We start from the raw sequence: 54,480 nt of genomic DNA on the forward strand, positions 1-54,480 counted from the left end.
CAGGGCGCGAGCACCTGCCGGACCCCCAGGGAGCGCAGCCCCCACGCGTTGGCGCGGTAGTTGATGCCGTGCGGGGGGTGGTCGTGGTGGCGGCCGTGCCGCGGGAGGAAGGCGACGGACCGACCGGCGACCTCGCCCACCGCGACCGGCGCGGACGGGTCGCCGTACGGCGTGGTCACGGCGTGCTCGGTCGCAGCGGGCAGGAAGGAGTAGAAGCCGGAGCCGCCGATCACGGCGACCTCGGCTCGGGGGGAGGCGCTCACCTCGCCGAAACTAGCCGACCCGGCAGGAGGTTCCTGCCGGGTCGGTCGGTTGTTCCTCGGTCCGTAAGGACTCAGTCCTCGGAGGCAGCCGAGCCTTCCTTGCCCTTGATCAGGTCCATGACCGTCGAGTCGGCGAGGGTGGTCACGTCGCCGACCTCGCGGTGCTCGGCGACGTCCTTGAGCAGGCGGCGCATGATCTTGCCGGAGCGGGTCTTGGGCAGCTCGGGCACGACCATGATCTGGCGCGGCTTGGCGATCGCGCCGATCTCCTTGGCGACGTGCTTGCGCAGCTCCTCGACGATGTCCTCGCCGCCGTCGCCCGCAGAGTCGCGCAGGATGACGAAGGCGCACACAGCCTGGCCGGTGGTCTCGTCGGCAGCACCCACCACGGCGGCCTCGGCGACCTTCGGGTGCGAGACCAGCGCCGACTCGATCTCGGTGGTGGAGAGGCGGTGGCCCGACACGTTCATCACGTCGTCGACCCGGCCGAGGAGCCAGATGTCGCCGTCGTCGTCGAGCTTGGCGCCGTCGCCGGCGAAGTAGAGGCCCTTCCAGCGCGACCAGTAGGTCTCCTTGAAGCGCTCGTCGTCGCCCCACAGCGTGCGCAGCATCGCCGGCCACGGCTCCTTGAGCACGAGGTAGCCGCCGTTGCCGTTGCCGACCGACTGGGCCTCGTCGTCGACCACGTCGGCCGCGATGCCCGGCAGCGCCTTCATCGCCGAGCCTGGCTTGCCCGCGGTGACGCCGGGCAGCGGGCTGATCATGATCTGGCCGGTCTCGGTCTGCCACCAGGTGTCGACGATCGGGCAGCGGTCGCCGCCGATGACCTCGCGGTACCAGACGTAGGCCTCCGGGTTGATCGGCTCACCGACCGATCCGAGCAGCCGCAGCGACGACATGTCGTAGCCGTCGGGGATCTCGCGACCCTGCTTCATGAAGGTGCGGATCGCGGTGGGAGCGGTGTAGAGGATGGTGACCTTGTAGTCCTGCACGATCTGCCACCAGCGGCCCTTCTCGGGCGTGCCCTCGTACATCACCTGGGTCGCGCCGTTGGCGAGCGGGCCGTAGACCATGTAGCTGTGGCCGGTCACCCACCCCACGTCGGCGGTGCACCAGTAGACGTCCGTCTCGAGCTTGAGGTCGAAGACCTCCCAGTGCGTGAACGACGTCCCGGTGAGGTAGCCACCGGTCGTGTGCAGGATGCCCTTCGGCTTGCCGGTCGTGCCTGAGGTGTACATGACGTAGAGCGGGTGCTCGGAGTCGTGCATCTCCGGCTCGTGGTCGGCCGAGGCGCCGTCGACGGCGTCGTGCCACCACACGTCACGCGAGTCGTCCCAGCCGACGTCCTGGCCCGTACGACGTACGACGAGGACGTGGCGCACCAGGTCGCCGGTCTTCTCGACGGCCTCGTCGACGGCCGGCTTGAGCGCGCTGGCCGACCCGCGGCGGTAGCCGCCGTCGGAGGTGATGACGACGTGGGCCTCGCAGTCGGTGATGCGCGAGGCGAGCGCGTCGGCGGAGAAGCCGCCGAACACCACGGTGTGCGGGGCGCCGAGGCGGGCGCAGGCCAGCATCGCGACGACGACCTCGGGGATCATCGGCATGTAGATCGCGACGCGGTCGCCCTTCTTCACGCCGAGCTCGGTGAGCGCGTTGGCCGCCTTGGACACCTCGTCCTTGAGCTCGGCGTAGGTGATGTCGCGGGTGTCGCCGTCAGGCTCGCCGACCCAGTGGATCGCGACCTTGTCCCCGTTGCCCGCCGCCACGTGGCGGTCGACGCAGTTCACCGAGGCGTTGATCGTGCCGCCCACGAACCACTTCGCGAACGGCGGGTTGGACCAGTCGAGGACCTGGTCCCACTTGCGGCCCCACTCGAGGCGGTCGGCCGCCTCGGCCCAGTAGCGCTCGCGGTCGGCGTCGGCGCGGTCGTAGGCCTCCTCCTTGACGTTGGCGTTCGCGGCCAGGTCGGCCGGGGGCTCGAAACGCCGGTCCTCCTGCATCAGGTTCGACAGTGTCTGCTCGGACTGGGTCTTCTCGGACAAGGGGGCTCTCTCCTCGTGCGGGGGGACGTGCGTGGGAAGGGGGGCGACCCCTTCGCCGAACCTACTCCGGCTCGGCGAAGGGGTCACGGGGGTGTGGGTCAGTGCTGGACGGCCTGCTCGGCGCCCGCTCCGGTGAGGGCGCGTACCTCGAGCTCGGTGTAACGCTCCTCGGCTGCCGGCTCCCTCGAGGAGATGGTGCCGAGGTAGCCGAGGAGGAAGCCGAGCGGGATCGACACGATGCCGGGGTTCTCCAGCGGGAACCACGAGATGTCGATGTCGGCCGGCAGCAGCGACAGGTTCTTGCCGCTGACCGGGTCCAGGCCCTTGCCGGAGACCACCGGGCTGAAGATCACCAGCCCGACCGACGAGACGAGACCGCCGTAGATGCTCCAGAGGGCGCCGCGGGTGTTGAAGCGCCGCCAGAACATGTTGTAGATGATCGCGGGGAGGTTCGCGCTCGCCGCCACGGCGAAGGCCAGCGCGACCAGGAAGGCGATGTTGAGCTTCTGGGCCGGGATGGCCAGCACGATCGCGATCAGTCCGATGACGCCCGCGGCGATCCGGGAGACCCGGATCTCCTCGGTCTCCGATGCCTTGCCGTCCTTGAGCACCGAGTTGTAGATGTCGTGGGCCACCGACACCGAGGAGGTGAGGGTGAGGCCCGCGACCACCGCCAGGATCGTGGCGAAGGCGACGGCAGCGATCAGGGCCAGCAGGACCGCGCCTCCGGTCGAGCCCGGACCACCACCCGCGGCCTCGGCCAGCAGCGGCGAGGCCAGGTTGCCGCCCGAGGCAGCCACCTCGGCGTACGCGTCCTTGTCGAGCAGGGCAGCGGCACCGAAGCCGAGGACCAGCGTGAACAGGTAGAACGCACCGATGAGGCCGATGGCCCACAGCACCGACTTGCGGGCGTCGCGGGAGGTGGGCGTGGTGTAGAAGCGGATCAGGATGTGGGGCAGGCCCGCGGTGCCGAGCACCAGGGCGATGGCGAGGGAGATGAAGTCGATCTTCTTGTGGAGCTCCGGTCCGTACTTGAGGCCGGGCTCGAGGAAGGCGCCACCCTTGCCGCTGTTGGAGGCGGCGGTGCCGAGGAGCTCGGAGAGGTTGAAGCCGAACTTCGCCAGCACGATCACCACGATCAGCGCGGATCCCGCCATCAGCAGGACCGCCTTGACGATCTGCACCCAGGTCGTGCCCTTCATGCCGCCGACCGTGACGTAGAAGATCATCAGCGCGCCGACGAAGAAGATCGTCAGGTTCTTCAGCGCCTCGCTCTCCACGCCGAGCAGGAGGGCGACGAGCGCACCCGCGCCGACCATCTGGGCGAGCAGGTAGAAGATCGACACGACGACGGTCGAGGTCGCCGCTGCCATGCGCACCGGCTTCTGCTTCATCCGGTAGGCCAGCTGGTCGGCCATCGTGTAGCGACCCGAGTTGCGCAGCACCTCGGCGACGAGGAGCAGTGCGACCAGCCACGCGACGAGGAACCCGATCGAGTAGAGGAAGCCGTCGTAGCCGGAGAGGGCGATGGCACCGGAGATGCCGAGGAACGAGGCCGCCGACATGTAGTCGCCGCCGATGGCCAGGCCGTTCTGGAGGCCCGAGAAGTTGCGTCCACCGGCGTAGTGGTCGGCGGCGCCGGAGGAGTTCCGGCTGGCCCAGATGGTGATGCCGACGGTCAGGGCGACGACGCCGAGGAACAGCGCCGTGGTGAGGATCTGGTGGCCTTCCATGTCAGCGACCTCCGTTGTCGGCGCGACCGTCGAGGGTGCGGTGGTAGTCGTCGGTCAGCTGGCGGGCGAGCGGGTCGAGGTTGGCGTTGGAGTAGCGGCTGTAGAGCCAGGCCAGGGCGAACGTGGTGACGAACTGCAGGAGGCCGAAGACCAGGGCGACGTTGATGTTGCCGACGACCTTGGTGCTCATGAAGTCGTGGGCGAACATCGACATCAGGACGTAGAGGGCGTACCACGCCAGGAAGGCGGCGGTCGCCGGGATGACGAAGCGGCGATAGCGCGAACGCAGCTCCGCGAACTCGGGCCGGGCCGACAACTCGTCGTAGACGGGGTCGTGGCGCGCGGCCTGATCGTGGGCGTCTTGAGTCACGACAGGTCCTTTCCGGGCGAACGGTCACCGGGATGTGACCGCCGTCACCGTGACACCGTGCACGGGTCGCGGGGGAGGGGGCGACCGCCTCGGGGCGATCGATGGGTGCGGCGGCGCGCCCAGCGGTCGGTGTGGCACGACGAGCGGTCGGCCCGGCACCCACCTGCGTGAGGCCGTGAGGAGAACGTGACGGCTGCGCCACCGTCGCGGCACGGTGACGGACACACGCGCTGACGACGATCGTCGGCATGAGCACGCAGACAGCCGACCCCCGCAGCCGCCGCACCCGCCGCTGGATCGACGACTGGCGCCCCGAGGACCCGGAATTCTGGGAGACCACCGGCCGGGCGGTGGCCCGTCGCAACCTGGTGTGGTCGATCTTCGCCGAGCACGTCGGGTTCTCCGTCTGGCTGATCTGGAGCGTGTCCTCGGCCTTCCTGCTGGCACAGGGCTTCACCTTCACCCCGCAGCAGCTCTTCCTCCTCGTCGCCCTGCCCAACCTCGTCGGCTCGCTGCTCCGGCTGCCCTACACGTTCGCGGTGCCGAAGTTCGGCGGGCGCAACTGGACCATCGTCAGCGGCGCGATGCTGCTGGTGCCGACGCTGCTCTTCGCCCACGCGGTCCAGGACCCGTCGACGCCCTACTGGGTCTTCTGCCTGATCGCGGCCACGGCGGGCGTCGGTGGCGGCAACTTCGCCTCGTCGATGGCCAACATCAACTTCTTCTACCCCTCCGACCGCAAGGGCGCCGCGCTCGGCCTCAACGCCGCCGGCGGCAACCTCGGCGTCTCGCTGATCCAGCTGCTGCTCCCGGTCATGGTCGGCGGCGCCGGGGTCTTCGGCCTGGTGAAGGCCTCGGGCAGTGGCATCCACCTCGAGCGGGCGGCGTACGTCTATGCGGGGCTCGCGCTCCTCGCCACCGCGGCCGCGTGGCTGCGGATGGACAACCTCAGCACGGTGACGTCCTCCCCGCGCGAGCAGCTGCAGGTCGTGCGGCAGCGGCAGACGTGGCTGCTGTCGCTGCTCTACATCGGCACCTTCGGGTCCTTCATCGGCTACTCCGCGGCCATGCCGCTGCTGATCAAGCTCAACTTCTGGGTGCCCGAGCCGGCACCGCTCGGGACCGGCGTCTACTTCGCCTTCTACGCCTTCCTCGGCGCCGGGGTCGGTTCGCTGACCCGCCCGTTCGGCGGCTGGCTCGCCGACCGGCTCGGGGGCGCCCGGGTGACGCTCGGGGCGTTTGCGGCGATGGTCCTCTTCACCCTCGGCGTGCTGTGGACCGTCAGCCGGCTCACCCCGAACCCGGCGGCCGACCCTGCGGTCGCGACGGACAACGCCGCCTGGTTCCCGCTGTTCCTGGGCTTCTTCCTCTGCATCTTCGCCGCCACCGGGATCGGCAACGGGTCCGTCTACAAGATGATCCCGGCGATCTGGAAGGCAGAGGCCGAGCGTGCGACGGTCCCCGGTACGACGTCGCGCGCGGCCGCGCTCACGACCGCCACCCGGCAGTCGTCCGCCGCGCTCGGCGTGATCGGCGCCGTCGGGGCCGTGGGCGGCTTCCTCGTGCCGCTGGCCTTCGCCGCTCCGTGGGTGGCAGACCCCCTGTCCGCGACCCGGGCCGCCTTCGCCGTGTTCACCGCCTACTACCTGGGGTGCGCGGTGCTGACCTGGGCGCTCTACCTCCGCCGCCCGGTGCGCGCGCACGGCCTGGCGGCCGCGGAGATCTGATGACCGAGACCCAGACGCATTGCCCCTACTGCTCCCTCCAGTGCGGCATGCGCCTGGGCGTCGCCCCCGGCGGGCGGCGTGCGCCCGAGGTGTCGGCATGGGAGGAGTTCCCGGTCAACCAGGGCGCACTGTGCCGCAAGGGCTGGTCGGCAGCCGGGCTCCACGGCAGCCGCGACCGGCTGACCTCGCCGCTGGTGCGGGACCGGACGACAGGGGAGTGGTCCGCGGTCTCGTGGGACGACGCCCTCGACCGGGTCGCCGACGGCATCCGCACCGCCCAGGCCCGCGGCGGGCCGGACGCGGTCGCGGTGTTCGGCGGCGGTGGCCTCACCAACGAGAAGGCGTACTCGCTCGGCAAGCTGGCGCGGGCAGCCCTCGGCACCTCGCAGATCGACTACAACGGCCGCTGGTGCATGTCGTCCGCCGCCTCCGCGGGGATCCGCGCCTTCGGTGTCGACCGCGGCCTGCCGTTCCCGCTCGCCGACGTCGAGGAGGCCGACGTGCTGGTGCTCGTCGGGTCGAACCTCGCCGAGACCATGCCTCCGGCGGCGCGCCACCTCGACCGGCTGCGCGAGCGGGGCGGCCGGGTCGTGGTGGTCGACCCGCGTCGTACGCCGACCGCGGACCGCGCGGACCTGCACCTGCAGCCCGTGCCGGGGACGGACCTCGCCCTCGCGCTCGGGGTGCTGCACCTCCTCGTCGCCGCCGGCGCGGTCGACGAGGACTACCTCGCCACCCGGACCACCGGCTGGGCGGAGGTGCGCGAGTCGGTCGCGGCGTGGTGGCCCGAGCGGGTCGAACGCGTGACCGGGATCGAGGCGACCGAGGTGCGGGCGTTGGCGGCGCTGCTGACCGGCTCACCGCGCGTCATGGTGCTCACCGCGCGCGGCGCCGAGCAGCACTCGACCGGCTCGGACACCGTGCTGGCCTGGATCAACCTCGCCCTCGCGCTGGGCATGGTGGGGCGGCGAGGCGCCGGCTACGGCTGCCTGACGGGGCAGGGCAACGGGCAGGGCGGCCGCGAGCACGGGCAGAAGGCCGACCAGCTGCCCGGCTACCGCCGGATCGACGACCCCGCGGCTCGTGCGCACGTGGCGGCGGTGTGGGGTGTCGACCCCGACTCGCTGCCCGGCCCCGGGCGGTCGGCGTACGAGCTGCTCGACGCCCTCGGCACCGAGGGCGGTCCGTCGGCGATGCTGGTCCTCGGCTCGAACATCGTGGTCAGCGCACCGCGTGCCTCGCACGTCACCGCACGCCTCGAGGCGCTGGACCTGCTGGTCGTCGGCGACGTGGTGATGTCGGAGACCGCGGCGCTGGCCGACGTGGTGCTGCCGGTGACGCAGTGGTCCGAGGAGACCGGCACCATGACGAACCTCGAGGGCCGGGTCGTGCTGCGCCAGCGGGCGATCACCCCGCCGCGCGGCGTCCGGTCGGACCTGGACGTCATCGCCGGGCTGGCCTCGCGGCTGTCCGACGTGCCGTTCTCGACCGACCCCGAGGAGGTCTTCGCCGAGCTCGGCCGCGCCTCGGCCGGTGGTGCGGCCGACTACTCGGCGATCACCTACGACCGCATCCGTGACGAGGGCGGGGTCTTCTGGGGCGGTGAGCGCCTCTTCGCCGAGTCCTTCGCCCACCCCGACGGACGCGCCCGGATGCTCGTCGTGGAGCACCGTGGCGCCGCCGAGCAGCCGTGCGCCGACTACCCGGTCCACCTGACGACCGGGCGCGTGCTGGCGCACTACCAGTCCGGCGCCCAGACCCGCCGGGTCCGCGCCCTGCCGGACGACGGCCCGTTCGTCGAGCTGCACCCGCTCCTGGCCGGGCGGATCGGCGTCGCCCACGGCGACGACCTCCGCGTGTCGACCCGGCGGGGCACGATGACCGCGCCGGCCCGCGTCGTCACCACGATCCGGCCGGACACCGTGTTCGTGCCGTTCCACTGGGTCGGCGCCAACCGCCTGACCAACGACGCGCTCGACCCGGTCTCGCGGATGCCGGAGCTCAAGGTCTGCGCAGCGCAGGTGGCCCATGCCTGAGCGCGTGGTCGTGGTGGGCGGTGGGATGGCCGCCGTCCGGCTGGCCGAGCAGCTGGTCGGGGCCGACGTCGAGCTGACCATCCTGGCCGACGAGACGCACCCGCCGTACAACCGCATCCTGCTGTCCGCGGTCCTCGAGGGCACGCACCCGGCATCGGCGCTGACCCTGCGGTCGCCGCAGTGGTACGCCGACCGCGGGATCGACCTGCGCCTGGGGACGCGCGTCCTCGAGATCGACCGGGACGCGTCCGAGGCTGTGCTCGTCGATGGGGAACGGGTCGCCTTCGACCGCCTCGTCCTGGCGTGCGGGTCGATCCCCACCCTGCCGCCGATCCGGGGCCTGGTCCGGCGTGACGGCACGCTCGACCCGCGCGTCCACCCGTTCCGCAGCCTCGACGACTGCCGCCGGCTGGATGGTTCCCTGTCCGGGGCGCGGCGCGCCGTCGTGGTGGGCGGCGGGCTGCTGGGCCTCCAGGTCGCCAGGGCGCTGGCGGTGCGCGGCGTGCTGACCGAGGTCGTCGAGGGGGCCGACCACCTGATGCACGCACACCTCGGCGCGGAGGCCGGCCGGGTCCTGGCCCGCGACCTGCGCCGGCTCGGGACCGAGGTCTACACCGGGGCGCGCGCCGTGCGGCTGACCGACGAGGGGCTGGTGCTCGACAACGGTGCCCTGCTCGCCACCGACCTCGTCGTGCTCACCGCCGGCGGCCGGCCGTCGACCGCGCTCGCGCGACGGGCCGGGCTGATGGTCGGTCGCGGTGTCGTCGTCGACGGCACGCTCGCCAGCGTCACCGACGACCGGATCCACGCCATCGGCGACTGCGCGGAGCACCGGCGGCGGACGACCGGCAACGTGGCGCCGGCGTGGGAGCAGGCCGAGGTGCTCGCCCGCGTGGTGCGCGGGCAGGCGGCGGCGTACGACGGCACCCGCAGCGTCGCCCGCCTCCGTGCCACCGGGCTCGACGTCGCCGTGCTCGGGTACCCCAGGACCGCGGAGGGCGAGGTGGTCGAGGTGACGAACCCGATCGCCGGGACCCACCGCCGTCTCGTCGTCCACGGCGGCCGCGTCGTGGCCGCCGAGCTGGTCGGTGACCTCTCGCGCGTCGGGCTGGTCACCCAGCTCTACGACCGCGGCACGATCCTCGGCCCCGAGGAGCCCGGTCAGCTGCTGCTTCCCGAGGCCGCCGGTGCTCAGCTCCCGCTCCCGGACGAGGCCGAGGTGTGCGCCTGCGCGGGGGTCACGGCAGGGGCGATCCGGGGCTGCGCCTCGGTGGCGGAGTGCGCCGACCGGACCCGCGCCACCACAGGGTGCGGCGGCTGCGCCGACGTCGTACGCCGACTCGTGGAGGGGGCCGCTGTGGAGCCCCGGCGCCGCGTAGTTGTCGGTTGACCAGTGCAGGAGCGCGCGGCGGCCTACTGTTAAGACATTCTCAAGACTGTGGCAACCGAGCCCGGTCGCCACCGCAGAGGTAACGATGCAGCTCCACGCCGTGATCGTCCCGCCACCGGGCGTGGTCCGGGCCGCTCTGGAGGCGGCACGCGACCTCGCCCCGCCGCCGCCGGCGCCCCCCGAGCTGCCGAAGCCGGGACTGGTGGACCGGCTGCTGGGCCGGAGCCGGCCCGACCCGGTCGTGCCGCCCGCCGCCAGGCTGGTGCCGGTGGACCCCGAGACCGTCTTCCTGCGGGTGGCCAAGTTCGGCAACCTCACCACCCCCGACGCCGCAGCCCTCGCCGAGTCCCTCGCGACCGCGGCCGCCAGCTGGCCGTCTCCCGTGGTGCGCGTCGGCAGGCTGGTCGTGGGCACGGACGATCCGTTCGACGTCACCGCCCAGCTCGAGGGCGACCTCGACGGCCTGCGCGCGATCCACCGCAACGTCAACGAGGTCGCCGAGAGGCACCGCCTCTACCTCGACCGCCGCAGCTTCCGCAGCGAGCTGGCCCTCGGCTCGATCGAGATGGAGGACGGCTCGGCGGTCCCCGCAGAGATCGCGGGGTCGGAGGTCGAGCACCGCGGCCCGAACTGGTTGCCGTACCACCTGACGCTCCTCCGCTCCTCCTTCGCGGGCGGTGGCACGGTCTTGACCGAGTACGCGCGCATCGACCTGGCGGAGGACGCCGAGGAGCTGGGCGCGCTCGGCTGACCCCCACCGTGGCGAGGCTCTACCGTGGGGCATGGCCCGCCTGCCGCTCCCCCCGCCGCGCCCGATCGTGCACCCGTTGCGCACGGCGGACCCCGCCCGCAGCACCATCCGCCGGCTGCCGCACCGCCGGATGCGGGTCACGATCGACCACGAGCCCCTCGCCGGGGTCACCCCGGGCATGCTGCTCTGGTGGTTCCAGCACATCGGCGACCCGATCTCCTACGCCGGTGAGGAGATGTCCGGCTACCTGGCGTGGCACCCGCTCGACCACATCCGCTGGGAGCTGGCCCGCCCGGCGCCGGGTGGCGGCGCCGCGGAGGGTGCCCGCTACCGCATCGTCGAGGCGTTCGGCCGTAGGGACGACTGCTACGTCGACTCGGTCGAGCGCGTCGAGAAGCTCGACGCCACCGGCATCCGCCTGGTGCGCCGCGTGGCGGGGATCCAGGTGTTCCAGCTCGAGCACACCTGGTCGGCCGGTCGCGACGGCACCCACTACGTCAGCGTCATGGACCTGGGGTCCGGCTCGCGGCTGATGACGCCGGCGAACCACTACCTGACGTCCCGCGTCTTCCCCGAGGCGATGGCGCGGGCCTGGGTGGTGCACAACGAGGTCGGCGTCCTCGAGCACCTCCTGCCCGGGCTCGCGCCGCGAGAGGTCGGCTAGACCGCGATCACCACCAGTGCGACGGCCGGCAGCACGGTTGACGCCACGGTCCCGCGGATGCTGCCCCCGCGTGGCAGCCAGTAGCCGAGCAGGTCCGCGAGCCCCATGGCGAGCGACGCCAGCAACATGTAGACGCAGGCGACCACGACCACCGTGGTGCCCGTGTCGGCGTCGACGCGGTTGACCATCCACAGTCCCACGAGCGTGCCTGCGCCGGCGCGACCGCGAGCAGGACCACGGCGGAGAGCCCTGCGGCGAGCTGGGCGAGCAGGTCCATCGCTCACCTCCTCGCCTCGGCCTCGACCAAGGAGATGGTCGAGATCGTCGGTACGACGCGGGTCGTCCGGAAGCCGGCGCGGTGGAGCAGCGTGGCGAGCTCGGCCTCGGTCCGCTCCCGGCCGCCGACGAAGACCAGCATGTCGAGGTCGAGGGACTTGGCGAAGTGCGGGTCGTTGCCCGGCGGGACGACGCTCTCCATCAGCAGCAGCGTGGCGCCGTCGGGCATGTGCCGCCTGAGAGTGGTCAGGATCGCGGTCGCCCGGTCGTCGTCGAAGTCGTGCAGGACCCGGCGCAGGACGTAGAGGTCGCCGTCGTCGGGCGCGGTCTCGAAGATCGACCCCGCCTCGAGGCGGCACCGCGCGAGGACCCCGGCCTCGCGCAGGTGCGCCTCGGCCCCGGCGATCACGGACTCGCGCTCGAGGAGGACTCCCGTGGCAGCAGGAGCGGCGCCGAGCATCCGGGCGAGCAGCTGGCCGTGACCGCCGCCGATGTCGACGATCGTCGAGAACGGCGTGAAGTCGTAGGCCGCCTCGACCGTCGGCCAGTCGAGGGCGGACAGGCGCGTCATCGCGTCGTTGAACGCCGCGGCGAACTGCGGGTCCCGGTCGAGGTACTCCCACATGGGCACGCCCAGCGCCGCCTCGGCGCTCGGCGCGCCTGTCGTCACGGACTCCCACAGCCGGCCCCAGACCACCTGGTAGGCCGGGTCGCCGATCATCAGCACGACGGGTCGCATCGAGTCGTCCCGGTCCGCACGGAGCGTCGCCCCCAGCGGCGTCAGCGCGAACCGTCCGCCCGCGTCCTCGCGGAGCAGGCGCAGCGCCGCGGCGGCTCGCAGGAGGCGGTACGTCGCGTCGGCGTCGGTGCCGAGCCCGGCCGCCACCTCGGCCGCCGGCCGGGGACCGTCGGCGAGCGCGTCCGCGACGCCGAGGCGGGCGACGGCGTACACGGTGTGGGTCGCCATGAACCCGGACACCAGCTCGAGCAGGTCGACCTCGGGAGGCACCATCCGGCGCGTCAGCGACTGCAGTGCGGTCCGGACGGAGGTCGCGGCGCGGACCACGCGGACGGGCGGGAGCTTGGCCATGAGTGCCCCTATAATGGTCAGGGATACTGACCATATTGGTCAGTGAGGCTGACCACGTCAAGGGGTGCGATGGATCTCGCGACACTCATGTACGTCTCCTACCGGGCGATGGACGAACGCGTCCTCACCGCGATGCGCGCTGCGGGCTACGACATCACGGCCGCGCAGTCGCGGATCGCCCAGCGGATCGATGACGAGGGCTCCCGGCTGACCGACCTCGCCGAGCGCGCACAGGTCACCAAGCAGACCGCGAGCCAGCTGGTGGTCGCACTGGAGCGGCAGGGCCTGGTCGAACGCGTGCCGGACCCGGCGGACGGGCGGGCGCGCCTGATCCGGTTCACCGAGCGCGGCAGGGCCGCCGCGCAGGAGGCCATGCAGGTCGTCATCGGCGTCGAGCAGGAGTGGGCCGAGCACCTCGGTCCGCGGATGACCGCCCAGCTGCGCGCCGCGCTGGCCAGGCTGCGCGAGGTGACCGACCCCTACGCCTGAGCTGGGGGAGGAGTCCTGACCATCCACATCGTCGGGTCCGGGAGCGGCGTGAAGCCGAAGCCGGAGTAGACCCCGTGCGCGTCGCGGGTGGCGAGCAGGGTGCGCTTCACGCCGAGCGCGTCGAGGTGCTCGGCGACCGCCGCCACCAGACGCGTGCCGAGCCGCTGTCCGCGGTGCTGACGGTCGACGTACAGGTCGCACAGCCAGGCGAAGTTGGCCCGGTCGGTGACCACGCGGGCGTAGGCCACCTGCCGTCCATCGCGGGTGAAGGCGCCGTAGTTGAGCGAGTTCTCGGCGGCGGTCCCGACGGCCTCGCGGGAGCGTCCCATCGACCAGTAGGCATCGGTGCTGAGCCACCGGTGGACGAGGTCGAGGTCGACGTCGGTGGCGGCGAGGCCGGTGCGGATCTCGTGGTCGTCGGTGGTCATGCAGGACATCCTCCCAACGATCCGCTGCTGGACCGGGTGTCCCTGCGAGGTCGATGATGGCCCGATGGGCGAAGCCGAGCTTGACCTCCAGCGCACGATCAAGGCGCCGATCGCCGACGTCTTCGACAGGCTCGCCGACGTGGAGGGTCACAACACGTGGCTCCCCCGCAAGGGCAGCATCCGGCGCTCCTCTCGCACGACGTCGCCAGGGCCGACCGGTGTCGGCACGACCTACGAGGACTCGACCCTCTTCGGCAAGGCGCCCGGCGAGGTGGTCACCTTCGACCGGCCCGAGCGGCTGGTCTACCACTGGTGGCAGAAGGCCCCGTGGGGAGCGACCCTGGCCGAGGGCTGGCCGGGCTACACGCTGACGTCGGTGGGCGAGCGCGAGACGCTCGTGCGTCACCAAGCCCAGCTGAAGACCTACGGGATCTACGGCACCGCGACCCCGGTGATGAAGCGCATCGCGCTGCGGGAGCGCAACGCTGTGCTCGACGCGCTGGAGGCGTCGTTCCGCGAGTCCTGACTAGTCCGTCGTGCGTCGGGTGGGGTGCGGCTTGCGGAGCGTGTCGGGCAGCAGCTGGGCGCCCGGGCCCTGCTGGGCGGCCCAGTCGCCGGCGTTCGAGAAGGCGCACGAGCGCAGGCTCAGGCACCCGCAGCCGATGCAGCTGTCGAGGCCGCCCTTCAGCCGTTCCAGCGCAGCGATCTGGTCGTCCAGCCGGCTGCGCCAGTGCTGCGAGATGCGGTGCCAGTCGGCCTTGGTGGGCGTGCGGTTGCCCGGCAGCCGGGCGAGCTCGTCGCGGATCTCCTCGATGGTGAGTCCCACGTTGGAGGCGGCCCTGATGAAGGCCAGGCGGCGGAGCACGTTGCGCTCGAACCGACGCTGCCCACCGCCCGAGCGGTGCGCCTCGATGAGGCCCTCCGCCTCGTAGTAGCGGATGGCTGACGCGGCGAACCCGCTGCGCCGTGAGATCTCGCCCATCGGCAGCAGGTCACGCGGATCCATCAGCACCCCTTGAACTCAAGTTCACTTGAACTTGAACCATCGTGCCATGACAACGAACATGACGCGGGTGGCTCTCGTCACCGGAGGATCCACGGGCCTGGGGCGCGCACTGGCGAACGCACTGGTCGCAGCCGGCTGGGACGTGCTGACCGACGGCCGGAGCGAGACGAAGTTCAAGGAGGCGGACCTCCCGGACGGTGTGACGGTGGTGGTCGGCGACCTCACCGACGCCGACCACCGGGACCGGCTCGTGGCCGAGGTGCGGGCGCGGGGGCGGCTCGACCTGCTGGTCCACAACGCGAGCACGCTCGGGCCGCTGCCGATGCGTCCGCTCGCGGAGGTCGAGATCGCCGACCTCCAGCAGGTCTGGCGCACGAACATCGGCGGCCCCCTCGTGCTGACCTCGGCGCTGTTGCCGTGGCTGCGCGAGGCCGGGGGCGTGCTCCTGTCGATCAGCTCGGACGCCGCGGTCCAGCACTACGAGACCTGGGGGCTCTACGGCGCGAGCAAGGCTGCGCTCGACCACGTCACGCTGACCTACGCCGCCGAGGCCGGCCTCACCGGCTACGCCGTCGACCCCGGCGACATGCGCACGGCGATGCACCAGGACGCCTTCCCGGGCGAGGACATCTCCGACCGGCCGCTGCCGGAGTCGGTGGTGCCGCGGCTGCTCACCCTCGTCCAGGGCCCCGCGGAGGACCGCCCGGCCTCCGGTCGCTACCGCGCGGAGGACCTCGGATGACCCGCCTGCGAACGACACAGCTCCGCGAGACCCCGCACACCCGGTTCTCCGCCTCGGACTTCGCGCCCCAGCCGGCCGAGGAGCGTGGCCTCGCGCGCGACAAGGTGCGGCTGCTCGTCGGCACGCCCGACGGGATCGACCACGTGAGGTTCCGCGACCTTCCCGAGCACCTCCACCCCGGCGACGTGCTCGTGGTGAACACCTCGGCCACGGTGAACGCCGAGGTCGACGCGACGCTCGACGGTGAGGCGGTCGTGCTCCACGTCGCGCACCGGCTCGAGGACGGCGACCGCGTCGTGGAGCTGCGCACCGCACCCGACGCCGCGCGCGCGGTCCTCGACGCCCGAGAGGGTGGCGTCGTGGTGGTGGGCGACGTACGCCTCGTGCTGCGCGAGCCGTGGCCGGGTGGCGCGCCGTCGTCGCCGAGCGGTCGCGGGAACCGGCTCTGGCGGGCAACGGTCCGCGGCGACCTCGACCGCCAGCTCGACTGGAACGGGCGCCCGATCGCCTACGGCTACCTCGACCGGCGCTACCCGCTCGACGCCTACCAGACCGTCTTCGGGACGCGGCCGGGAAGCGCGGAGATGGCCTCGGCCGGACGGCCGTTCACCCACTCCCTCGTCACCCGCCTGGTGACCGCCGGCATCCAGGTCGCCCCGGTGACGCTGCACACCGGGGTCTCGTCGCAGGAGGCGGGCGAGGCACCCGGCCCGGAGTGGTTCGAGGTGCCACCCGCGAGCGCGCGGCTGATCAACCGGTCACGCGCGGACGGCGGACGGGTGATCGCCGTCGGCACCACCGCCACCCGCGCAGTGGAGTCGACGGTGTCCGGGCGGCACGTGGTGGCCGGCCGCGGCTGGACCGACCGCGTCGTCACGCCCGCGGACCCGCCGCGCGTGGTCGACGGCCTCGTCACCGGCTGGCACGACCCGCTGGCCTCGCACCTCCTGCTCGTCGAGGCGGTCGCCGGTCGCGGGCTCACCCAGGCGGCGTACGACGCCGCGGTGGCAGAGGGCTACCTGTGGCACGAGTTCGGCGACTCGGCGCTCCTGCTCCGGCGCTGAAACTGGCCTTGGGGGGTGGACGACCCGGGGGGAGGCTGAGGCAGGCTCTGCTCGTGACGCACTCGACGAGCCACCGTGCGGTGGCACGCACCCTCGCGGCCGCATGGGCCGTCCTCGTCCTGGCCGTGCTGGCGGTCGGCTGGCTCATCACCGGGCCGCTCGAGGGCAGCGTGGACCCGTGGGACGACAGCGTGGAGCGCAGCATCGCCGCCGAGCGCACCTCCGACCTCGACGTGGCCGCCGCCATCGGCAGCGGCATCGCGGACACGATCGTCGGCGTCGGGATCGCCGTGGTGGTGGCCGGCCTGGCCGCCTGGCGGCTGCGATCGTGGCGGCCCGTCGTCTACTTCACGGTCCTGGTCGGTGGCTACCTGGCGCTCTACGTCATCGTCACCCACCTCGTCACCCGCGACCGGCCGCCGGTGAAGATCCTCGACCCCGGCCTGATCCCCGACCACAGCTTCCCGTCGGGGCACGTGGCCACCTCGATCGTCGTCTACGGCGGCATCGCGCTCTGGGTCGCGGCGGTCGCGCCGGGCTGGCGCAGGTGGACGTGGCCGCTCTTCCTCGCGCCGCTCGTCGTCGCGCCCTCCCGGCTCTACCAGGGCGCGCACCACCCGACCGACGTGCTCACCAGCCTCGTCTTCGCGACCGTGTGGCTCCTCGTGGTGTCGCGCTTCCTGCTGCCGGAGCGCGTGACCGAGGCGGCTCAGAACTCCGAGGTGCCCCGCAGCGCCCGCGGCCTGCCGTCCGGGTCGTAGGCGAGCCGGTAGGCGGGCCCGGCCCACAGCGCCGTACGACGTGACAGCCGGGGCGGCTCGTGCCGGCTGATCCGGCTGCCGGGTGCGCCGAGGCGTGAGGTCCACAGCCCGATCGGGTCGTCGACGTCGGCGAGGCGCTCGTCGTCGGGCATCCCGAGGTGCTCGGCCCACAGCGAGGTGCGCAGGCCGCGCGGCAGCTCGCCATCGGGGTCGACGATCGCGCAGGTCAGCTCGGAGTCGTGGGTCCACGAGCGCAGGTTGAGGTTGTCGGAGCCGATGGTCATCCACGCGTCGTCGACGATGCAGACCTTGGCGTGCACGTAGATCGGCGTACCTGCGGCGTTCTCGAGGTCGAACATGCTGAACCTGTCGCCGCCCGCCTCGCGCAGGAGGTCCCAGGCCACCCGCTGGCCGTAGTGCACAGGCGGGCCCCCGAACCGGCCCTCGTCCTCGCTGAAGCGCGGGACGACCGCGATCACCTGCAGGTCGGGCTCGCGGCGCAGCGCATCCGCGAGCGTGCCGGCGACGACGTCGGACCAGAAGTACTGGTCCTCGATGTAGATCAGCCGACGCGCGCGCTGGAAGGCCCGGGTGTAGGCCCGCGCGATCGATCGCTCGCCGTCGGGAGCGAAGGGGTAGCGCGGGCGCTTCGCGGGATAGGTGCGCAGGACCTGCACCTGGTGCCGGCCGGCCGCAGGCGGCGGGTCCCAGCGCTCCGGCAGCCGCTCCGGGCGGCGAGGCATCCGCACGACCCGGTGCGCGACCGCCCGGTAGGGGTTGCGGTGGTCGAGCGGCGTCGGGTCGTCCCACCGCTCGGTGAAGGTGTCGAGCACGTGCGCGACGGCCGGGCCGCGGATCTCGGCCATCACGTCGTGCCAGGGCGGGGCGTCGCCGTACCGGTCGTCGAGCGGTGCCGCCTGAGGGTCGCCGCCGTGCTCGGCGTCGTCGCGCCGGCTGTAGCAGAGGTCGATCCCGCCGACGAAGGCCACGTCCTCCTCGGGCCGGCCCTTGCGGCGTACGACGAACAGCTTCTGGTGGTGCGAGCCGCCCCACTTGACCCGCTCGTCGAGCAGCGCCTCGCCGCCACACTCGTTGATGATCCGTCCCAGGTGTCCGTTCTCCTCGCCGTTGAGCTGCCCGGGGTGCGAGCGCCACATGAGGGCGCGCACCTCGACGTCCCGTCCGGCGGCCGCGCGGAGCAGCTCCGCGACCGTCGGGCCGTCCTCGGTCAGCCTCTCGTCGGCGTCGCCGCGCCAGTCGGTGAAGAAGACCCGGTCACCGGCACCGGTGGCCTCGATCAGCTCGACGAGGCGGGCGAAGTACTCCGCGCCGTGCACGCGCGGCACCACCAGGTTGCCGGACGTCCACGGGCGTTCCGACTCGGGCAGGAACCACTCGCTCACCCCTGCAGGCTCCCAGCCTCGGCCCGTCCCGTCGACGGTGTGCCACCCTCAGGGCGTGGTTGCCGCAGCTCGTGCCCTGACCCCGGAGACCCTCGGCGCGTGGCTCGTGCCGCTCGAGGAGCCGCTCCTGCGCGCGGAGCTCCTGGGGCGCCCGGACCTGTCGTCGCTGGAGGTCCTGCGGATGCCTGCCGGCAGCAACCCGTCCTTCGTCACCCCCGCCCAGCTCGCCGTGCTCGCCTCGATGAACGAGGAGCTGGCCCGGCCCGTGTGAGGTCGTGCCGCCCAGTTTTCACAGCCGAAACATTCACCCGACCACCGGGAAACATCGCGTTCCTAGCGTCCTCGGCATGAGCAAGCGCCAGCGGATCGTCGTCGTCGGGCACGGCATGGTGGGCCACCGGTTCGCCCAGGCCGCGGTCGAGCGCGGCCTCACCGAGACCCACGACGTGCTCGTGGTCGGCGAGGAGCCGCGGGCGGCGTACGACCGCGTCGCGCTGACCAGCTGGTTCAGCCACGCCGCCGACGGCGACGGCGACGAGGCCCTGACCCTCCTCCCCGGCGGGGCGTACGACGACCCGCGCGTCCGGCTGGTGCTCGACAGCGTCGTGACCGAGGTCGACCGGGCCGAGCGGACCGTCACGGTGGTGTCGCCTCCGGCCGCGGTGGGTGACCCGCTGGCGCACCCGGGAGCAGTGACCGTCCACGAGTACGACGTCCTGGTGCTCGCCACCGGCGCCGCGCCGTTCGTGCCGCCGGTCCCGGGCCGCGGCCTGGCGGGATGCTTCGTCTACCGCACGATCGAGGACCTGCAGGCGATCAAGGCCGCCAGCGCGACCGCGACGAGCGGCATCGTGATCGGTGGCGGCCTGCTGGGTCTCGAGGCGGCGAACGCGCTGGTGCAGCTCGGCCTGGACACCCACGTCGTCGAGATGGCGCCCCGGCTGATGCCGGTCCAGCTCGACGACGCCGCCGGCTCCACGCTGGTGCGGCACATCGAGCGGCTGGGCGTCACCGCCCACACCGACGTCCTCACCGAGGAGGTCGAGGGCGACGACCGCGTCACCGGCCTGCGGATGCGCCCGGCCGGCACCGAGCAAGGTGCACCCACGACGACCGTCGAGGCGCAGGTGGTGGTCTTCTCCGCCGGCATCCGGCCCCGCGACGCCCTGGCCCGCGAGTGCGACCTCGCGGTCGCCGAGCGCGGTGGCGTGCTGGTCGACGAGCAGTGCCGCACCAGCGACCCGGCGATCTTCGCGATCGGCGAGTGCGCGGCACCCGGAGGGACGATGTACGGGCTGGTGGCTCCCGGCTACGCGATGGCGGAGGTCGTCGTCGACGCGCTGCTCGACGGTCCCGGCACCTTCACCGGCGCCGACATGTCCACCAAGCTGAAGCTGCTCGGCGTCGACGTGGCCAGCTTCGGAGACGCCTTCGCCAGGACGCCCGACTCCCTCGAGCTCGTCTACTCCGACGCCGTCGCCGGCGTCTACAAGAAGCTGGTCGTCGCGGAGTCCGACGCCGGCTCGTTCCGGCTGCTCGGTGGGATCCTCGTCGGCGACGCGTCGGCGTACGGCGTGCTGCGCCCGATGGTGAGCAGCGGGCTCGCCCTGCCCGACAACCCCGAGCAGCTCATCCTCCCGGCCGGTGGCGGTGTCCGGCTCGGGATGCCCGACGACGCGCAGGTGTGCTCCTGCAACGACGTCACCAAGGCCGACATCCTGCACGCGGTCACCGAGCAGGGTTGTGAGGACGTGGCGGCGGTCAAGCAGTGCACCCGCGCCGGCAGCACGTGCGGCTCGTGCGTGCCCACGGTCAAGAACCTCGTCGAGGAGCACTTCGCCAGCGTCGGCAAGGTGGTCGACAAGGGACTGTGCGAGCACTTCCGGCTCACCCGGCAGGAGCTCTTCGACGTCGTCGCGGTCCACGGCTACCGACGCTTCGACGACATCGTCGAGGCCCACGGCACCGGCCGCGGCTGCGACGTGTGCAAGCCCGCCATCGCCAGCATCCTGGCCAGCCAGACCAGCACCCACGTCCTCGAGCGCGGCACGGCCGAGCTGCAGGACACCAACGACGCCTACCTCGCCAACATCCAGCGCAACGGCACCTACTCCGTCGTCCCGCGCATCCCCGGCGGCGAGATCACCCCGGAGAAGCTCATCGTCATCGGGGAGGTCGCCCGCGACTTCGACCTCTACACCAAGATCACCGGCGGCCAGCGCATCGACCTGTTCGGCGCCCGGATGGAGCAGCTGCCCGCGATCTGGCGGCGGCTGGTCGACGCCGGCTTCGAGTCCGGGCACGCCTACGGCAAGTCCCTGCGGACGGTGAAGTCCTGCGTGGGCTCGACCTGGTGCCGCTACGGCGTCCAGGACTCCGTCGGCCTCGCGATCGCGCTGGAGCTGCGCTACCGCGGCCTGCGCAGCCCCCACAAGCTCAAGGGCGGCGTCAGCGGGTGCGCCCGCGAGTGCGCCGAGGCACGCGGCAAGGACTTCGGCGTGATCGCCACGGAGAAGGGGTGGAACCTCTACGTCGGCGGCAACGGGGGCGCGAAGCCCGCCCACGCCCGGCTGCTGGCGGGCGACGTCGACACCGGGACGCTCGTGTCCTACCTCGACCGCTTCCTCATGTACTACGTCCGCACCGCCGACCGGCTCCAGCGCACGTCGACCTGGATCGAGCAGCTCGACGGCGGGCTCGACCGGGTCCGCGAGGTGGTCGTGGACGACGCGCTCGGTCTCGGTGCGGAGCTCGAGGCGGAGATGGCCCGCCACGTCGGTGGGTACGCCGACGAGTGGCGCGCGACTCTCGAGGACCCCGAGAAGCTCGCCCGGTTCGTCACCTTCGTCAACGCCCCCGACACCCCCGACCCGACGGTCTCCTTCACGACCGAGCGCGACCAGATCCAGCCCATCGCGCCGGCGCTGATCCCGGTGGGGGCACCGGCATGACGGCCACCCGGACGACCCAGATGACCGAGATGACCTGGACGGCCGTGTGCGCCGTCGACGCCATCCCGCTCGAGGGCGGTGTCGCCGCGCTGGTCGACGGGCAGGCGGTCGCCGTCTTCCGGACCCACGACGGCTCGGTCCACGCTCTCGGCAACATCGACCCGTTCAGCCAGACGTCGGTCCTCTCGCGCGGCATCGTCGGCAGCCGCGGCGACGCGCCCGTGGTGAGCTCGCCGATGTACAAGCAGGCCTTCGACCTCCGGACCGGCCGCTGCCTCGACGACGACAGCGCGGGCGTGCCGGCGTACGACGTCGCGGTGGTCGACGGACGCGTGCTGGTGGGCGCCCCGCGGGAGGCCACGTGACGGCGCTGCCACTCGACGGCTTCCGGATCGGGGTCACCGCTGCTCGCAAGGCCGAGGAGCAGGTGGCCCTGCTGGAGCGTCGTGGGGCGCGCGTGGAGTGGGCGGCGGCGTTGTCCCTGGAGCCCAACCACGTCGACCTCGCCGAGCTGCTGACCGCGACGAAGGAGGTGCTCGCCGCTCCGGTGGACTTCTTCCTGGCGACCACCGGCGTGGGGATGAAGACGTGGCTCGAGGCCGCTCGGGAGGCCGGGCTCCACGACGACCTCGTGGCGACGCTCGGGGGCGCGGAGATCCTCGCGCGGGGGCCGAAGAGCGTGGGCGTGCTGCGTCGCCACGGCCTGCGAGAGCTGTGGGCGCCGGAGTCGGAGTGCTTCGAGGACGTCCTCGCCCACCTGCGTGGTCGCGACCTCACCGGCAGGAGGATCGTGGTGCAGGAGCACGGCCAGTCGCTCTCGATGGCCGCGCACGCGCTGCGCCGCCGGGGTGCGTCGGTCGTCACCGTGCCGATCTACCGGGTCGCGTCGGCCGACGACCCGGAGCCGATGTTCCACCTCATCGACCTGGTCGCCGACCGCGAGCTCGACGCGGTCACCTTCACGTCCGCGCCCGCGGTGGGAGCGCTGATGGAGGCGGCCTTCTCGGTCGGTCGGCGCGACGACGTCATCTCGGCCTTCCAGTCCGACGTGGTCGCCTCCTGCGTCGGACCGGTCACGGCGGCCGCGTTCGAGATGTGGGGCGTGCCGACGATCTTCCCCGAGCGCTCGCGCCTGGCCGGGATGGTCAAGCAGCTGGAGACCGAGCTGCCGACCCGGCGCGACGGCGTCGACGTACGCCTCGCGGACGGGCGGACGCTGATCGTGCACGGCGACTCGCTGATCCTCGACGGCGTACCGGTCGAGCTGTCCCCGGCGCCTGCGTCGGTCCTGATGGCGCTGCTGGTAAACCCCGGGTTCGTGGTCTCCCGCCGTGCGCTGCTGGCCGCGCTGCCCAGCGGCCAGGCCGGCTCGGAGCACGCGGTCGAGATGGCCGTCGCCCGGCTGCGCGCCGCGATCGGGACCAAGGCGGTGCTGACGGTCGTGAAGCGGGGCTACCGGCTGGCTGTCACTGTGGAGGCATGACCTCACCGATCGTCGTCGTGACCGGAGCCAACGGCCTCGTCGGCAGCCACGTGGTGGCTGCCCTGGGCGAGCGGGGTGCGACGGTGCGTGCCGTCGTACGCCGTGTGGGTGCTGCGCCGGACCTGCCCGGCGTCGAGGAGCACGTCGGCGACTTCGCCGACCCGGTCTTCGCCGAGACCGTCGTGGCCGGCGCGGACGCGCTGGTCACGACCGTGCACCCGCTGGGCGGCGACCACGACGCGCAGCGCCGCGTCGGCCTGGACGGCACCTTGGTGATCGCCACGGCCGCGGCCGACGCCGGCGTCCCACTGCTGGTCCACGTCTCGACCGCCGCCGTCTACGACCGCAGTCCCGGCGCGGGCGACGTCTCCGAGGGCTCGGCGCTGGTGGACGACGACGCCGGGGACTACCCGGTCATCAAGCGTGACGTCGACGCCGCCCTCGACCGTCTCGAGGGCGCGACGCGCGTGCTGCTGCGGCCCCCCGCCATCCTCGGGCAGGGGGAGTCCTCGGTCTGGAACTCCGTCCGACCCGCCCAGCTGCGCGACTCCGAGTCCGAGCGCCGCGCCCAGCCCGACAAGTCCTTCGCCTGGGTGCACGTCACCGACCTGGCGGCGCTCGCCGCCGACCTGGCCACCGGCGCGATCCCCGCCGGCTCGGACATCTCGTCCGGCCCGCTCGCGGGTGGCTGCACCCCGGTCAACGTGGCGAGCGAGCCGGCCACCCAGCGCGACTACGTCGGCACCGTGGCCCGCGCCCTCAGCGTCGAGCCGGTCTGGGAGGGCGGCGAGGCCTGGACCGGCCAGATCCTCGCCGACCGGGCGCGATCCTGGGGCTGGGCTCCCGCCGTGTCGCTGGCCGACGCGCTCGCCGAGCTGGAGGACGGGGTGCGCGCGCTGTAGGTCGGCGCTCCATGACGTCCGTACCGGGACGTGCAGCCACCAGTCCACTGGCCGCAGCGGTGGACTGGAGCGACCGTGGGCCAGAAGCAGGCACGCGGCTGATGAGGGAGGCGCGACAGGACGGCGGATCTCCTGGTGACTGTCGTCTGCACGCTGGTCAAGGACCACCCGACCTCGGTCGTCGTCCACGCGGTGGCCACGACTCCCGGCACCGCTCGAACAGCAGGTAGGGCCGTGCGGGACGGGATCATCCGCACCAGCCCCGCGGCCGATCCGGACAGGAACGCGGTCAGCCAGGAACCCTGAGGCGTACACGTGTCCGAGAAGTCGCCCCGAAAGTCTGGTCCGGGGGGCGACAACGCGGACACGTGTGGTGTCCGTGCGCGCGGGAAGCCGAGCACCCGCCTACGGTGCAGGCATGGCAGCACGACTCCAGTCGCTGACGATCGTCTCCGCCGACCCCGAGCGGCTCGCGTCCTTCTGGCGCGAGCTCCTCGGCCCCTCCGGCGAGGTCGGGCTGAACCAGATCCACGTCCACCTGAGCAGCAACGCCGCGAGCCAGGAGGACACGGTCGCGCGGGCCCTCGCCGACCCGGACGGCAACGAGTTCCGCCTGCGTGGCTGAGGGTCAGCGGGTCCGGAAGGTCCAGCTGGCCTTCTGGATGCCGGGCTTGTCCGGGTCCTGGTCGAGGGCGTTGCCGAGGGTGTCGCGCACCTTGGAGGTCACGACGACGCGGTAGGTCGTGCCGGGCCGCAGGCGGCTCTTCGGCTTCAGGGTGAGCCGCGCCCGCTTGGCGTCGTACGACATCCGCGTCGGCACGCGCGCGGCCTTGCCCTTGCGGTGCAGGCGGACGCTGGCCCGGGTGAGGGTGGCGGCACGGATCTTGGTCGAGAAGGTGACCTTGATGGCGACGGTGCGGCTCACCCGGGTGGCCCCGGCGCTGGGCGCGGACGCGTTCACCACCGGCGCGGCTGCGGCGGGCGGCGTGGGGGTCGGCGTGGTCGGGGTGGGAGCGGTCGGGTCCGACGCGTTCTGCCACAGCGGCGTCACCCAGTAGCTCGAGCTGCGGAAGCCGTCCGTGGGGGAGGTGCAGGGCGCGACGTCGTAGCAGTGCACGCCGTTGGGCGCGGAGTCCGTCGCCCGCAGGGCGGTGATGGGTCCGCGGGTGACCGCGCGGTCGAAGAAGTCGTACTGGAAGGCGTACTTGGTGGCCGGCGTGTGGTAGGACGCGATGTAGGTCTGGCCGGGGGAGATGGTGACGGGCTGGGCGAAGACCAGGTCCTGCCAACCCTTGCGCGTCGTCGGCGCGAAGGTCCCCGTCGCGATCCGGTTGCCCAGGCTGTCCCACAAGGAGCCGGTGACCGTCGCCGGGTCGACGCGGTAGACCCGGACGCCGACCACGCTGACCACGCGGGAGGCCCGGAACCGGGTGCCGAGCTCGACGCCGTTGCGCCAGTCGTTGGCCGTGCAGAAGCCGTCGTCGAGCCGCCAGCGACCACAGTCCGCAGCCTCGAGGCCGGGTCCGAAGTCGGCGTCCCAGAGCCCGACGTGGCCGGGCGCCGCGCGGGGCGCCGGCGGGGACGTGGCTGCAGGGGGCAGCACCGTCAGCGACGCCAGCACCAGCCCAGCCAGAGACGCGACGAGCGTCCTGATCCTCATGTCTCCCCAACCCACGTGTGTGGCCCGAACCTAACAAGCCACCCCTAGGGGTGACTGGCGAACCGCGCAGAAGGTGCCCGATGGTCTAGCCGCGTTCGAGCTCGACGGCCTCAGGGGTGTGGAGGCGGACCATGAACCGACCGGCATGGGCAGGGACCGACGCATGCGTCATGCGGGAGACCACGACCATGGTCAGGAACGACGCCGGCACGGACCACGCCGCGGGCTGGCCGAGCAGCGCGGCCGTCCAGCCGCCCGACGGTGACGCTCCCAGCGTCCACGCGACCGCTGCGCCGGAGCCGAGCCCGCCCACGAGCAGCCCCGCCACGGCCCCGGCGGGGGTCAGGCCCCGCCACCAGATCCCGAGCATCAGCAGCGGCGCGAACGTCGACGCCGTCACCGCGAACGCCAGGCCCACGGTCCGGGCCACCGCGACGTCCTGCGCCGGCAGCGACGCCAGCAGGGGTACGACGACGGCGATCGCCGCCGCGACGCGGAACGCCGCCACCCCGCCGAGCCGGTAGCGGCCCCACCGCCGCCCGGTGACGTCTTGGGACAGCACGCCGGCCACGGCGATGGTCAGCCCCGAGCTCGTCGACAGGAACGCGGCGAAGGCGCCGGCGGTGACCAGCCCGGTGAGCACCGACCCTGCCAGGCCCGGCACCATCAGGTGCGGCAGCTCGAGCACCAGCACGTCGGAGCGCCCGTCGACCAGGTCGGCGGCGTAGATGCGGCCGAGGGCGGCGTAGAGCGGCGGCAGGACGTAGAAGATGCCGAGCAGCACCAGCACCGCGAGCGTCGTGCGCCGGGCTGCCCGCCCGTCGGGGTTGGTGTAGAAGCGCACCACGACGTGCGGCAGCCCCATCGTGCCGAGGAAGGTCGCGATGATCAGGGAGTACGTCGTGTAGAGCCCGATGCTGCCGCCGGACGAGGCGAGCGGCACCGACCACGACGTCGGCGCCGCACGCGTCGGGTCGGGTGCGCCGTCGCTCGCCCAGACCGCGAGCAGCACGAAGACCGGGACGAGCAGCGCGGTCAGCTTGACCCAGAACTGGAAGGCCTGCACGAAGGTGATCGACCGCATCCCGCCGGGGCTCACCGACGCGAGCACGACGAGCGCGACCACGAGCGAGCCGGACCAGGCGGGCGCGTCGATGGTGGCCCGGAGGGTGACCCCGGCTCCCTGGAACTGCGGCAGCAGGTAGAGCCACCCGATCCCGACCACCAGCACCGAGCAGAGCTTGCGCACCCCGCGCGAGCCGAGCCGTGCCTCGGCGAAGTCGGGCAGCGTGTAGGCCCCGGAGCGACGCAACGGTGCGGCGACGAGGACGAGCAGGACGAGGTAGCCGGCGGTCCAGCCGACCGGGTACCAGAGCATCTCGGCGCCGAAGGTGAGCAGCAGCCCGGCGACGCCGAGGAACGAGGCTGCCGAGAGGTACTCGCCACCGATCGCGCTCGCGTTCAGCCGCGGGCGGACGGTGCGGGAGGCGACGAAGAAGTCGCTGGTCGTGCGCGAGATGCGCAGGCCCCACGTGCCGATCGCGAGCGTGGCCAGCGAGACCAGGACGACCGCCACGACGCCGGGCACGACGCTCGTGCTCACGGGGGGTCCTCCGGCAGGACGGTGCCCATCAGGTCGGCGAAGTCGCGCTCGTTGGCCTCGGAGCGCCGGACGTAGAACCAGCCGAGCAGCACCAGCCACGGATAGGTGAGCAGCCCGAGCAGCAGCCACGCCAGGGGCACCGGCCCCAGGCGTACGTCGCCGAGCGAGGGGACCAGGTGGAACAGCACCGGCAGCAGCCCGAGGGTCAGCGCCAGCGCGACCAGCACCCGTCCCGCCAGCAGCAGCTGCTCGCGCAGCAGGGAGCGCATGAACACCTCACCGAGCGCCGTCTCGGCGTCGATCTCGCGCGTCCCCGTCGACCGTACGGCGTCCGCGCGGCGCCGCGGGGGCCCGGTGACCCGCACCCGCGGTGGCGGCTGGTCGCTCACGTCTGGCGCCGGGTCAGCACGGACCGCAGCTCGCGGGTGTGGCGTCGGCTGACCGGGAGCTCGGTGCCGCCGATGACGACGCTGACCCGGCCGCCCTCGCTGCGCACCTCCTCGACGTGCGGCAGCGCGACGAGGACCGAGCGGTGGATGCGCACGAAGCCCGCGGAGGCCCACTGCTCCGCCAGCGAACTGAGCGGCGTGCGCACCAGGTGCGAGCCCTCGGCGGTGTGGAGCCGGGCGTAGTCGCCCTGCGCCTCCACGTGGGTGATCTCGGAGCGGTTGATGAACCGGGTGACACCGCCGCGCTCCACCGGGATCTGCACGTCACCCGACGGCGCGGGGCCGCCGGCCTCCACCACCCGTCGTACGGCCTCGGCGAGGCGCTCCTCGCGCACCGGCTTGAGGACGTAGTCGACCGCCCGGAGCTCGAAGGCGGCGACCGCGTGCTCCTCGTGGGCGGTCACGAACACCACCGGCGGCGGGGACTTGAAGCGCGAGAGCACCTGGGCGAGGTCGAGCCCGGTCAGGCCGGGCATCTGGATGTCGAGGAAGACCGCGTCGACCTCCTCGGCCTGCAGCACCCGCAGCGCCTCGGTCGCGGAGTCGCTGCCCATCACCTCGCCGATGCGCGGGTCGCGCCCGAGCAGGAAGGTGAGCTCGTCGAGCGCCGGCCGCTCGTCGTCGATGACGAGGACCTTGAGCAGCGGCGTGGCGGTCATACCTGGACTCCGGGGGCGAACTTCGGCACTCGCACGATCACCTTCGTGCCGGCGCCGGGCGCGGTCTCGACGACCAGACCGTAGTCGTCGCCGTAGGCGTTGCGCAGCCGTGCGTCCACGTTGCCCAGCCCGACCGAGTCCATCGACGCGTCGCCGGCGAGCGCCCGGCGCACCCGGTCGGGGTCCTCACCGGTGCCGTCGTCCTCGACCTCGAGCACGCACTCCTGGTCGAGGTCCCGGGCGGTGATCGAGAGCCGGCCGACACCGTCCGCCTTGTCGGCACTCGCCTCCAGCCCGTGGCGTACGGCGTTCTCCACCAGAGGCTGGATGCACAGGAACGGCACGGCCACGGGCAGCACCTCCGGGGCGATCTGCAAGGTGACGTGCAGCCGCTCGCCGAACCGGGCCTGCTCGAGGAGGAGGTAGCGCTCGACCGAGCGGAGCTCCTCGGCGAGCGTCGTGTACTCGCCGTGGCGGCGGAAGGAGTAGCGGGTGAAGTCGGCGAACTCCAGCAGCAGCTCGCGGGCCCGGTCGGGGTCGGTGCGCACGAAGCTGGCGATCGCGCCGAGCGAGTTGTAGATGAAGTGGGGACTAATCTGCGCACGCAGCGCCCGGACCTCGGCCTCCATCAGCCGGGTGCGCGACGCGTCGAGCTCGGCCAGCTCGAGCTGCCCGCTCACCCACGACGCCACCTCGTCGGCGGCGCGGACCAGTCCGCCGGTCGTGTGCGGGGCGCCCACGACGAGGGCGCCGACGAGACGGTCGTCGACGGCCAGCGGGCTGACGATCGCCTGCCGAACCTGGCAGCCGCCGTCGTCGCAGACGAGCGTGCGCTCGTCGACGATCATCGTCCGGCCGGTCTCGGTGACCTGGGCGATCGTGGCGGCCAGCTGGCTGCGGTGGTGGCCGCCGAGGCCGTCCCACGCCAGCAGGCCGCTGCTGTCGCCCAGCCCGGCGGCCGGGGTCCCGAGCAGGGCGCGGAGGTGGCCCACGGACCGCTCGGCGCTCGCCGACGTCAGGCCCTCCCTCAGCGCCGGGCTGGCCAGCGAGGCGTTGTGCAGCGCGCGGAACGCGGCGCGGTCGGCCTCACCGCCCAGGGACGTACGCCGCCACCGCCATCTCGCCACGGGGCGACAGTAATCGCCGAGGGAGCCTCAGCGCTCGCACCGCGTCTCGCGCTCGGCGCTGCAGCGGTCGCGGCGTCCCTGGCCGCCATCGGCCTCGTCCCGCCCCGGGCCGCCGCGCAGCACGTCGTCGCCGTTGGCTCCCTCGAGCAGGTCGTTGCCGGGGCCGCCGACCAGCGTGTCGTCGCCGCTCTGGCCCTTGAGCTCGTCCGCGCCGGCGCCGCCGGCCATCCGGTAGTGCTCGGGACATTCGGTCGAGGTCTCGAACCAGTACTCGTACCGACGGCTGAGGGTGTCGTCGCCGCCCCGGCCGCGGACCAAGCCGTCGCACGCCGAGACTCCGATGTCGTTGCCCCGGTCGGTGCCCTTCACGCGCACCGTGCGGGCGTGCACGTCGGCGTCCTCGAAGCCACGGACGGTGGCGGCGTACGACGCCGACGCGTCGGAGGCGACCAGCCGCTCCTTGCCGAGGTCGACGTCGAGGGTGCGCTCGCGGTCGAGGACGTAGAGCAGATCGCGCCCGGAACCGGCGTCGAGCACGGTGCCGTCGAGGAGGACCGAGTCGGTCGTGAGCTCGTCCTTGCCGCCGCCCAGGTCGGCCGTGACGACGGCGCTGGCGGCGTAGACGGTGAGGGAGTCGGCGGCCGTGGTGCCGGTGAACGCGAGGTCGACGGGATCCTCGTGGGTGGGCCACACGGTGAAGGACTCCACCCGCGACCACGGGAGCGTCTGCTGCCCGTCCTCGGTGAGCCGACCACCGGGGTTGTCGATGACGAGGTCGTGCGCCGCGGTGCTGAGGGACAGCGTGTCGGTGCCGGGGCCGCCGGAGACGATGCCGCCGGGGGCCGTGCGTCCGTTCCAGCCGAGGTCGTCGTCCCCACGACCCAGGTCGACCTCGTCGGCGTTGACCACGCCCTCCTGGCCGCTGACGAAGCTGTCGTCACCGCCGCCGCCGAGCAGGGTGTCGCGGTCGGCGTCGAGGTGGTCGTAGTCGGCCGACCGCGTGCCGGCGTCGACGTCGTCGCTGCCCCCGCCGCCGAGGAAGGTGTCCGCACCGGCTCCCAAGGTCCCGGTGGCCGGCCAGTCGGGCGCCGCGGTCCCGTCGACGACGTCGTTGCCCGGGCCGGTGTCGATGTCCACCGGACGCTCGGTCCACTTGCCCTGGTCGGGGCCGGTGATGCAGACCAGGTCGTCACCCCCGAGGGTCGTCACGTCCTGGCTGCGGTTGGTCACGATCACGTCGCGGCCCTCGGTGCCGACGATGTCCTTCCTCGGCGTGCCCACGATCGTCGCGGTCTCTCCGCGGCAGGTCTCGCCCACGGCCTCGGCGGAATACGCCGGCGCGAGCAGGGTCAGGCCGAGCAGTCCGGCAGCGGTCAGTGTCGTCGTGCGGCGCATGGTGTCCCCCCGGGGCGAGCAGTCAGCGGAAGTCGATGAGCAACATGTCGGTGTCGGTGCCGTCGCTCACGACCGGTCCCTCCTGTGACGGATCGTCGGGGCCGGAAGTTGCCGGCTCGTCGCCGTCGACCACTGCCGCGCGGTAGCAGCGGGTGACGTAGGGGATCTGCATGCCGTCCATGCCGCGGCCGTAGTCGTCGTAGAAGGCGAGCACCTCGGCGAGGTGGCGCTCGCGCTCGGCCTCGTCCATCACCGCGAAGCTCGAGCGCGACCGCGCCAGGTCGAGCACGGTCTCGCGGTTGACCTCCTGCCAGTGCTTGAAGCTGGCCTCCTCCACGAAGCCGAAGAGGTCGCTGTGCACGAGCTGGTCGGCCGAGCTGGTGTCGAGGTCCTGGCGGCCGAGGAGGTCGCCCATCCGGCGCACCCAGGGGATCCGCTCGTCGCGGCTGTTCCACACCAGCGCCACGTGGCCGCCCGGCTTGAGCACGCGGGCGATCTCCGGGAGGGCGGCGTCGTGGTCGAACCAGTGGAACGCCTGCGCCACGACCACGACGTCGACCGAGCGGTCGTTCGCCGGGATCTCCTCAGCGGTCGCGACCTTGGCGCTCACCTCGGGCACGCGCTCGCGCAGCACCTCGAGCATCGCCTCGTCGGGCTCGGTCGCGAAGACCGCGTGCCCCTGGTCGACGAGCCCGCGGGTCAGCTTGCCGGTGCCGGCGGCCAGCTCGAGGACCACCTTCGCCTCGCCGCCGGTGAGCCAGGCGACCGCCTCGGCCGGGTACGACGGGCGGCCGCGGTCGTAGGCCTCCGCGACGGGGCCGAACGACCGGGCACGGTCGACCGGGGCAGGGGCTGCAGGGAGTTCGTCGCTCATCGCGGACAGGCTACAAGCGCGGGCGCACCTCGCTCAGCGGCGTGCCTCGCAGCGGCGCACCGTCTCGCCCTGGCAGGTGTCGCGTCCCTCCCTGCCGTCGACGAAGTCCTCGCCGGGGCCGCCGACCAGGAGGTCGCGGCCGGTCGAGCCGGTGAGCGTGTCCTTGCCGGGGCCACCCAGGAAACGCACCCGGGGCTTGCGGTCGCAGTCGACGCGGCCCAGGTCTGTGGTGGCGTCGAGGGCGGTGAGGATGTCCTTCCCGCCCAGGCCGTGTGCGGTCGTGCGGCACGCGAGGACCGCCACGTCGTTGGCGTCGGGCGTGCCGAGGACCTCGACGTCCGGCGCGACGACGGTGGCGTCCTCGAAGCCGCGGGCCGCGATCGTGACCTCACCCTTGCCGCGGCCGGTCGAGAGCCTGCCCTTGCGGAGGTCGAGGTCGACGTCGGACACGGAGGCCATGCCGAGGTCGAGGCGGTCGGTGCCGCGCCCGCCGCTGAGGGAGGCGTTGTCCTTGGTCTTCTCCAGCGAGACGATCCGCAGCTCGTCGTCCCCCGACCTGAGGGACGCCTGGAAGAGGGTCGAGCTCCGCAGGCCGTCGAAGAACAGCGAGTCGTGGCGCCCGGTGCCACCGAAGCTGAAGCGTTTCAGGCCCGGGTGGGAGGTGACCGCGAACCGCGAGAATCCCGAGATGGGCTGCAGCGGTGCCCGGGTCATGCCGAGGGTGCCGAGGTCGGCGTTGATGGAGACGCTTAATGCCTCGACCGGGTCGAGCCGGAGCAGGCTGTCGTCCCCTCCGTCCAGCGCTCCTGCGCCGGTCGCCACGCCGTACCACGACAGGTCGACCCAGCCCGCCCGCACCGCGTCCGGGTTGCCCTGCTGCGCCTGGCCCGAGACCACGACGTCCTCGCGCAGGCCGCGCCAGCCCGTGTCGATCGCGTCCCGCCCGGTGTCGAGGGAGGTGCCCGCCTGGACGGTCCCGGCGTGCACCACGTCCCAGGCCGGCGACCCGACGTAGCGGTCGTCGCCGTCGCCCAGGACGGTCTCGCTGCCCGCCACGGCCGCGCTGGCGTCCACGCTGTCGTTGCCGGCGCCCGCGTCCACGACGGGGCGGGCCCCACCCGTCACGCACACGAGGTCGTCGCCACCGAGCGCCAGGACGCGCGTCGCGCCCTCGGTGGCGATGACGTCCGTGCCCTCCGTGCCGGTCAGCGTTCCCGAGGTGTCACCGGGACCGGTGATCGTCACCGCCCGGCCCTGGCAGGTCGTCGGCGCGGCGCCGGCGGAGGTGGCCGTCAGCATGGTGGCGCCCGGCAGGGTGGTGGCGAGAAGGACGGCAGCGGGCAGTGCGGTCGTGCGGAACATCTGTCTCTCCCGGGATCGGCTGTGGCGCAGGTTACGGGGTGGGATGCCGCGACCGGGCGGAAGGTTGCCGCGACTACCGTCCTCCCCATGACCGACCCGCTCGCCTGGCTCACCGACCTCGAGGGAGTGCGCTCGGCCTACGCCGGCACCCGTGACGGGATCGACGTGATGCTGCGCGACCGCGGGTTGCGGCGTACGTCGCCGGAGATGACCGCCGAGTCCCTGCTGCGCGGCGCGCACGCGAGCGCCGTGCTCGAAGGCTCGACCTCGACCCTGGAGCAGGTCCGGGCCGGCGAGGGCGACGGGATCGCCGCCGACGCGGTCCGCCTCTCCGCCTCGATGCTCGCGCTGGCGCCGCTGCTCAAGACCGCGCCGCTGCAGGCCATCGCCCGGCTGCACACCGTGGTGGCGTCGTCCGCGCTGCCCGCGGAGGAGCTGGGTCGCCCGCGCGACGCCGCGTCGGCCGACCGCCTGCGTGGTGTGTCGGAGCTCCTGCTGTCCGGCACCGAGGCGCCGGCCCTGCTGGTCGCGGCCGTCGCGCACGCCGACGTGGCGACGGCGGCGCCGTTCGCCTCGCACAACGGGATCGTGGCCCGGGCGCTCGAGCGGCTCGTGCTGGTCTCGCGCGGCGTGGACGCCAAGTCGCTCGTGGTGCCGGAGGCCGGGCACCTGGCCCACCGGGCGGCGTACGAGTCCAACCTGCGCGGCTACTCCGAGGGCGGCCCGAGCGGAGTCCACTCGTGGGCGCTCTACGGAGCCGAGGCCTTCGCCGCGGGCGCGGAGGCCTCACCGCTGCGTGGTTGACGCCTCACACGCGAGCGCACATGCGAGCGGCACCCGCTCACGTGGATCGGGTGCCGCCGCCTACACGTGATGCCGTGGCTACCAAGCGTGCTCTTCTCAATCGCTGCCTCGGGAATATCCCGATCGGTCAGCACCCCATCGGATGGGTGGATCGCCGCGTGGGTACCCGGTACACGTGCTGTCTCTTGAGTTGCTGCTTCAGTTCTAGTCCGCCCCGCAGGGGTCTTCAAGGGTTGACTTTCCCCCCTGCCGGTGGGTGCGAGGGGATCGGCTCCGCGCGGTGCGGAACTGGTCAGGCCTCGAGCCCCCGCCGCCTGCGGTTGGCCCAGATGACGCCCCCGGCGGCGACCGCGCCGCCCACGGCGAGGGCCGCGAGCGCGGGCCTGGTGGGCGGTCCGGGGAGGTGCCGGCGCAGCGCCACGGGTCGCACGAAGAGCAGCACCGGCCACTCGCGGGTGGTCGCGATGCGGCGCAGCTCCTTGTCGGGGTTGACCGCGAACGGGTGCCCGACGACCTCGAGCATGTGCACGTCGGTCACCGAGTCGCTGTAGGCGTAGGACTCGGCCAGGTCGTAGCCCACGGTCGCGGCGAGGTGCTCGATCGCGCGCGCCTTCTCCTCGGCGTAGGCGTAGTAGTCGATGTTGCCGGTGTACTTGCCGTCGACGATCTCCATCCGGGTCGCGACGACGCGGTCGGCGCCCAGCATCCGCCCGATCGGCTCGACCACCTCGGCGCCGCTGGCCGAGACGATGACGATGTCGCGGCCGGCGGCACGGTGCTCCGCGATCAGCGTCACCGCCTCGTCGTACACGAGCGGCTCGACGATGGTGGTGATCGTCTCGGTGACGATCTCGCGCACCGTCGCGACGTCCCAGCCGGCGCACAGCTGCGACATGAAGGCGCGCATCTTGTCCATCTGGTCGTGGTCGGCGCCGCCGGTGAAGAAGAGGAACTGCGCGTACGCCGAGCGCAGCATCGCGCGCCTCGAGATGAGCCCGCCCGCCTGGAACTCGCGGCTGAAGGCCAGCGTGCTCGACTTGGCGATGATCGTCTTGTCGAGGTCGAAGAAGGCCGCGGTGGGGCGAGGCATGCCGTCATCGTAGGGGCCGGCCGACGGGGATCGTGGGCCTTCCGGTGTCCACAGCCCCGAGCCGGAGGCGGTCCTCCACAGGTGGTCGGGGCGGGCACGCCACGGCGTGGGTCCCGCCGGTGAGGCTCGTCCGCATGCCCGTCCTCCTGCTCACCCGTTCTCCCTCCGTCCACGACGCCGTGGTGCCGCTGTGCGCTGCTGCCGGCGTCGGCACCGAGGTCTGTCGTGACCCGGTGCTCGCCCTCGCCGCGTGGGCGACGGCCGACCTGGTGCTCGTCGGCGGCGACCTGGTGCTCGAGGTGGCCGCCCTTGCCCCTGCGCGCCGCGACGGGGTCCTCGTCGTCGCGGTCGCCCCCGAGGACGCCGCCTTCCGGGCCGCCGTCGAGCTGGGCGCGCAGGCTGTGGTCGACCTCGGCTCGGCCGCGGAGTGGCTGGTCGACGCGCTCGCCGACGTCGGCGAGCAGGCGTCCCCGGGCCGGGTCGTCGGGGTGGTCGGGGGCTCGGGCGGGGCCGGCGCCACCACGCTCGCCTGCGCCCTCGCCCAGTGGTACGCCGCACGGGCGCCGACGCTGCTCGTCGACACCGACCCCCTCGGCCCGGGCCTGGACCGGCTGCTCGGGATGGAGGGCGAGGCAGGCGTCCGGTGGGAAGGGCTGGCCGAGACCGCGGGCCGGTTGGGTGCCCGGGCGCTGCGCGAGGGCGTGCCACGACGCGACCACCTCGGGGTGCTCACGTGGTCGGGGCTGCGGCGCCGGCTCGACCTGCCGACGGTGCGCCGGATCCTGCCGTCGGCGGTGCGCGGCCACGACCTGGTCGTCGTCGACCTGGCCCGCCACGGCGAGTCGGTGGCCGAGCTGGTCGACCGGTGCGACGACCTGCTGGTCGTCACGCCGGCCACCGTGCCCGGCCTGGCTGCGACCGCGCGCCTCGTGGGACTGCTCGGCCGCGACGGGAGGGCCGCCCGGGCGGGGCTCGTCGTGCGGCCCGGCGGCCTCGGCGACGCCGATGCGGAGCGGGTCACCGGGCTGCCGGTGGTCGCCGCGCTGCCCGACCAGCGCGGCCTGGCGACCTCCGTCGACCGGGGGCTCGGGCCGCTCGCGAGCCGCGGACCCCTCGCTCGCGCGGCCCGCGACCTGCTGGGGGAGGCCGCGTGAGCACCCCGGTCCCGGCGACCGTGCTCGACGACGTACGCCGCCGGCTGGCGGGTGCCGCGGGCGACCTCACCCCCCACCGGGTGGCGGAGGCGCTGCGCGCGTCGGGCTCGCCGGTGGGCGACGCGACGGTGCTGGCGGTCCACGACCTGCTCCGGCGCGACGTGCTCGGTGCCGGTCCGCTGGAGGAGCTGCTGCGCCTCCCGGACGTCACCGACGTCCTCGTCAACGGTCCGGGGGAGGTCTGGCTCGACCGCGGTCGTGGCCTCGAGCGGGCCTCGGTGACCTTCGCCGACGACGCGGCCGTGCGCCGGCTCGCGCAACGGCTCGCCGCCTCGGCCGGGCGTCGTCTCGACGACGCGACGCCGCACGCCGACGTGCGGTTGCCCGACGGCACCCGGTTCCACGCGGTGCTCGCGCCCGTCGCCCGGTCCGGCACCGTGATCTCGCTGCGCGTGCCACGCGGTCGGGTGTGGACCCTCCCGGAGCTCGTCGCGGCCTCGGCGCTCCCGCCCGAGGGTGCCTTCCTGCTGGAGGAGGTCGTCGACGCGCGGTGCGCCTTCCTGGTGACCGGCGGCACCGGCACGGGGAAGACCTCGGTGCTGTCCGCGCTCCTCTCGCTGGTCGATCCCGGCGAGCGCATCGTCCTCGTCGAGGACGCCAGCGAGCTGCGCCCCGAGCACCCGCACGTGGTCGGTCTCGAAGCCCGCCCTCCCAACATCGAGGGCGCCGGCGAGATCTCGCTGCAGACCCTCGTCCGGCAGGCGCTGCGGATGCGACCGGACCGCCTCGTGGTCGGCGAGGTGCGGAGTCTCGCTGAAGTGTCCGGAAGTTCAGCCAGGACACTCGTCTCTCAATGGGACACTCCGGCGTCTGAAGGAGACACTCGCTTCCGGTTGGGACACTCAGTGTCGTCCGCCGCGGTCAGCATGTACTCACCGCTGACAGGCTGAGACCCTGTCGCAGGCACAGCCGATGGTGGGAGCATTCCCGCATGGAACCCACGCAGCTGAACTGCTCCTGCTGCGGAACAAGCAAGCCGCGGGCAGCGCGGCACGCCTTGGATGGTGGCGCCTACATCTGCCGCCGGTGCGGGTTGTGGGTGGCGCTACGGCTCAGGCGCGACTCGACGTCCGACGGCTGAGCGGGTGGTCAGGCGAGTGCGGAGCGGCGTAGTTTCTCGCGCAGCGCGTCTAACCCCGGCACGCCGGCCAGCCCGGACTGGGTGCGGTACATCCGGCACGCAAGGCCCACCGCTGAGTCGGGTTCCGCGAATGGGTCCCGGCCGTCGATGAGGAACGTCGGCGAGCCGGTGAAGCCCCGCTCCCGGGCCTGGTCGTCTGACTCGATGACGGTCACGGCCACCGACGCCGCGATGTCGAGCTCGGCCAACGCCGTCAGGGTCAGGTCGTAGGCCGACGTCTCGTGCGGACAGTCGGGCACCACCAGCAGCTCCACGTCCATGTGGCCAGCAGCCTGACGGCTCGCCGGAGGCGGTGGCCGTCCACGGCCGTGGGTTCCCCGGCCGGTCATCGCGCGAGAGACTGGTTCGTGGCCACCAGCGGGCAGCCGACGGACCGGCAGGGCATCCATGCCGAGCTGGAACGAGTGCGAGCTGACATGCACGAGCTCGTCTCGCGCGCCACAGCTGCAGACCTTCGCCGCCGCACGAACGGGACCCGGTGGACCAATGGCCAGATGCTGTGGCACATGGCGTTCGGCTACCTGCTCGTGCGCCGCCTGCTGCCGCTGGTGCGGCTCTTCGGACGACTTCCCGAACCGTTCAGCCGCACCTTCGCCGCCGCGATGAACGCCGGCACCCGCCCGTTCCACTACGTCAACTACCTGGGTGCGGTCGGCGGTGCGCTCGTCTTCCACGGCCCGCGGCTGACCCGACAGATCGACCACACCATCGATCGACTTCATCGTGGCCTGGACACCGAGGACGACGACGCACTGGGACGCCGCATGCACTTCCCAGTGGGCTGGGACCCGTTCTTCGGCGACTCCATGACGCTCGAGCAGGTGTACCGCTACCCAACCCAGCACTACGACTTCCACCGAGCACAACTGACCCTGGGATAGGGCCCGCCTTGCTCTGAGTCATCCGGGGGCTGTCGATCTCCGACCGGTCCGGTACGGCATCTCGGGTGCCCGGGTCTGTCTGGTCGGCGCGGCGAAGCTTGCTACTCCTGTGGTGAGCGGTTGCGCTTCCTCTGGCTCCGTTGCCTGCGGCTAGCGGTGGCCCACCGGCAACACCCAGCGGAAGGCACTCGCCATCGGCTTGCGGCACCAGCATGCCGCGGAGCAGTGGCACCGTTGCAGCCCCGCCGCCTCTGCGGCGCGAGTCCCCACGGCCGCGGTGAGGTAGAGGGTGAGTGCGATGACGATGCTGCGCTTCATGCCCAGCGAACCTACTCCTGGTCGCGCGGGTCCGGGTGAGCTTGTGGGTTCGGTTCTCGGCCGATGATGTGGCAGATGGCCTCGTCGGTGCATTCGGCCGGGTCGAGCCGGCGGCTGCGGTCGAGCAGGTGGTCGAGTTCGGCTTCGAGGATGGCCAGTTCGCGTTGCCGCTGCTGGACGTCGAGCAGCTTGGCCGTCAGGAGGTCGTGCACGTGCTCGCACGGGGTTGTACCGGTGCGGCGCTGGTCGAGGATGGTGGCGATCTCGACGAGGGTGAGGCCGGCGGCTTGGCTGTTGCGGATGAACCGGAGAGTGGTGAGCGCCGAGTCGTCGTAGTCGCGGTACCCGTTGGCGCCGCGTGGCGGCTGGGGCAGCAGGCCTTTGCGCTCGTAGAAGCGGATGGTCTGCGTCTGGACCCCCACCTGGTCGGCGACCTCCCCGATGCGCATGCCGTTCAACTTACCGGCTTGACCTTGTACCGCGCTGCAAGGTCTAGCGTGAAGGCGTGGAGATCACGCTGCTGTACTTCGAGGACTGCCCCAGCTGGAAGGTCGCTGATGAGCGGCTGGCTGTCATCGCGGCCGAACGCACCGACGTCACGGTGATCCATCATCTGGTTGAGACGCCAGAGGAAGCCGAGCGTGTTGGCTTCCTCGGCTCGCCGAGCGTCCAGGTCGCTGGCGTCGACGTGTTCGCGGAGCCCGGCGCTCAGGTGGGGCTGTCGTGCCGCAGGTATGCGACGCCCGCCGGGCATGAGGGGTCGCCGACTCTCGAGCAGTTGCGCGCGGTGCTGGCCAGTGACTGAACGGACGGGTGAGCGGACTGGTCAGCGGGTTGGCGTGGTGGGGGTTGCGGTCGCGTTCGTAGCCGCTGCCGTGTGCTGCGGCGTGCCTGCGTCGGTGGCGTTGGGTGCGCTCGTGGGCATCTCGGTTCAGAGCTGGGCGTTGGCGGCGCTCGGTCTCGTGCTCGGCGCCCTCGGGTGGGCGCGGATGGGGGCTCATCGTGGTCTGTCCCGGCCGGCGGCCCCTGGCATGGATGGCCTCGACTCGAGGAAGAAGGAGTGCGATCGATGAGCGAGACCTACGACCTGATGGTGCTCGGTGCTGGCATGTCGGGTGTGGCCGCAGCCCACAAGTGCGCTGCTCAGGGGTGGCGGATCGCGATCGTTGACTCGCTGCCCTACGGAGGCACGTGCGCGCTGCGGGGATGCGACCCGAAGAAGATCTTGCGCCGAGGCGCCGAGGTCATCGACAGCGCCCGCTTGATGCAGGGCAAGGGCGTCGACGCCGCCAACCTGTCGATCAACTGGGCGGACCTGATGAAGCACAAGCACGGCTTCACCGACCCGGTCCCCGACAACATGGAGTCCGGCCTTGCCGAGAGCGGTGTCGAGACGCTGCACGGGCGCGCCCGGTTCGTCGGAGAGCGGCAGCTCGACATCGACGGCGTCCGGTACGACGCGGACCGGTTCCTGGTCGCGACGGGGGCGCGTCCGCGTCCGTTGGACTTCCCCGGCCACGAGCACCTCATCGACAGCACCGGCTTCCTCGACCTGGCAGAGCTTCCGCCGCGCATCGTGTTCGTGGGCGGTGGGTTCATCTCGTTCGAGTTCGCTCACATCGTTGCTCGAGCCGGCGCCGTACCGGTCATCGTGAACCGCAGTGAACGGCCGTTGAAGGGCTTCGACCCCGACCTGGTCGGCCTGCTCGTTGAGCGCGGGAGCGCCGCCGGCATCGAGGTGCGATGCCGCACTGTCGTTGTCGGCGTCGAGGCGAAGGGTCGCGGCTACACCGTCACTGTCGAACGCGACGGCGTGCGTGAGTCGATCGAGGCGGACCTGGTCGTGCACGGGGCCGGCCGGGTCGCCGACCTCGCCGACCTGGGTCTCGACGTTGTCGGCGTGCAGTGGGGTGAGCGCGGCGTCGAGGTGGGACCGCACCTGCAGAGCACGACGAACCCGGCCGTGTGGGCCGCCGGCGACTCCGCCGACACCCCTGGGATGCCGTTGACGCCGGTGGCGGTCATCGAGGCCAAGGTCGCTGCCTCCAACATGCTCAAGGGCACCACCACGGCACCCAACTACGCAGGCATCCCGACCGCGGTGTTCACCATCCCCGAGCTCGCCCGCGTCGGGATGCTGGAGCAGGAGGCCCGCGCGCAAGGCATCGACGTGACCGTACGTCACACCGACACCAGCGGCTGGTACTCCAACTACCGCATCGGAGAGACCACCGCCGCCGCGAAGGTGCTCATCGACCAGTCGACGGACCGCATCGTCGGAGCACACCTGTTGGGCCCCGAGTACGGAGAGCTCATCAACACCTTCGGTCTCGCCATCACCCTCGGGCTCACCACACGCCAACTGAAGTCGACCACGGCCGCCTACCCCACCGTGGGGTCTGACCTGGGCTCGATGCTGTGAGAGCGCGGTCGTTGTCACGCGCAGTCGAACTGAGCGCCGTTCGACCAGGTGCCCACGCCGGCGGATCGGTTGGTTCCATGTTCAGAGGTGGCGACGCGGTCGGCTCCAATGCGCTCGGACCTTGGCGGCATCACCGGTGAACTCGAGAACCTCGGCTTCGACCGCGGCTGCCTCGTCGTCGGTGAGGATGACCCGCTGGGCACCGACAGCGACTTCGGCCAACGTTGCCTTGCCGGACCCCTGACAACGGTCCTGCGAGGTGACAAGTGAGATGGAGGCGGCTCGGTGTTCACCGCGCAGCCTCCTGCACCGCTGCCCGCGGGGTGGCCGAGTCCGCATCAACGCGCCACCGGGGCGCGTTGCCGAGCGTGCTGCGGCGTCAGCCCGGCTGCTGGGCGCCGGGCGGGATACGCGGTGCCGTCGGGGCAAGCTGGCACACCGTGCTTTACGGACCGCTATGTGGGCGTCAGGTGATGGCGACTGCTCGATGTGGCTCTGCTCGGTGCCGCGGCCGGGCGAGGCGGTGCAGGAGGCCGGCGACGAGGATGGCAAGCCCGGCCAGCCAGGCCAGGGCGACGAGCAGTGAGCTGGTCTCGTCGAAGCTGCTGGTCAGGGCAGCGTCGTAGAGGACGCGACTGGCGCCGTAGCCGGGCAGCAGGTGAGCCAGCGTCGAGAGTTCGGGGTTGAGCATGGGGCTTTGTTCGATGGCGAGGTCCAGGAATGGGATGAGGAACGCGACGAGCACTCCGCCGACGCGGCCGAAGCTCCAGCCGACCAGGACGCCGACGAGCGCGTAGGTGAGGGCAAGGAGCAGGTTGGCGAGCACGTAGGGCGCCCACTGGCCGGGCTGGAAGAACGCGGCGGTGACCGCCAGTGATGCAGCGGTGACGACGACGGCTAGCACTCCCACCACGGCGAGTCGTGAGGTGAGCAGGCTGAATGGGCGGAAACCCGCGAGGGCGAGGCGTCGGTCGGCGTTGCGGGCGCCGAGTGCGGTGAACAGGCCGACGACGGCGGCCAGGGCTCCGACCGAGATGGGCGCCATCAGTCCGGGGTGGGTGTCGGGGAACCAGAACGTGGCGGCGACGGTGCGGCCGGCTTCGCGGACCATCATGGTTTCGTAGCCGTCCGGTGTGGTGAAGGCGGACAGGGCGACGAACAGGCCGGGGACGACGACGAGGAGCGCCCACAGGACGCGGTTGCGGCCGACTTCGCGCAGTCCCATGCGGGTGCCGACGGCGAGTTGTGCGACAACCGAGCCGGGTCGGGTGCGCGTGTGTGTCCGGGCGGTGCGGCTGGTGGCGGCGACGGCCGCCCAGCTGAGCGCGACTGCGATGACGGTCCAGGTGAGGGCCCAGCCGAGGTCTCCGGGGCGTCCGGAGTGCCCGGAGGGCTCGTCCATCATCCACAGGCTCAGGTAGTGGGTTGGGAAGATGCGGGACACCATCGTGTCGGCCGGCCGGAACGCCGGCCCGAACACGACATCGAGGAGCCAGACGAACAAGATGAGCACGGTGCCGTTGACGGGGTTGGCCACCAGGGCGCCGATGAGCGCGCCGAGGGCGAGGTAGACGACCGCGAACATGAGGGTCGCGACGGCGACGCGGGCGGGGTGGTCGAGGCCGCCGACGGTGAGGACGAGGGTCACGTAGGAGGCGGTGGCGGCGACGAGCGCGAGCAGGGCGCCAGTCGTCATCCGGGCGAGGACCAGTCGCGCCGATGGCAGGCCGGCGAGGACGAGGCGACGGTCGGCTGCTCGGGCGGAGGCGACCTGGAAGTACATCGCGACCGCGGCGACGAACCCGGCCGTCCAGCCGGCGGTCGTCGTCTCTGCTTGGGGGCCGCCTTGTCCGCCGAGGAGTTCGCCGGCGTCGGTGATGACGCCGCCCACGAGGGCGACGAAGACGATGGGGACGACGACGAGCAGGGTGAGGGTGACGCGGTTGCGTGCGGCTTCGGTGATGAAGCGACGCACCAGGAGACCGCCACCGCGCCGGTCGGACGCCGGGCGGGTGGACGTCAGTCGGGTCGCAGCGGGGGTGTTCATCAAGCGCTCGCGGGTGTGCTGGGCTGGGGCGGTCGGACGTGGGTGGTGCCGTCGTGGAGCTGGACGATGCGGTCGAAGCGGTGTTCGTCGATGACGAAGTGGCTGATGATGAGCACGCTGCGTCCGGCGGCGCGGCGTTCGGCGACGAGGTCCCAGAACTTGAGGTAGGTGTCGAAGTCGAACCCGGCGTACGGCTCGTCGAGGAGCAGCACTTCGGGGTCGGCGAGGAGCGCGAGCCCGAGGTTGAGCTTGGACAGGGTGCCGCCGGAGAGCTGGTCGGTGCGGGTGCTGGCGTAGCGGCCGAACCCAAGGGTGTCGTAGAGGCGTCGGCGGGCGGCGTGTTCTTCGCCCGGCTGCATCCGGTAGGCGTGTCCGAACAGCTCGAAGTGCTCGTCGCAGGTGAGGCGTTCGTAGACGACGGGCTCTTGGGGGCAGTAGCCCAACCGTCCGAGGTGTTGCACGGTGCCGGCGTCGGGGGCGAACTCACCGACGAGGATCTTCATGAGGGTGGACTTACCCGACCCGTTCTCGCCGACCAGGCCGACGACCTCGCCCGGGAGCAGCTCGAGGCTTGCGCCACGGAGAACGGCTTGGCTGCGCCTGGCTGGCCAGATGCCGCGCGTGTACGCCTTCTCGACGCCGGACGCGGTCAGCACCGGCAGGCTGTCCGGCCCGCCCGGCCGGCCACCCGACGTGACGGTCGGGGAGTCGGTCGTGGGTCGGGTGGGACGGGTGGTCATGTCGACCTCACCGCTCTGACGAGTGCTCGTCGCGCTCGTTGGTGCGATCGGTGTCGTCGTGGGACTGCGTGCCGGTCCCGTTGCCGTGCATCCCGCCCATCATTCCGCCCATCATCAGCATCATCATCAGCGGGCAGATGAGGGCGATGCCGACGAACGCGAGGGTGCCGGCGGGGACGCCGAACCACAGTGCGCCGACGAGGGCGATGGCGGCTGCGACCGCGTACAGCCCGAGGTTCGGGTTGCGGGTCTTGATGGTGTTCATCGTGGTGCTCCTTTTCGTGTCGTGTCGTGCGGGTGGGTGAGGTGGCTTCAGAGGCGGATGACTTGCCGGATGGCTGCTGCGACTTCGTCCATGCGCGCCTGTCCGGCTTCTCCGGAGTTGCGTGCGGCTTCGAGGACGCAGTGCCGTACGTGGTCGTCGAGAAGCCCGGCTGCGACTTCCTGGGTTGCCCGGGTCACGGCTGCGAGCTGGTTGACGACGTCGGGGCACCACCGGTCGTCGGCGAGCATCTTCTGCACTCCGCGCACCTGGCCCTCGATGCGGCGTAGCCGTACGAGGTAGTTCTCTCGTCCGGTGGCGTAGCCGCGGGTGCCGGGCGTCGAGGCAGTCAGGTGCGTGCCAGCGGCGGGGACGTGGCACTCGTGCGTGCCGGAGGCCAGGGGGCTGGCGGCGGTTCGGGTGCCTTGTGGTGCAGTCATGGCGGCCTCCTCAAAGGTTCGGCTCTTGACTCCATGCTGCGCTCAGATACCCCCCGGGGGTAGGGTCTTTCGACCCCCATGCGGTCGGAGCGAGGACCCTCCCGGCCGCCTGCGTTGTGCCGTGAGGCATGTGCCGCCGCCCTCGGCGGGTGGCACAGTGGACAACGACCCCGTCAGCGAGGAGGAACCACCGGTGCGAGTCGAGCTGCTGCACTTTGACGGCTGCCCCAACTGGAAGGTCGCCGACGTGCGGCTGGCGGAGGCGCTGCGAATGCTGGGCCGCGACGGCTCCGACGTGGAGTACGTGCGGGTCGAGACGGCCGAGGTAGCCGACGAGTTGAAGTTCCTCGGCTCCCCGACCATCCGGATAGACGGTGCCGACCCGTTCGCGTCCGGTGGCGAGTCGGTCGGTCTGGCGTGTCGCGTCTACGCGACGCCCGGCGGCCTCGCGGGATCTCCCACCACCGCCCAGCTCCTCGAGGTGCTGTCGTGAGGGCGTGCTGCCCTGCTACTGGCCGGTGTCTACCTGGTCGTCGCGGCTGGCAACCGGGTCGCTGAGCGCTTCGGCGCGAGGACCTGCGGTTGCGCCGACGACTGCTGGTGCCACCGTTCGCTCCTGAACCTGTTCCGGTGGGTCTTCCCTTGGCGTCACAGCCCGGTCCATGCCGCCGAGGAGAAGGCAGAGCGCGACCGTACGGACGCTTGAGCGCGCCCTTGCCGACGCCCGTCCGACGGCGCGAGGTCAGGGGACGGTCAGCTCGATCTGCTGGTCGGGTTCGAGCCGCAGGTCGGCGGGGTCGCCGGACACGGGGGTGCCGTTGCTGGTGACGGCCACCGTCCCTCCGGCCGTGGCGCGGACACCGCCGATGCTGGTGGGGGTGAGGGCGACGCCCCACTGCGTGAACAGCTGACCGAGGGTGAACTTCTCACCGACGGTGTCCGCTTCGATGTGGATGGTGCCGTCGCCCTCGTGGGTGTGGAGCGCGGACATGGCGCCCGTGTTCGGGTCGACGCCAATGTTGGGCGGGACGGGCACCGGCTGGCCGTCGATCGTGATGCTCAGGGTGGGGTGGTAGTGCTCGGCGGTGCCCATGGGGCCGAGGTCGAGGCCGGCAGCGGCCACCCGGGCGGCAACGTCGGTGGGGACCGGCCAGGGTGGGAGTGACTCCTCGGCGGGCGCTGCCGCGGTGGAGCTCGAGGAGCTGGAGGAGCTGGAGGAGCTGGCGGTGGTGGCGGGGGCGTCGCTGCAACCGGCCAGGAGGAGGGTGAGGGCTGCGGTGAGGGCGGCGGCTGTTGTCCGCCGGGCGGCGGTTGATGTCTTCACGAGGGCTTCTTCGGGGTCGGTGGGGCCGCGGAGGGCCGCTGATGGCTTGGAGTCCGGGTCGTGCGCCGCGAGGGCGGACGCCACCGTCACTGGTGGCGTCCGCTCGCGTTGCGGCGTCAGGAGTCGAGGAGGCCTTGCATGGTGTCGATCTCCTGCTTCTGCGCGTCGATGATCTGGCCGGCAAGGTCGACGGCGTCCTTGAACTGGCCGTCTTCGGTCTCGGTCTCGGCCATCTCGACGGCGCCTTCGTGGTGCTCGATCATCATCTCGAGCCACATGTCCTGGAACGCGGCGTCGGAGGCGTTCTCGAGGGCGTCCATGTCGTCGGCGCTCATCATGCCGGGCATGTCGTCGTGGCCCATGTCGTCCATGTTGTCGGACATGTCGTCCATGTCGTGGCCGGCGTTGGCGTGGTCGCGCATGGTCTCGGGGACCTCTTCGCCCCACTTCGTGAGCCAGTCGGCCATGGTCTCGATCTCGGGGCCCTGGGCGGCGCGGATGTCCTCGGCGAGGGCCTGGACCTCGGGGTCGAGGGTCCGGTCGAGTGTCAGGTCGACCATCGAGAGCGCTTGGGCGTGGTGGGTGATCATGTCGCTGGCGAAGGTGACGTCGGCGTCGTTGTGCTCGGTGGTGCTCACCTCGGTCGCGCTGCCGGAGTTGCCGGAGCTGGCTGCGTCGTCGCCGCAGGCGGTGAGGCCGGCGCCGAGGGCGAGGGTGAGGGCGAGCGCGCTGAGGGCGCGGGTACGGGTCTTGGTGTGCATGAGGTTCTCCTGATGTCAGGGGGCAGGTGCGGGGGTCTTGCGGGCAGGCGGCGGCGACACCCAACCGTGGGTCGCCCCTTCGGAGCGCCGGTGGCGGGTGGCCGTGGGCCTGTCAGCACCTGATGACGGAGAACGCCCACACGTGCGGTGGGCCGGTGCCGCGCACCCACTGCACGGCGCGTGCGGGTGCGGCGGCGGGGTGGAACGCGTCGGGCAGCAGGGGCCGGACGATGCGGACCGCCAGGAGGACGAGGAGCGTCAACGCGGCGGCGGCGAGCATGACGACGCACAGCATCGCCATGGTGCCCATGTCGTGCCCCGCCCCGGAACCGGTGTCGGCTGCGTTGTCAGCGACCGACGTCGAGGCGTCGGAGGTCACAGCGTGCGCTTGTCGTTGGTGCGAGTCGCCCGAGGTCGTCGTCTCGGGGGCCGGCATGCCGCCCGTCATCGCCATGCTCGAGGCGGCGGAGGCGGAGGCGGTGGCGGGCGTGGTGCCGTGGGTGGCGAGCGCGTGCATGCCGAGGATTCCGACGACCAGGGCCGCCACGAAGGCCGCGAGTGCGGTGCGTGCGCTGGGCCGGGCAGCCGTCGGCACCCGCAGGAGCCTGCGGGTGCCGACGGCGGTGGAACGCACGGGGTTCATCGGTTTCGATGGTACGGAGGCGTCGTTGTCACGCCAGCCGTTGGGTGCGAAGCCGCAGCGCGTTGACGATGACGCTGACCGACGACAGGGCCATCGCGGCCGCGGCGATGACCGGGGACAACAGCCACCCGAACACGGGGTAGAGCACGCCCGCGGCGACCGGGACACCCAGCGAGTTGTACAGAAATGCGAAACCGAGCCCGACGCGGAGGTTCTGCATGACGGCGTGGGAGAGCTGCCGGGCATGCGCGATGCCGTTGAGGTCGCCGCGCAACAGCGTCACGGCAGCGGACTCCATGGCGACGTCGGTGCCGGTGCCCATCGCCAGGCCCACGTCGGCGGCGGCGAGGGCGGGGGCGTCGTTGACGCCGTCGCCAGCGAACGCGACGACGCGTCCCTCGGCGCGGAGCTTGTTGACGACGTCGGCCTTGTGGTCGGGCAGCACCTCGGCCTCGACGCGGTCGATGCCCAGGTCGGCGGCGACCGCGGCGGCGGTGACCTGGTTGTCGCCGGTGAGCATGATGACCTCGATGCCCTCCTTGCGCAGCGCCGCCAGTGCGGCCGGGGTGGTGGCCTTGACCTGGTCGGCGATGCCGATGACACCAGCGGGAGTGCCGTCGACGGCCACGAGGACCGCGGTCGCCCCGGTGCGGCGCAGCCGGTCCGCGTACTCGGACAGGCCGGCCGGGTCGACGTCCTGGCTGGCGAGGAACCCGGCGGTGCCGATGAGCACCCGCCTGCCGTCGACGGTGCCGAGGACACCCTTGCCGGCGGGTGCGTCGAAGTCAGCGACCTCCGGCAGACGGCTGCTGACCTGGTCACCCGCCTCGGCCAGGTCGGCCTGGGCCTTGTCGACGATGGCGCGAGCGAGCGGGTGCTCTGAGGCGTTTTCGACCGCGGCCGCGAGGCGCAGCAGCTCCGTCTCGGTGTGCCCGGTGTACCCGTCGGCCAGCTCGACGGCGACGACGGCGGGCTTGCCCTCGGTCAGGGTGCCGGTCTTGTCGACCACGACGGTGTTGACCTTCTCCATCCGCTCGAGCGCCTCAGCGTTCTTGATGAGGACACCCATCTGCGCGCCGCGCCCCACCCCGACCATGATCGACATCGGTGTGGCCAGGCCTAGGGCACACGGGCAGGCGATGATGAGGACGCTGACCGCGACCACAAGGGCGTGAGCGAGCTTCGGGTCGGGGCCTACGAGGGCCCAGACGGCGAACGCGAGCACGGCGATGCCGATGACGGTAGGCACGAACACGGCCGAGACGCGGTCGACGGTGCGCTGGATGGGTGCGCGGGAGCGTTGCGCTTCGGCGACCATCTGCACGATGCGCGACAGCATCGTGTCGCGACCGACCGCGTTGGCGCGGATGAGCAGCGCGCCGGTCTGGTTGAGGGTGCCGCCGATGGCGTTGTCGCCCACCGCCTTGGTGACCGGCATGGACTCGCCGGTGACCAGGGACTCGTCGACGGCGGACTTGCCGTCCTCGACGAGACCGTCGACGGGGACCTTCTCGCCCGGGCGGACACGGAGCAGGTCACCCAGCTGCACCTGGTCGAGGGTGACTTCCTCGTCGGTGCCGTCCTCCCGGACGCGGCGGGCGGTCTTCGGGGACAGGTCGAGAAGCGCCTTGATGGCACCCGAAGTTGCCTCGCGGGCACGGAGCTCGAGGACCTGGCCGAGGAGCACGAGGGTGGTGATGACTGCGGCCGCCTCGAAGTACACGTCCACGGCGCCCTCCATGCGGAACGCCTCCGGGAAGATGCCCGGCGCCACCGTCGCGACCACGCTGAACAGCCAAGCGACGCCGGTGCCCATGGCGATGAGCGTGAACATGTTCAGCTTCATCGTCCGCACCGAGGCCCAGCCGCGGGTGAAGAACGGCCAGCCGGCCCACAGCACGACCGGTGTGGCGAGCACGAGCTGGGTCCAGGCCGAGGTGGTCGCGGAGATGTTGTCGTGGAGCCACGGGATGAGGTCGCGGCCCATGCCGAGGATGACGACCGGGATGGACAGGACCACGCCGAACCAGAACCGGCGGGTCATGTCGCGCAGTTCCGGCGACGGGCCGGAGTCGACGGTGACCATCACCGGCTCGAGCGCCATGCCGCAGATCGGGCACGACCCCGGCCCCGGCCTGCGGATCTCGGGGTGCATCGGGCACGTGTACTCCACGACCTCACCCTCACCCGGCGTGGGCGGCTCTCCGCCTGCCTGGCTTCCGTGCGCGTGATGGCCGACGTGGTCGTGGTCGGCGTGGTCGTGGTCGGCGTGGTCGTGGTCGTGCTGCGTGGCGGCGTACTGGTCGGGGTTGGCGAGGAACTTGTCCTTGCAGCCGGCCGAGCAGAAGTAGAAGTGCTCGCCGTCGTGGACGGCGACATGTTCGGTCAGGGCCGGGTCGACCGCCATCGCGCACACCGGGTCGGTGACCTGGCTAGCAGTGGTCGGAGCCGGTTCGTGCTTGTGACTGGTCATGCCTTCCAAGATACCCCCAGGGGGTATCAAGTCAACCCCCAACGGTCCCGGCGAGAGGGGGACGTTGGCCCTAGTGCCTCCCGGAGCAGGAGGGCAAGTCTCAGGAGCAGGCACACACCGAACCCGTGAAGGAGCCCCACCATGACCACCGCACTGACCATGGTCGTCAGCATCGCGTTTCTCACAGTCGGGTTGTCCCTGATGACGACGCCGTCGGCGTCCGCTAGCGCAGGCTCCGAGTTCGGGCATCACGTGCAGTCCTGCGCCCAGGCGATGGGGTTCGACGGCACTCACAACCCCGGCATGCACTCGGGCTACGCGGGCTGGGACCCCACTCACGTCTGCTGACCGAAACGGCGGCGGCCGCAGTCGTCGAGCGGGTACGGCAACGCTGAGGCGGGTTCTTCGCGGCTCGCCCTACGTTCTGCGCAAGGTACAAACGGCGGTACACATCCCTATACTTTGCCAAAGTGTAGGTGCGGATAGCCTCCCGCCGCGCGGCTCACCCTTGGTGCCGCTTCCGGGTGCGTAGCGGGCGGTAAGCGCTGGTCTCTACCCGAGGCAGACTGTCGCGGTGGCGCGCATCGTCGGCTACCGCGGCTAACGTCACCCCATGGAAGCCGACGACGAGAAGGCAGGCAGTGTCGGCGCTGGCGTCTCACCGCCGCCCGTCCTTCGGGCGGACCTTGCCAGCTTCACCGGAGCGGGCTACGGCGTCCTGCGCATCCCGGCCGGCGTCCATCTTGAGCCCGGCCAGATCGTCGCCGTCACCGACGACGAAGCCGACATGCTCACCGCCGAAGTCCTGGCGGTCGGTGAAGCCAGGGCCAACGTCCGAGTCCACTGGAACCACGACAACAGCGCGCCGTAGCGCCCCACTTCGACCAGGAATGCGCCGGACGCCCGACAAACCTTGGGGTAGCGCGTCGCACGGAACTGGAGCCGTGGAGAACGGTTTGGAGCCCGGCCGACCCGGGGTAGCGTGCTGGCCATGTCAGACCGGGCTGGCGAGTGGGTGACCGTCAAAGAGGCTGCCTGCCTGCTCGGCGTGCACTACTCGGCCGTCCCGAAGATGGTGCGCCGCGGCGACCTGACCCCGCGCTCGAACAAGCGCCCGAGCCTGTCGCGCCAGGCGGTGCTCGAACTGCGTGCAGTGCGGGCGGAGCGAGCTCGTCTGCGTGCGCTGCCGCCGGCTCCGAAGGCGCCACCCGCGCCACCAGACGACGACCACGGGTGGGTGGACGCTGCCACGGTCGCAGCACACCTGGACGTCGGTATCGCGGCCGTCCACCAGCGCGCGCGCAGGGGTCGTCTGCCGTTCACGCTCGGCTCGGACGGCCGCACGAGGTTCTACCGACTCGACCTGGTGGAGATGGCAGTTCGCGCACAGGAAGCGACACGGACCAAGGCTCTCGCCGCCAAGCCCACCAGCATCGCCAGTTAGCTGATGGGGCCTTCGCGTTCAGCGCTGCGCTGGCCTTGACGCCTCGCACGGAGGCGGCGCAGCCGGTTGACCGTGACCGGGTCAGCGGCGGTCGCGGCGGGCGTGTCGATGAGCGCGTTGAGGACCTGGTAGTAGCGCGTCGGTGTCCACCCGAACCGGTCGTGGATGGTCGCGTCCTTCGCTCCGGGGTACTTCCAGAACTCGCGCTCGAGTTCGAGCACGGCAGCCTCTACCTCGGTCAGGCCGAGCGCCACACCCTCGGTGCCGTCATCGCCTGGTCGGTCCTCGTCGTCGCGAGCCATGCGGTGCACAGTGCGCCGGGTCTGCCCGCGCACACTTGCAGGGCGAAGGCTGTCTCCCGGGCAGCTGCTCGTGCGCCTCAGCGGATGTCTCGGGCACGGGCTTCGCGCACCAGCTGTGCCACTCGGGTCTTCGACAGGCCGGTCGCGTCGACGAGTCGGTTGTAGGACCAGCCTTGTGCGCGTAGCCGCACGAGGGCGCGCAGGCGTGGTTCGCCGATCGCGAGGATCGCGTCGTCGAGCGCGTTGAACACCTCGCCGGTGGCACGGATGGTCGCCAGGTCGTCGTCGAGCCCGTCCAGGCGGGCGGCTTCCGCGGTGATGGCCTCGCGCATCTGCTCGGACAGTTCGCCGGGTTCGTAGCCGGCACGACGACGACGGGGAGGCACCCGCGCAGTCCACCGGGTGCAGTGCACTGCACCGTGCGAGGCGCGTCGAGCCAACCGGGTCGGAGGCAGCACTTCTGGGCGCGCACGCCGCTTGCGCGCCATTTGTGCAGACAGCTGTTGCACAATTTCGAGCGCTGCCACTGCCCCCACAGGGTGCCTGCATCTCTCGGGGCTGACGCCCCGCTGGACGCACGCGAAGCGCCCATGAGAGACCGCGTTTCAGCCCCTAGCGCGTTCCCCATGCTCGAGCTCGGCCAGGAGCACCAAGACCGCCTCGGCCAGTTCTTCCGCCACGTCATGCGGGACCGACTCACCGTCAGCCAGTCCGAGTTGGTTCACCCATGTGGCGCGGCGACGCCAGCGGGTCCTCTGTTCGGCAGTGCTCATGCCTCTCCCATCTCAGCGCCCGCTCGCGCGCGACGCCGTCCCCTGAGCCGCAATTCGACGGCCGCGTTCACGTTGAGTTCTTCGGGTCAGACGCTGAGCCGTTGTGTGCGGCCAGCAGCCGTACCGCGGTCGTTCCGCCGCAGCCGAGTTCGGTCCGCACCCGATGCGCGGTCCCACCGTGGGCACGTCGTTCGGTCAGGTAGGCGTCCAAGGTAGGGAACCCGAGTTCGCGCGCCCGTTCCTCCCAGCGCGCTCGCGCGGTTTCGCTCTGCGCTGCTCGGTGCGCCTGCAACGCCGGGGACGCGCCCGAACGCGAGGCCGCGGCCCGGCCCTGGCGGCGCCGTGACCCGGCAGGCTGCGCGGTCGTGCCCAGTTCGTGCAGGACCCCCGACCGGGCCATGCCCTGGCCCACGGCGAGTCCGGTGCGGAGAGCGTCGTTCTCGGCCCAGCGCCTCTTGCCCTCGACGCGACGGGTTTCGGCCAGGGCGGGGGCGAGCAGTGACTGCTTGCGGTTCAACCCGAACCGCTCCCGGTAGCCGGCAAGCGTCAGGTCGTGGCGGCGCGCATGTTGCGCGGAGATGGCCGCCAGTGCCGCGCCGCACACGTGGCACACGACCCGCGCACCGTCCTCGATGGGCAGCATCGACCCGTACGGCGCGAAAACCCAGGTGCCGTCGTCGAGCCGGTCCACCGGCACGTGCGGTTCCCGCTCTCGGCCGGGACCCGGGGACGCGGGGGCCTGTCGCCGCCGGTCCTGAGGTCCAGTGCTCTGCACCCTGGCGAGTGTGGCATCGAGCTCCGACAGCGCCGGCCAGTCGCCGCTACTCAGGTCCGAGGTACGTGGTCAGCTTCTCGGACTCGGGCCACCAGGGCCAACGGCCTTCGCTCGCCGAGACCTGGCGCGCCGTGCTTGCGACGGCCCGAAGCGCGGTTCGGAGCGTCTCGTCGGCATCCACGCCTTCGGCGTCATCGCCGAGGATGACCCGCCGAGCGTCGAGATCGTCGACGAGCAGCGCGAATGCAGGCTCTGCGCGGTGCGTGAAGAACGCCGCGAAACTGGGGTACTGGTGGTACTCGCGCCCGCCTCGCGCCGCCGCGATGACGCACCAGAACACGTCGAACTCGATGAGCGAGTCGAGCACCGCGTCGTCCGGTTCCGGTGACCCGTTGAGCTCGAACGGCGAGACCTGAGTGTCGGGTCGCAGGGCAGGGATGCGCTCAACCAGTTGGCGCGCTAACGCCACGATGGGCCCTCCTATCTGGCGAGGCTGTCCACCCTCCTCACGCGGCGCGAGGTACAACAGGCCCGCGCGCGAAGCCGCCGTCAAGCCATGGCGTATCCAGGAAGGTTCGCGTATCTGCGCGGCGAGTCGGCGATCGGGCAACGTGAGCGGCCGTACCGCCCAAAGCTGGTTCAGGCGAACTGCCAGCCCGCCGACGGCCTCGACGCCCACCGCGACTCGCAACATCAACTCCTGGGGCGCTGTGCCTTGCACCGGTCGCACGTTGCCGGTCGGGTCGAGAGCAGTCCGGTAGACGTCAACGAGTACCCCGAGCAGCTGCTCGAACCACTCCTTCTCGACGTAGGTGACCGTCTGCGCCACCGCAGCGAGAAGGCGGTCCAGCAGCAGGTCGAGTTCGTCAACATCGTCCATGCGTACCAGCGCAGCGGCATCGCTTCGGAAGGAGAGCACGAGCCGCCTGAGGGTCATGCGGTCGCCATCGCGCATCGCTTCGAGGAACGCCGCGTCGAACTCCTCGCTCGCTAGGCGCCACGTCAGCGAACCGAGCGGCCCTCGGGCGATGGTTCGAGCCCGTTGGCCTTGCAGCAGTTGCTCGGCGTACGCACTCGCTCGGCGCCGCTCGTCCTCGCGGATGGCGTCCTCCCACCGACTCAGAACACGAGGCAGGTCGCTCGGCAGCCAGCGGACGCTTTGCGCGCCACGGCGCACGAAAACGTCACCCGGGGCGAACAAGTGCTTGGACCGGCTCCCGTCCTGGTACTGGCCGTCCCTGACGAGGATGGCGACCCCGGGCGGGTCCGGTGGGCCGACGTAGATGAGCGCGACGGTGACGCCGTCGATGTCGTGTGTCGAGGCTTGGACGCGCACGCTCGGCAGGAACGGGTGAGCGATGCGGTAGAGGTTCGACGGGTCGAAGTGCGCGATGGTCAATCGTCCCAGGCGGGAGGACGGAACGCCGTTGTCGCTAGCTCCGACGACCACGTAGCCACCGGTCGGGATGGACTGCATGGCGGCGAAGTCCTTGACGAGTTCGAGCTTGTCCCTGTTCTGCGACAAGTCGAGGTGTTCCTTGTAGTCGAGGTCGTCGTGTTCGGCTCTGAGTGCGAGCAGACTCCGCAGCTTCTCCTCGGTGGTACTCCCATCCCCCAAGGGCTGTCCAGCGACCGTCATGGTCGCGACCGTAGTCGCCCACCGGCGGATGCCGCGGGCTTTCAGCGGCTGCTGGGCGCGCCCTCTGCCGGCAGCCAAAGGTCCGCCTTGCCCGGCACCCCATCCCACCAACGGTCTGCGCCGACCTGACACCAACCGAAAGGGCCGGCGCATGCCCGAACCCGCACCGCGGCGCCCCCGGCGCCGCATCAACCCCGACAAGGCCCCCTGGGACCGTCTGCCCCTCATCAAGGCCGACTCGCCCATCGGACCCATCACCGTCATCCGCGGCGACTTCGACCCAGACG

Annotated in this window: 60 protein-coding genes (2 of these 60 running past the window's edge); 27 read left to right on the forward strand and 33 right to left on the reverse strand. The window is 71.9% G+C overall.

The window, feature by feature from the left end:
- The 4 genes from ASC64_RS20405 to ASC64_RS20420 form a co-directional block, all read right to left on the reverse strand.
- Positions 1–263, reverse strand: partial view of an S-methyl-5'-thioadenosine phosphorylase gene (locus ASC64_RS20405; RefSeq protein ID WP_056909380.1) — the 5' portion only. The gene continues 541 nt to the left of window position 1, outside the view; the window shows 263 of its 804 coding nt (coding positions 1–263); its start codon is at positions 261–263; its stop codon lies beyond the left edge, outside the window.
- A 71-nt stretch (positions 264–334) separates the two neighbouring features.
- Complete coding sequence (gene acs, locus ASC64_RS20410) at positions 335–2,263, reverse strand: acetate--CoA ligase (RefSeq protein ID WP_056909453.1); 1,929 nt, start codon at positions 2,261–2,263, stop codon at positions 335–337.
- A gap of 140 nt (positions 2,264–2,403) precedes the next feature.
- Positions 2,404–4,038 (reverse strand): solute symporter family protein, encoded by a 1,635-nt coding sequence (locus ASC64_RS20415; RefSeq protein ID WP_056909381.1) that lies wholly within the window; start codon positions 4,036–4,038, stop codon positions 2,404–2,406.
- Between the two features lies 1 nt (position 4,039).
- Positions 4,040–4,408: a DUF485 domain-containing protein gene (locus tag ASC64_RS20420; protein WP_056909382.1), complete on the reverse strand. Its 369-nt coding sequence runs from the start codon at positions 4,406–4,408 to the stop codon at positions 4,040–4,042.
- A 248-nt stretch (positions 4,409–4,656) separates the two neighbouring features.
- Between ASC64_RS20420 and ASC64_RS20425 the strand changes: the two genes are divergently transcribed.
- The 5 genes from ASC64_RS20425 to ASC64_RS20445 all read left to right on the forward strand — a co-directional run bounded on the left by ASC64_RS20425 (position 4,657) and on the right by ASC64_RS20445 (position 10,976).
- Positions 4,657–6,135, forward strand: a complete 1,479-nt coding sequence (locus tag ASC64_RS20425; protein WP_056909383.1) for an MFS transporter — start codon at positions 4,657–4,659, stop codon at positions 6,133–6,135.
- The gene (locus tag ASC64_RS20430; protein WP_056909384.1) at positions 6,135–8,171 is read left to right on the forward strand and encodes a molybdopterin oxidoreductase family protein; all 2,037 of its coding nucleotides are present in this window, start codon (positions 6,135–6,137) and stop codon (positions 8,169–8,171) included. The genes ASC64_RS20425 and ASC64_RS20430 overlap by 1 nt, the downstream gene beginning before the upstream one ends.
- Positions 8,164–9,561, forward strand: coding sequence for an FAD-dependent oxidoreductase (locus ASC64_RS20435; protein ID WP_056909385.1), 1,398 nt, complete (start codon positions 8,164–8,166; stop codon positions 9,559–9,561). Before ASC64_RS20430 ends, ASC64_RS20435 begins: the two co-directional genes overlap by 8 nt.
- 85 nt (positions 9,562–9,646) lie before the next feature.
- Positions 9,647–10,312, forward strand: coding sequence for a hypothetical protein (locus tag ASC64_RS20440; protein WP_056909386.1), 666 nt, complete (start codon positions 9,647–9,649; stop codon positions 10,310–10,312).
- A 31-nt stretch (positions 10,313–10,343) separates the two neighbouring features.
- Positions 10,344–10,976 (forward strand): hypothetical protein, encoded by a 633-nt coding sequence (locus tag ASC64_RS20445; RefSeq protein WP_056909387.1) that lies wholly within the window; start codon positions 10,344–10,346, stop codon positions 10,974–10,976.
- Here ASC64_RS20445 and ASC64_RS20450 read toward each other — a convergent pair.
- The gene (locus tag ASC64_RS20450) at positions 10,973–11,176 is read right to left on the reverse strand and encodes a hypothetical protein (RefSeq protein WP_235563855.1); all 204 of its coding nucleotides are present in this window, start codon (positions 11,174–11,176) and stop codon (positions 10,973–10,975) included. The two genes, ASC64_RS20445 and ASC64_RS20450, sit on opposite strands and share 4 nt — an antisense overlap.
- Positions 11,177–11,256: 80 nt before the next feature.
- A complete protein-coding gene (locus ASC64_RS20455) occupies positions 11,257–12,342 on the reverse strand; it encodes a methyltransferase (RefSeq protein WP_056909389.1) in 1,086 nt (361 codons plus the stop codon).
- A 69-nt stretch (positions 12,343–12,411) separates the two neighbouring features.
- Here ASC64_RS20455 and ASC64_RS20460 point away from each other — a divergent pair, with 69 nt between their 5' ends.
- The gene (locus ASC64_RS20460) at positions 12,412–12,831 is read left to right on the forward strand and encodes a MarR family winged helix-turn-helix transcriptional regulator (RefSeq protein WP_056909390.1); all 420 of its coding nucleotides are present in this window, start codon (positions 12,412–12,414) and stop codon (positions 12,829–12,831) included.
- Here the strand turns inward: ASC64_RS20460 and ASC64_RS20465 are convergent.
- Positions 12,822–13,259 carry a GNAT family N-acetyltransferase gene (locus ASC64_RS20465; RefSeq protein WP_056909391.1) on the reverse strand — a complete coding sequence of 146 codons (438 nt, stop codon included), beginning with the start codon at positions 13,257–13,259 and terminating at the stop codon, positions 12,822–12,824. The genes ASC64_RS20460 and ASC64_RS20465 overlap by 10 nt on opposite strands.
- Before the next feature lie 64 nt (positions 13,260–13,323).
- Here ASC64_RS20465 and ASC64_RS20470 point away from each other — a divergent pair, with 64 nt between their 5' ends.
- Entirely contained in the window at positions 13,324–13,785 is a 462-nt protein-coding gene (locus ASC64_RS20470) for an SRPBCC family protein (RefSeq protein WP_056909392.1), read from the forward strand.
- Here ASC64_RS20470 and soxR read toward each other — a convergent pair whose 3' ends face one another.
- Positions 13,786–14,265 (reverse strand): redox-sensitive transcriptional activator SoxR, encoded by a 480-nt coding sequence (gene soxR, locus ASC64_RS20475; RefSeq protein ID WP_056909454.1) that lies wholly within the window; start codon positions 14,263–14,265, stop codon positions 13,786–13,788.
- A gap of 46 nt (positions 14,266–14,311) precedes the next feature.
- On the opposite strand from soxR, the gene ASC64_RS20480 reads away from it, so the two are divergent.
- The 3 genes from ASC64_RS20480 to ASC64_RS20490 are packed head-to-tail and all read left to right on the forward strand — an operon-like array spanning position 14,312 to position 16,832.
- Complete coding sequence (locus ASC64_RS20480) at positions 14,312–15,007, forward strand: SDR family oxidoreductase (RefSeq protein WP_056909393.1); 696 nt, start codon at positions 14,312–14,314, stop codon at positions 15,005–15,007.
- Positions 15,004–16,071: an S-adenosylmethionine:tRNA ribosyltransferase-isomerase gene (locus ASC64_RS20485; protein WP_056909394.1), complete on the forward strand. Its 1,068-nt coding sequence runs from the start codon at positions 15,004–15,006 to the stop codon at positions 16,069–16,071. Before ASC64_RS20480 ends, ASC64_RS20485 begins: the two co-directional genes overlap by 4 nt.
- Before the next feature lie 53 nt (positions 16,072–16,124).
- Complete coding sequence (locus ASC64_RS20490; RefSeq protein ID WP_056909395.1) at positions 16,125–16,832, forward strand: phosphatase PAP2 family protein; 708 nt, start codon at positions 16,125–16,127, stop codon at positions 16,830–16,832.
- On the opposite strand, the gene ASC64_RS20495 is transcribed toward ASC64_RS20490, so the two are convergent.
- Positions 16,781–18,235 (reverse strand): phospholipase D family protein, encoded by a 1,455-nt coding sequence (locus ASC64_RS20495; RefSeq protein WP_056909396.1) that lies wholly within the window; start codon positions 18,233–18,235, stop codon positions 16,781–16,783. The genes ASC64_RS20490 and ASC64_RS20495 overlap by 52 nt on opposite strands.
- 55 nt (positions 18,236–18,290) lie before the next feature.
- On the opposite strand from ASC64_RS20495, the gene ASC64_RS20500 reads away from it, so the two are divergent.
- The 6 genes from ASC64_RS20500 to ASC64_RS20525 all read left to right on the forward strand — a co-directional run bounded on the left by ASC64_RS20500 (position 18,291) and on the right by ASC64_RS20525 (position 24,196).
- On the forward strand, positions 18,291–18,506 hold the full coding sequence (locus tag ASC64_RS20500) for a hypothetical protein (protein WP_056909397.1): 216 nt from the start codon (positions 18,291–18,293) through the stop codon (positions 18,504–18,506).
- 76 nt (positions 18,507–18,582) lie between these two features.
- A complete protein-coding gene (gene nirB, locus ASC64_RS20505) occupies positions 18,583–21,186 on the forward strand; it encodes a nitrite reductase large subunit NirB (protein WP_056909398.1) in 2,604 nt (867 codons plus the stop codon).
- Entirely contained in the window at positions 21,183–21,551 is a 369-nt protein-coding gene (gene nirD, locus ASC64_RS20510; RefSeq protein ID WP_056909399.1) for a nitrite reductase small subunit NirD, read from the forward strand. Before nirB ends, nirD begins: the two co-directional genes overlap by 4 nt.
- On the forward strand, positions 21,548–22,669 hold the full coding sequence (locus ASC64_RS20515; protein WP_056909400.1) for a uroporphyrinogen-III synthase: 1,122 nt from the start codon (positions 21,548–21,550) through the stop codon (positions 22,667–22,669). Before nirD ends, ASC64_RS20515 begins: the two co-directional genes overlap by 4 nt.
- The gene (locus tag ASC64_RS20520; RefSeq protein ID WP_056909401.1) at positions 22,666–23,571 is read left to right on the forward strand and encodes an NAD-dependent epimerase/dehydratase family protein; all 906 of its coding nucleotides are present in this window, start codon (positions 22,666–22,668) and stop codon (positions 23,569–23,571) included. Before ASC64_RS20515 ends, ASC64_RS20520 begins: the two co-directional genes overlap by 4 nt.
- Positions 23,572–23,989: 418 nt before the next feature.
- The gene (locus tag ASC64_RS20525; RefSeq protein ID WP_056909402.1) at positions 23,990–24,196 is read left to right on the forward strand and encodes a hypothetical protein; all 207 of its coding nucleotides are present in this window, start codon (positions 23,990–23,992) and stop codon (positions 24,194–24,196) included.
- 3 nt (positions 24,197–24,199) lie between these two features.
- On the opposite strand, the gene ASC64_RS20530 is transcribed toward ASC64_RS20525, so the two are convergent.
- The 8 genes from ASC64_RS20530 to ASC64_RS20565 form a co-directional block, all read right to left on the reverse strand.
- The gene (locus ASC64_RS20530) at positions 24,200–25,231 is read right to left on the reverse strand and encodes a DUF4082 domain-containing protein (RefSeq protein WP_082550684.1); all 1,032 of its coding nucleotides are present in this window, start codon (positions 25,229–25,231) and stop codon (positions 24,200–24,202) included.
- Between the two features lie 85 nt (positions 25,232–25,316).
- Complete coding sequence (locus tag ASC64_RS20535; protein ID WP_056909404.1) at positions 25,317–26,834, reverse strand: sodium/solute symporter; 1,518 nt, start codon at positions 26,832–26,834, stop codon at positions 25,317–25,319.
- Entirely contained in the window at positions 26,831–27,223 is a 393-nt protein-coding gene (locus tag ASC64_RS20540) for a hypothetical protein (protein WP_056909405.1), read from the reverse strand. Before ASC64_RS20540 ends, ASC64_RS20535 begins: the two co-directional genes overlap by 4 nt.
- Entirely contained in the window at positions 27,220–27,942 is a 723-nt protein-coding gene (locus tag ASC64_RS20545; RefSeq protein WP_200937928.1) for a LytR/AlgR family response regulator transcription factor, read from the reverse strand. Before ASC64_RS20545 ends, ASC64_RS20540 begins: the two co-directional genes overlap by 4 nt.
- The gene (locus ASC64_RS20550) at positions 27,939–29,069 is read right to left on the reverse strand and encodes a sensor histidine kinase (RefSeq protein ID WP_082550685.1); all 1,131 of its coding nucleotides are present in this window, start codon (positions 29,067–29,069) and stop codon (positions 27,939–27,941) included. The genes ASC64_RS20545 and ASC64_RS20550 overlap by 4 nt, the downstream gene beginning before the upstream one ends.
- A gap of 27 nt (positions 29,070–29,096) precedes the next feature.
- Entirely contained in the window at positions 29,097–30,464 is a 1,368-nt protein-coding gene (locus ASC64_RS22905; RefSeq protein ID WP_056909406.1) for a calcium-binding protein, read from the reverse strand.
- Positions 30,465–30,486: 22 nt separating this feature from the next.
- Positions 30,487–31,338, reverse strand: a complete 852-nt coding sequence (locus tag ASC64_RS20560; protein ID WP_056909407.1) for a class I SAM-dependent methyltransferase — start codon at positions 31,336–31,338, stop codon at positions 30,487–30,489.
- A 33-nt stretch (positions 31,339–31,371) separates the two neighbouring features.
- Entirely contained in the window at positions 31,372–32,700 is a 1,329-nt protein-coding gene (locus tag ASC64_RS20565) for a hypothetical protein (protein ID WP_056909408.1), read from the reverse strand.
- An 87-nt stretch (positions 32,701–32,787) separates the two neighbouring features.
- On the opposite strand from ASC64_RS20565, the gene ASC64_RS20570 reads away from it, so the two are divergent.
- Positions 32,788–33,504, forward strand: coding sequence for a hypothetical protein (locus ASC64_RS20570; protein ID WP_056909409.1), 717 nt, complete (start codon positions 32,788–32,790; stop codon positions 33,502–33,504).
- Between the two features lie 292 nt (positions 33,505–33,796).
- Here ASC64_RS20570 and ASC64_RS20575 read toward each other — a convergent pair whose 3' ends face one another.
- Positions 33,797–34,594 carry an HAD family hydrolase gene (locus tag ASC64_RS20575; RefSeq protein ID WP_056909410.1) on the reverse strand — a complete coding sequence of 266 codons (798 nt, stop codon included), beginning with the start codon at positions 34,592–34,594 and terminating at the stop codon, positions 33,797–33,799.
- A gap of 134 nt (positions 34,595–34,728) precedes the next feature.
- Here ASC64_RS20575 and ssd point away from each other — a divergent pair, with 134 nt between their 5' ends.
- Both ssd and ASC64_RS20585 read left to right on the forward strand, forming a co-directional pair.
- Positions 34,729–35,748 (forward strand): septum site-determining protein Ssd, encoded by a 1,020-nt coding sequence (gene ssd / locus ASC64_RS22230; RefSeq protein WP_156385315.1) that lies wholly within the window; start codon positions 34,729–34,731, stop codon positions 35,746–35,748.
- Positions 35,745–36,698, forward strand: a complete 954-nt coding sequence (locus ASC64_RS20585; RefSeq protein ID WP_156385316.1) for a TadA family conjugal transfer-associated ATPase — start codon at positions 35,745–35,747, stop codon at positions 36,696–36,698. The genes ssd and ASC64_RS20585 overlap by 4 nt, the downstream gene beginning before the upstream one ends.
- 199 nt (positions 36,699–36,897) lie before the next feature.
- On the opposite strand, the gene ASC64_RS20590 is transcribed toward ASC64_RS20585, so the two are convergent.
- A complete protein-coding gene (locus ASC64_RS20590) occupies positions 36,898–37,209 on the reverse strand; it encodes a hypothetical protein (RefSeq protein ID WP_056909412.1) in 312 nt (103 codons plus the stop codon).
- A gap of 144 nt (positions 37,210–37,353) precedes the next feature.
- Here ASC64_RS20590 and ASC64_RS20595 point away from each other — a divergent pair, with 144 nt between their 5' ends.
- A complete protein-coding gene (locus ASC64_RS20595) occupies positions 37,354–37,830 on the forward strand; it encodes a DinB family protein (protein WP_268788258.1) in 477 nt (158 codons plus the stop codon).
- Positions 37,831–37,980: 150 nt separating this feature from the next.
- Here the strand turns inward: ASC64_RS20595 and ASC64_RS22235 are convergent, their stop codons facing one another.
- Both ASC64_RS22235 and ASC64_RS20600 read right to left on the reverse strand, forming a co-directional pair.
- Positions 37,981–38,148, reverse strand: a complete 168-nt coding sequence (locus ASC64_RS22235) for a hypothetical protein (RefSeq protein WP_156385317.1) — start codon at positions 38,146–38,148, stop codon at positions 37,981–37,983.
- 11 nt (positions 38,149–38,159) lie between these two features.
- On the reverse strand, positions 38,160–38,597 hold the full coding sequence (locus ASC64_RS20600; RefSeq protein WP_056909414.1) for a heavy metal-responsive transcriptional regulator: 438 nt from the start codon (positions 38,595–38,597) through the stop codon (positions 38,160–38,162).
- Between the two features lie 56 nt (positions 38,598–38,653).
- On the opposite strand from ASC64_RS20600, the gene ASC64_RS20605 reads away from it, so the two are divergent.
- Together ASC64_RS20605 and ASC64_RS20615 are read left to right on the forward strand one after the other, a co-directional pair.
- Positions 38,654–38,953, forward strand: a complete 300-nt coding sequence (locus ASC64_RS20605; protein WP_056909415.1) for a hypothetical protein — start codon at positions 38,654–38,656, stop codon at positions 38,951–38,953.
- 264 nt (positions 38,954–39,217) lie between these two features.
- Complete coding sequence (locus tag ASC64_RS20615) at positions 39,218–40,570, forward strand: dihydrolipoyl dehydrogenase family protein (protein ID WP_056909417.1); 1,353 nt, start codon at positions 39,218–39,220, stop codon at positions 40,568–40,570.
- A 466-nt stretch (positions 40,571–41,036) separates the two neighbouring features.
- Here ASC64_RS20615 and ASC64_RS20620 read toward each other — a convergent pair whose 3' ends face one another.
- The 4 genes from ASC64_RS20620 to ASC64_RS20635 are packed head-to-tail and all read right to left on the reverse strand — an operon-like array spanning position 41,037 to position 44,059.
- Positions 41,037–42,617, reverse strand: a complete 1,581-nt coding sequence (locus ASC64_RS20620; RefSeq protein ID WP_082550687.1) for an ABC transporter permease — start codon at positions 42,615–42,617, stop codon at positions 41,037–41,039.
- Positions 42,617–43,357 carry an ATP-binding cassette domain-containing protein gene (locus ASC64_RS20625; RefSeq protein WP_082550688.1) on the reverse strand — a complete coding sequence of 247 codons (741 nt, stop codon included), beginning with the start codon at positions 43,355–43,357 and terminating at the stop codon, positions 42,617–42,619. The genes ASC64_RS20620 and ASC64_RS20625 overlap by 1 nt, the downstream gene beginning before the upstream one ends.
- A 7-nt stretch (positions 43,358–43,364) precedes the next feature.
- Positions 43,365–43,622, reverse strand: coding sequence for a DUF2933 domain-containing protein (locus tag ASC64_RS20630; RefSeq protein WP_056909418.1), 258 nt, complete (start codon positions 43,620–43,622; stop codon positions 43,365–43,367).
- A gap of 47 nt (positions 43,623–43,669) precedes the next feature.
- Positions 43,670–44,059: a metal-sensitive transcriptional regulator gene (locus ASC64_RS20635; RefSeq protein ID WP_082550689.1), complete on the reverse strand. Its 390-nt coding sequence runs from the start codon at positions 44,057–44,059 to the stop codon at positions 43,670–43,672.
- Positions 44,060–44,252: 193 nt separating this feature from the next.
- Between ASC64_RS20635 and ASC64_RS20640 the strand changes: the two genes are divergently transcribed.
- Positions 44,253–44,552 (forward strand): DF family (seleno)protein, encoded by a 300-nt coding sequence (locus ASC64_RS20640; protein ID WP_056909460.1) that lies wholly within the window; start codon positions 44,253–44,255, stop codon positions 44,550–44,552.
- 249 nt (positions 44,553–44,801) lie between these two features.
- Here the strand turns inward: ASC64_RS20640 and ASC64_RS20645 are convergent, their stop codons facing one another.
- The 4 genes from ASC64_RS20645 to ASC64_RS20660 form a co-directional block, all read right to left on the reverse strand.
- On the reverse strand, positions 44,802–45,383 hold the full coding sequence (locus ASC64_RS20645; RefSeq protein ID WP_056909461.1) for a hypothetical protein: 582 nt from the start codon (positions 45,381–45,383) through the stop codon (positions 44,802–44,804).
- A gap of 116 nt (positions 45,384–45,499) precedes the next feature.
- The gene (locus ASC64_RS20650) at positions 45,500–46,144 is read right to left on the reverse strand and encodes a DUF305 domain-containing protein (RefSeq protein WP_056909419.1); all 645 of its coding nucleotides are present in this window, start codon (positions 46,142–46,144) and stop codon (positions 45,500–45,502) included.
- A gap of 112 nt (positions 46,145–46,256) precedes the next feature.
- Positions 46,257–46,787 carry a DUF6153 family protein gene (locus ASC64_RS20655; protein ID WP_056909420.1) on the reverse strand — a complete coding sequence of 177 codons (531 nt, stop codon included), beginning with the start codon at positions 46,785–46,787 and terminating at the stop codon, positions 46,257–46,259.
- Between the two features lie 28 nt (positions 46,788–46,815).
- Positions 46,816–49,260: a heavy metal translocating P-type ATPase gene (locus ASC64_RS20660; protein ID WP_056909421.1), complete on the reverse strand. Its 2,445-nt coding sequence runs from the start codon at positions 49,258–49,260 to the stop codon at positions 46,816–46,818.
- A 141-nt stretch (positions 49,261–49,401) separates the two neighbouring features.
- Between ASC64_RS20660 and ASC64_RS20665 the strand changes: the two genes are divergently transcribed.
- From ASC64_RS20665 to ASC64_RS20675, 3 genes are all read left to right on the forward strand, one after another.
- Complete coding sequence (locus ASC64_RS20665) at positions 49,402–49,608, forward strand: hypothetical protein (protein WP_056909422.1); 207 nt, start codon at positions 49,402–49,404, stop codon at positions 49,606–49,608.
- A gap of 265 nt (positions 49,609–49,873) precedes the next feature.
- On the forward strand, positions 49,874–50,131 hold the full coding sequence (locus ASC64_RS20670; RefSeq protein ID WP_056909423.1) for a hypothetical protein: 258 nt from the start codon (positions 49,874–49,876) through the stop codon (positions 50,129–50,131).
- A gap of 120 nt (positions 50,132–50,251) precedes the next feature.
- The gene (locus ASC64_RS20675; protein WP_156385318.1) at positions 50,252–50,704 is read left to right on the forward strand and encodes a hypothetical protein; all 453 of its coding nucleotides are present in this window, start codon (positions 50,252–50,254) and stop codon (positions 50,702–50,704) included.
- On the opposite strand, the gene ASC64_RS20680 is transcribed toward ASC64_RS20675, so the two are convergent.
- From ASC64_RS20680 to ASC64_RS20695, 4 genes are all read right to left on the reverse strand, one after another.
- Entirely contained in the window at positions 50,701–51,006 is a 306-nt protein-coding gene (locus tag ASC64_RS20680; RefSeq protein ID WP_056909425.1) for a DUF3263 domain-containing protein, read from the reverse strand. The two genes, ASC64_RS20675 and ASC64_RS20680, sit on opposite strands and share 4 nt — an antisense overlap.
- A gap of 77 nt (positions 51,007–51,083) precedes the next feature.
- Positions 51,084–51,338, reverse strand: a complete 255-nt coding sequence (locus tag ASC64_RS20685) for a hypothetical protein (protein ID WP_056909426.1) — start codon at positions 51,336–51,338, stop codon at positions 51,084–51,086.
- A 508-nt stretch (positions 51,339–51,846) separates the two neighbouring features.
- On the reverse strand, positions 51,847–52,476 hold the full coding sequence (locus tag ASC64_RS20690) for a MucR family transcriptional regulator (protein WP_156385319.1): 630 nt from the start codon (positions 52,474–52,476) through the stop codon (positions 51,847–51,849).
- Positions 52,477–52,600: 124 nt separating this feature from the next.
- Entirely contained in the window at positions 52,601–54,193 is a 1,593-nt protein-coding gene (locus ASC64_RS20695; protein WP_056909428.1) for an AlbA family DNA-binding domain-containing protein, read from the reverse strand.
- Between the two features lie 151 nt (positions 54,194–54,344).
- Here ASC64_RS20695 and ASC64_RS22410 point away from each other — a divergent pair, with 151 nt between their 5' ends.
- On the forward strand, positions 54,345–54,480 hold the beginning of the coding sequence (locus ASC64_RS22410; protein ID WP_056909429.1) for a hypothetical protein. The gene runs 395 nt beyond the window's last position; the window shows 136 of its 531 coding nt (coding positions 1–136); it begins with the start codon at positions 54,345–54,347; its stop codon lies beyond the right edge, outside the window.

It is taken from the genome of Nocardioides sp. Root122 (genome assembly GCF_001425025.1).
Lineage (GTDB): Bacteria > Actinomycetota > Actinomycetes > Propionibacteriales > Nocardioidaceae > Nocardioides.

Bases quoted from the DNA above. Each gene is read 5' to 3' on its own strand.
- ASC64_RS20615 (WP_056909417.1), top strand. From the start codon at position 39,218: ATGAGCGAGACCTACGACCTGATGGTGCTCGGTGCTGGCATGTCGGGT.
- ASC64_RS20435 (WP_056909385.1), top strand. From the start codon at position 8,164: ATGCCTGAGCGCGTGGTCGTGGTGGGCGGTGGGATGGCCGCCGTCCGG.
- ASC64_RS20485 (WP_056909394.1), top strand. From the start codon at position 15,004: ATGACCCGCCTGCGAACGACACAGCTCCGCGAGACCCCGCACACCCGG.
- ASC64_RS20655 (WP_056909420.1), bottom strand. From the start codon at position 46,787: ATGAACCCCGTGCGTTCCACCGCCGTCGGCACCCGCAGGCTCCTGCGG.
- ASC64_RS20480 (WP_056909393.1), top strand. From the start codon at position 14,312: ATGACAACGAACATGACGCGGGTGGCTCTCGTCACCGGAGGATCCACG.
- ASC64_RS20575 (WP_056909410.1), bottom strand. From the start codon at position 34,594: ATGCCTCGCCCCACCGCGGCCTTCTTCGACCTCGACAAGACGATCATC.
- ASC64_RS20620 (WP_082550687.1), bottom strand. From the start codon at position 42,617: ATGAACACCCCCGCTGCGACCCGACTGACGTCCACCCGCCCGGCGTCC.
- ssd (WP_156385315.1), top strand. From the start codon at position 34,729: ATGCCCGTCCTCCTGCTCACCCGTTCTCCCTCCGTCCACGACGCCGTG.
- ASC64_RS22905 (WP_056909406.1), bottom strand. From the start codon at position 30,464: ATGCGCCGCACGACGACACTGACCGCTGCCGGACTGCTCGGCCTGACC.
- ASC64_RS20570 (WP_056909409.1), top strand. From the start codon at position 32,788: ATGACCGACCCGCTCGCCTGGCTCACCGACCTCGAGGGAGTGCGCTCG.
- ASC64_RS20465 (WP_056909391.1), bottom strand. From the start codon at position 13,259: ATGACCACCGACGACCACGAGATCCGCACCGGCCTCGCCGCCACCGAC.
- ASC64_RS20445 (WP_056909387.1), top strand. From the start codon at position 10,344: ATGGCCCGCCTGCCGCTCCCCCCGCCGCGCCCGATCGTGCACCCGTTG.
- ASC64_RS20630 (WP_056909418.1), bottom strand. From the start codon at position 43,622: ATGAACACCATCAAGACCCGCAACCCGAACCTCGGGCTGTACGCGGTC.
- ASC64_RS20455 (WP_056909389.1), bottom strand. From the start codon at position 12,342: ATGGCCAAGCTCCCGCCCGTCCGCGTGGTCCGCGCCGCGACCTCCGTC.
- soxR (WP_056909454.1), bottom strand. From the start codon at position 14,265: ATGGATCCGCGTGACCTGCTGCCGATGGGCGAGATCTCACGGCGCAGC.
- ASC64_RS20680 (WP_056909425.1), bottom strand. From the start codon at position 51,006: ATGGCTCGCGACGACGAGGACCGACCAGGCGATGACGGCACCGAGGGT.
- ASC64_RS20520 (WP_056909401.1), top strand. From the start codon at position 22,666: ATGACCTCACCGATCGTCGTCGTGACCGGAGCCAACGGCCTCGTCGGC.
- ASC64_RS20685 (WP_056909426.1), bottom strand. From the start codon at position 51,338: ATGCGCGAGGCCATCACCGCGGAAGCCGCCCGCCTGGACGGGCTCGAC.
- ASC64_RS20660 (WP_056909421.1), bottom strand. From the start codon at position 49,260: ATGACCAGTCACAAGCACGAACCGGCTCCGACCACTGCTAGCCAGGTC.
- ASC64_RS20470 (WP_056909392.1), top strand. From the start codon at position 13,324: ATGGGCGAAGCCGAGCTTGACCTCCAGCGCACGATCAAGGCGCCGATC.
- ASC64_RS20600 (WP_056909414.1), bottom strand. From the start codon at position 38,597: ATGCGCATCGGGGAGGTCGCCGACCAGGTGGGGGTCCAGACGCAGACC.
- ASC64_RS20415 (WP_056909381.1), bottom strand. From the start codon at position 4,038: ATGGAAGGCCACCAGATCCTCACCACGGCGCTGTTCCTCGGCGTCGTC.
- ASC64_RS20625 (WP_082550688.1), bottom strand. From the start codon at position 43,357: ATGACCACCCGTCCCACCCGACCCACGACCGACTCCCCGACCGTCACG.
- ASC64_RS20565 (WP_056909408.1), bottom strand. From the start codon at position 32,700: ATGTTCCGCACGACCGCACTGCCCGCTGCCGTCCTTCTCGCCACCACC.
- ASC64_RS22235 (WP_156385317.1), bottom strand. From the start codon at position 38,148: ATGAAGCGCAGCATCGTCATCGCACTCACCCTCTACCTCACCGCGGCC.
- ASC64_RS20440 (WP_056909386.1), top strand. From the start codon at position 9,647: ATGCAGCTCCACGCCGTGATCGTCCCGCCACCGGGCGTGGTCCGGGCC.
- nirD (WP_056909399.1), top strand. From the start codon at position 21,183: ATGACGGCCACCCGGACGACCCAGATGACCGAGATGACCTGGACGGCC.
- ASC64_RS20430 (WP_056909384.1), top strand. From the start codon at position 6,135: ATGACCGAGACCCAGACGCATTGCCCCTACTGCTCCCTCCAGTGCGGC.
- ASC64_RS20665 (WP_056909422.1), top strand. From the start codon at position 49,402: ATGACCACCGCACTGACCATGGTCGTCAGCATCGCGTTTCTCACAGTC.
- acs (WP_056909453.1), bottom strand. From the start codon at position 2,263: ATGCAGGAGGACCGGCGTTTCGAGCCCCCGGCCGACCTGGCCGCGAAC.
- ASC64_RS20675 (WP_156385318.1), top strand. From the start codon at position 50,252: ATGTCAGACCGGGCTGGCGAGTGGGTGACCGTCAAAGAGGCTGCCTGC.
- ASC64_RS20530 (WP_082550684.1), bottom strand. From the start codon at position 25,231: ATGAGGATCAGGACGCTCGTCGCGTCTCTGGCTGGGCTGGTGCTGGCG.
- ASC64_RS20525 (WP_056909402.1), top strand. From the start codon at position 23,990: ATGGCAGCACGACTCCAGTCGCTGACGATCGTCTCCGCCGACCCCGAG.
- nirB (WP_056909398.1), top strand. From the start codon at position 18,583: ATGAGCAAGCGCCAGCGGATCGTCGTCGTCGGGCACGGCATGGTGGGC.
- ASC64_RS20695 (WP_056909428.1), bottom strand. From the start codon at position 54,193: ATGACGGTCGCTGGACAGCCCTTGGGGGATGGGAGTACCACCGAGGAG.
- ASC64_RS20670 (WP_056909423.1), top strand. From the start codon at position 49,874: ATGGAAGCCGACGACGAGAAGGCAGGCAGTGTCGGCGCTGGCGTCTCA.
- ASC64_RS20560 (WP_056909407.1), bottom strand. From the start codon at position 31,338: ATGAGCGACGAACTCCCTGCAGCCCCTGCCCCGGTCGACCGTGCCCGG.
- ASC64_RS20425 (WP_056909383.1), top strand. From the start codon at position 4,657: ATGAGCACGCAGACAGCCGACCCCCGCAGCCGCCGCACCCGCCGCTGG.
- ASC64_RS20635 (WP_082550689.1), bottom strand. From the start codon at position 44,059: ATGACTGCACCACAAGGCACCCGAACCGCCGCCAGCCCCCTGGCCTCC.
- ASC64_RS20460 (WP_056909390.1), top strand. From the start codon at position 12,412: ATGGATCTCGCGACACTCATGTACGTCTCCTACCGGGCGATGGACGAA.
- ASC64_RS20650 (WP_056909419.1), bottom strand. From the start codon at position 46,144: ATGCACACCAAGACCCGTACCCGCGCCCTCAGCGCGCTCGCCCTCACC.
- ASC64_RS20545 (WP_200937928.1), bottom strand. From the start codon at position 27,942: ATGACCGCCACGCCGCTGCTCAAGGTCCTCGTCATCGACGACGAGCGG.
- ASC64_RS20590 (WP_056909412.1), bottom strand. From the start codon at position 37,209: ATGGACGTGGAGCTGCTGGTGGTGCCCGACTGTCCGCACGAGACGTCG.